General features: G+C 72.0%; 50 protein-coding genes (2 of these 50 running past the window's edge). 25 read left to right on the top strand and 25 right to left on the bottom strand.

Annotation, left to right across the window (positions count from 1 at the left end; genetic code table 11):
- Positions 1-10 carry the final stretch of a uroporphyrinogen decarboxylase gene (gene hemE / locus ACFPIJ_RS01655; protein ID WP_380112750.1) on the top strand. It extends 998 nt beyond the left edge of the window, so only the last 10 of its 1008 coding nucleotides appear in the window; its start codon lies off the left edge, out of view; the stop codon is at positions 8-10.
- Between the two features lie 18 nt (positions 11-28).
- Here the strand turns inward: hemE and ACFPIJ_RS01650 are convergent, their stop codons facing one another.
- The gene (locus ACFPIJ_RS01650; RefSeq protein ID WP_380112749.1) at positions 29-1228 is read right to left on the bottom strand and encodes a HEAT repeat domain-containing protein; all 1200 of its coding nucleotides are present in this window, start codon (positions 1226-1228) and stop codon (positions 29-31) included.
- 154 nt (positions 1229-1382) lie between these two features.
- On the bottom strand, positions 1383-2138 hold the full coding sequence (locus ACFPIJ_RS01645) for an SDR family NAD(P)-dependent oxidoreductase (RefSeq protein WP_380112748.1): 756 nt from the start codon (positions 2136-2138) through the stop codon (positions 1383-1385).
- 22 nt (positions 2139-2160) lie between these two features.
- On the opposite strand from ACFPIJ_RS01645, the gene hemG reads away from it, so the two are divergent.
- Entirely contained in the window at positions 2161-3555 is a 1395-nt protein-coding gene (gene hemG, locus ACFPIJ_RS01640; RefSeq protein WP_380112747.1) for a protoporphyrinogen oxidase, read from the top strand.
- A gap of 4 nt (positions 3556-3559) precedes the next feature.
- Positions 3560-4258: a hydrogen peroxide-dependent heme synthase gene (gene hemQ, locus ACFPIJ_RS01635; RefSeq protein WP_380112746.1), complete on the top strand. Its 699-nt coding sequence runs from the start codon at positions 3560-3562 to the stop codon at positions 4256-4258.
- A gap of 260 nt (positions 4259-4518) precedes the next feature.
- Here the strand turns inward: hemQ and ACFPIJ_RS01630 are convergent, their stop codons facing one another.
- Genes ACFPIJ_RS01630 through ACFPIJ_RS01620 form a run of 3 tightly spaced genes read right to left on the bottom strand, consistent with a single transcriptional unit; the run spans position 4519 to position 6964 of the window.
- Entirely contained in the window at positions 4519-4950 is a 432-nt protein-coding gene (locus ACFPIJ_RS01630) for a GNAT family N-acetyltransferase (protein ID WP_380113056.1), read from the bottom strand.
- Positions 4951-4952: 2 nt separating this feature from the next.
- Positions 4953-6320, bottom strand: a complete 1368-nt coding sequence (locus ACFPIJ_RS01625; protein WP_380112745.1) for an FAD-dependent oxidoreductase — start codon at positions 6318-6320, stop codon at positions 4953-4955.
- Between the two features lie 8 nt (positions 6321-6328).
- Positions 6329-6964 (bottom strand): hypothetical protein, encoded by a 636-nt coding sequence (locus tag ACFPIJ_RS01620; RefSeq protein ID WP_380112743.1) that lies wholly within the window; start codon positions 6962-6964, stop codon positions 6329-6331.
- Between the two features lie 82 nt (positions 6965-7046).
- Here ACFPIJ_RS01620 and ACFPIJ_RS01615 point away from each other — a divergent pair, with 82 nt between their 5' ends.
- Positions 7047-7361 carry a hypothetical protein gene (locus tag ACFPIJ_RS01615; RefSeq protein ID WP_380112742.1) on the top strand — a complete coding sequence of 105 codons (315 nt, stop codon included), beginning with the start codon at positions 7047-7049 and terminating at the stop codon, positions 7359-7361.
- A gap of 179 nt (positions 7362-7540) precedes the next feature.
- Here the strand turns inward: ACFPIJ_RS01615 and ACFPIJ_RS01610 are convergent, their stop codons facing one another.
- From ACFPIJ_RS01610 to ACFPIJ_RS01590, 5 genes are read right to left on the bottom strand one after another with little or no spacing between them, the layout of a single operon-like run.
- Entirely contained in the window at positions 7541-8005 is a 465-nt protein-coding gene (locus ACFPIJ_RS01610; RefSeq protein ID WP_380112740.1) for a GNAT family N-acetyltransferase, read from the bottom strand.
- 5 nt (positions 8006-8010) lie between these two features.
- Positions 8011-9558 carry a deoxyguanosinetriphosphate triphosphohydrolase family protein gene (locus ACFPIJ_RS01605; protein ID WP_380112739.1) on the bottom strand — a complete coding sequence of 516 codons (1548 nt, stop codon included), beginning with the start codon at positions 9556-9558 and terminating at the stop codon, positions 8011-8013.
- The gene (locus tag ACFPIJ_RS01600) at positions 9555-10469 is read right to left on the bottom strand and encodes a methyltransferase domain-containing protein (protein WP_380112737.1); all 915 of its coding nucleotides are present in this window, start codon (positions 10467-10469) and stop codon (positions 9555-9557) included. Before ACFPIJ_RS01600 ends, ACFPIJ_RS01605 begins: the two co-directional genes overlap by 4 nt.
- 6 nt (positions 10470-10475) lie before the next feature.
- Positions 10476-12827, bottom strand: coding sequence for a hypothetical protein (locus ACFPIJ_RS01595; protein ID WP_380112735.1), 2352 nt, complete (start codon positions 12825-12827; stop codon positions 10476-10478).
- Positions 12828-12881: 54 nt separating this feature from the next.
- Positions 12882-13646, bottom strand: a complete 765-nt coding sequence (locus ACFPIJ_RS01590; RefSeq protein ID WP_380112733.1) for a TetR/AcrR family transcriptional regulator — start codon at positions 13644-13646, stop codon at positions 12882-12884.
- A gap of 79 nt (positions 13647-13725) precedes the next feature.
- On the opposite strand from ACFPIJ_RS01590, the gene ACFPIJ_RS01585 reads away from it, so the two are divergent.
- Positions 13726-14676, top strand: a complete 951-nt coding sequence (locus tag ACFPIJ_RS01585; protein ID WP_380112731.1) for an ATP-binding cassette domain-containing protein — start codon at positions 13726-13728, stop codon at positions 14674-14676.
- Positions 14669-15433: an ABC transporter permease gene (locus tag ACFPIJ_RS01580; protein WP_380112729.1), complete on the top strand. Its 765-nt coding sequence runs from the start codon at positions 14669-14671 to the stop codon at positions 15431-15433. The genes ACFPIJ_RS01585 and ACFPIJ_RS01580 overlap by 8 nt, the downstream gene beginning before the upstream one ends.
- Positions 15434-15470: 37 nt before the next feature.
- Here the strand turns inward: ACFPIJ_RS01580 and ACFPIJ_RS01575 are convergent, their stop codons facing one another.
- Positions 15471-15866: a hypothetical protein gene (locus tag ACFPIJ_RS01575; protein WP_380112728.1), complete on the bottom strand. Its 396-nt coding sequence runs from the start codon at positions 15864-15866 to the stop codon at positions 15471-15473.
- 62 nt (positions 15867-15928) lie between these two features.
- On the bottom strand, positions 15929-16339 hold the full coding sequence (gene msrB / locus ACFPIJ_RS01570; protein ID WP_380112726.1) for a peptide-methionine (R)-S-oxide reductase MsrB: 411 nt from the start codon (positions 16337-16339) through the stop codon (positions 15929-15931).
- A gap of 161 nt (positions 16340-16500) precedes the next feature.
- Between msrB and ACFPIJ_RS01565 the strand changes: the two genes are divergently transcribed.
- A complete protein-coding gene (locus tag ACFPIJ_RS01565) occupies positions 16501-17568 on the top strand; it encodes a hypothetical protein (RefSeq protein ID WP_380112724.1) in 1068 nt (355 codons plus the stop codon).
- Positions 17569-17640: 72 nt separating this feature from the next.
- Positions 17641-18651, top strand: a complete 1011-nt coding sequence (ligD, locus tag ACFPIJ_RS01560) for a non-homologous end-joining DNA ligase (RefSeq protein WP_380112723.1) — start codon at positions 17641-17643, stop codon at positions 18649-18651.
- 4 nt (positions 18652-18655) lie between these two features.
- Here ligD and ACFPIJ_RS01555 read toward each other — a convergent pair whose 3' ends face one another.
- The 8 genes from ACFPIJ_RS01555 to ACFPIJ_RS01520 form a co-directional block, all read right to left on the bottom strand.
- A complete protein-coding gene (locus ACFPIJ_RS01555) occupies positions 18656-20188 on the bottom strand; it encodes an alpha/beta hydrolase (RefSeq protein WP_380112721.1) in 1533 nt (510 codons plus the stop codon).
- Positions 20185-21270 (bottom strand): ATP-dependent DNA ligase, encoded by a 1086-nt coding sequence (locus tag ACFPIJ_RS01550; RefSeq protein WP_380113055.1) that lies wholly within the window; start codon positions 21268-21270, stop codon positions 20185-20187. The genes ACFPIJ_RS01555 and ACFPIJ_RS01550 overlap by 4 nt, the downstream gene beginning before the upstream one ends.
- 750 nt (positions 21271-22020) lie before the next feature.
- Positions 22021-22920 carry a DNA-3-methyladenine glycosylase family protein gene (locus ACFPIJ_RS01545; protein WP_380112719.1) on the bottom strand — a complete coding sequence of 300 codons (900 nt, stop codon included), beginning with the start codon at positions 22918-22920 and terminating at the stop codon, positions 22021-22023.
- The gene (locus ACFPIJ_RS01540; protein WP_380112717.1) at positions 22917-23861 is read right to left on the bottom strand and encodes a hypothetical protein; all 945 of its coding nucleotides are present in this window, start codon (positions 23859-23861) and stop codon (positions 22917-22919) included. The genes ACFPIJ_RS01545 and ACFPIJ_RS01540 overlap by 4 nt, the downstream gene beginning before the upstream one ends.
- Positions 23858-26335, bottom strand: coding sequence for an AAA family ATPase (locus ACFPIJ_RS01535; protein ID WP_380112716.1), 2478 nt, complete (start codon positions 26333-26335; stop codon positions 23858-23860). The genes ACFPIJ_RS01540 and ACFPIJ_RS01535 overlap by 4 nt, the downstream gene beginning before the upstream one ends.
- 1 nt (position 26336) lies before the next feature.
- Positions 26337-27488: a metallophosphoesterase family protein gene (locus ACFPIJ_RS01530; protein ID WP_380112714.1), complete on the bottom strand. Its 1152-nt coding sequence runs from the start codon at positions 27486-27488 to the stop codon at positions 26337-26339.
- A gap of 16 nt (positions 27489-27504) precedes the next feature.
- Positions 27505-29259 (bottom strand): ATP-binding protein, encoded by a 1755-nt coding sequence (locus ACFPIJ_RS01525; protein WP_380112712.1) that lies wholly within the window; start codon positions 29257-29259, stop codon positions 27505-27507.
- A 188-nt stretch (positions 29260-29447) separates the two neighbouring features.
- A complete protein-coding gene (locus ACFPIJ_RS01520) occupies positions 29448-30164 on the bottom strand; it encodes a pyrimidine reductase family protein (RefSeq protein WP_380112710.1) in 717 nt (238 codons plus the stop codon).
- 203 nt (positions 30165-30367) lie between these two features.
- On the opposite strand from ACFPIJ_RS01520, the gene ACFPIJ_RS01515 reads away from it, so the two are divergent.
- From ACFPIJ_RS01515 to ACFPIJ_RS01475, 9 genes are all read left to right on the top strand, one after another.
- Positions 30368-30913, top strand: coding sequence for a plasmid pRiA4b ORF-3 family protein (locus ACFPIJ_RS01515; RefSeq protein WP_380112707.1), 546 nt, complete (start codon positions 30368-30370; stop codon positions 30911-30913).
- Positions 30914-31556: 643 nt separating this feature from the next.
- Positions 31557-32870, top strand: coding sequence for an extracellular solute-binding protein (locus ACFPIJ_RS01510; protein ID WP_380112706.1), 1314 nt, complete (start codon positions 31557-31559; stop codon positions 32868-32870).
- A gap of 90 nt (positions 32871-32960) precedes the next feature.
- Positions 32961-33947 (top strand): carbohydrate ABC transporter permease, encoded by a 987-nt coding sequence (locus tag ACFPIJ_RS01505; protein WP_380112705.1) that lies wholly within the window; start codon positions 32961-32963, stop codon positions 33945-33947.
- A gap of 94 nt (positions 33948-34041) precedes the next feature.
- Positions 34042-34941: a carbohydrate ABC transporter permease gene (locus ACFPIJ_RS01500; RefSeq protein WP_380112704.1), complete on the top strand. Its 900-nt coding sequence runs from the start codon at positions 34042-34044 to the stop codon at positions 34939-34941.
- On the top strand, positions 34938-36341 hold the full coding sequence (locus ACFPIJ_RS01495) for a GH1 family beta-glucosidase (RefSeq protein WP_380112703.1): 1404 nt from the start codon (positions 34938-34940) through the stop codon (positions 36339-36341). The genes ACFPIJ_RS01500 and ACFPIJ_RS01495 overlap by 4 nt, the downstream gene beginning before the upstream one ends.
- 1 nt (position 36342) lies before the next feature.
- Positions 36343-37362: a LacI family DNA-binding transcriptional regulator gene (locus tag ACFPIJ_RS01490; protein WP_380112702.1), complete on the top strand. Its 1020-nt coding sequence runs from the start codon at positions 36343-36345 to the stop codon at positions 37360-37362.
- Between the two features lie 49 nt (positions 37363-37411).
- Entirely contained in the window at positions 37412-39862 is a 2451-nt protein-coding gene (locus ACFPIJ_RS01485) for a glycoside hydrolase family 94 protein (RefSeq protein ID WP_380112701.1), read from the top strand.
- 92 nt (positions 39863-39954) lie between these two features.
- Positions 39955-41034: a LacI family DNA-binding transcriptional regulator gene (locus ACFPIJ_RS01480; protein ID WP_380112699.1), complete on the top strand. Its 1080-nt coding sequence runs from the start codon at positions 39955-39957 to the stop codon at positions 41032-41034.
- 662 nt (positions 41035-41696) lie between these two features.
- Positions 41697-42125 (top strand): hypothetical protein, encoded by a 429-nt coding sequence (locus ACFPIJ_RS01475; protein WP_380112697.1) that lies wholly within the window; start codon positions 41697-41699, stop codon positions 42123-42125.
- A 74-nt stretch (positions 42126-42199) separates the two neighbouring features.
- Here ACFPIJ_RS01475 and ACFPIJ_RS01470 read toward each other — a convergent pair whose 3' ends face one another.
- Together ACFPIJ_RS01470 and ACFPIJ_RS01465 are read right to left on the bottom strand one after the other, a co-directional pair.
- On the bottom strand, positions 42200-43411 hold the full coding sequence (locus tag ACFPIJ_RS01470) for an acyl-CoA dehydrogenase family protein (protein ID WP_380112695.1): 1212 nt from the start codon (positions 43409-43411) through the stop codon (positions 42200-42202).
- The gene (locus ACFPIJ_RS01465) at positions 43411-44448 is read right to left on the bottom strand and encodes a phosphotransferase family protein (protein WP_380112694.1); all 1038 of its coding nucleotides are present in this window, start codon (positions 44446-44448) and stop codon (positions 43411-43413) included. Before ACFPIJ_RS01465 ends, ACFPIJ_RS01470 begins: the two co-directional genes overlap by 1 nt.
- Before the next feature lie 218 nt (positions 44449-44666).
- Between ACFPIJ_RS01465 and ACFPIJ_RS01460 the strand changes: the two genes are divergently transcribed.
- The 7 genes from ACFPIJ_RS01460 to ACFPIJ_RS01430 all read left to right on the top strand — a co-directional run bounded on the left by ACFPIJ_RS01460 (position 44667) and on the right by ACFPIJ_RS01430 (position 52633).
- On the top strand, positions 44667-45452 hold the full coding sequence (locus tag ACFPIJ_RS01460; protein WP_380112693.1) for an ACT domain-containing protein: 786 nt from the start codon (positions 44667-44669) through the stop codon (positions 45450-45452).
- 43 nt (positions 45453-45495) lie between these two features.
- Complete coding sequence (locus tag ACFPIJ_RS01455; protein ID WP_380112692.1) at positions 45496-46032, top strand: ACT domain-containing protein; 537 nt, start codon at positions 45496-45498, stop codon at positions 46030-46032.
- A 116-nt stretch (positions 46033-46148) separates the two neighbouring features.
- Complete coding sequence (locus tag ACFPIJ_RS01450; RefSeq protein WP_380112691.1) at positions 46149-47399, top strand: cytochrome ubiquinol oxidase subunit I; 1251 nt, start codon at positions 46149-46151, stop codon at positions 47397-47399.
- On the top strand, positions 47396-48355 hold the full coding sequence (locus tag ACFPIJ_RS01445; protein ID WP_380112690.1) for a cytochrome d ubiquinol oxidase subunit II: 960 nt from the start codon (positions 47396-47398) through the stop codon (positions 48353-48355). The genes ACFPIJ_RS01450 and ACFPIJ_RS01445 overlap by 4 nt, the downstream gene beginning before the upstream one ends.
- Positions 48356-48370: 15 nt before the next feature.
- Complete coding sequence (gene cydD, locus ACFPIJ_RS01440) at positions 48371-50068, top strand: thiol reductant ABC exporter subunit CydD (protein ID WP_380112689.1); 1698 nt, start codon at positions 48371-48373, stop codon at positions 50066-50068.
- Positions 50065-51882 (top strand): thiol reductant ABC exporter subunit CydC, encoded by a 1818-nt coding sequence (gene cydC, locus ACFPIJ_RS01435; protein WP_380112688.1) that lies wholly within the window; start codon positions 50065-50067, stop codon positions 51880-51882. Before cydD ends, cydC begins: the two co-directional genes overlap by 4 nt.
- 49 nt (positions 51883-51931) lie before the next feature.
- Positions 51932-52633, top strand: coding sequence for a permease prefix domain 1-containing protein (locus ACFPIJ_RS01430; protein WP_380112686.1), 702 nt, complete (start codon positions 51932-51934; stop codon positions 52631-52633).
- A 21-nt stretch (positions 52634-52654) separates the two neighbouring features.
- Here the strand turns inward: ACFPIJ_RS01430 and ACFPIJ_RS01425 are convergent, their stop codons facing one another.
- Entirely contained in the window at positions 52655-52993 is a 339-nt protein-coding gene (locus ACFPIJ_RS01425; RefSeq protein ID WP_380112685.1) for a PadR family transcriptional regulator, read from the bottom strand.
- Between the two features lie 171 nt (positions 52994-53164).
- Between ACFPIJ_RS01425 and ACFPIJ_RS01420 the strand changes: the two genes are divergently transcribed.
- Positions 53165-54505: a hypothetical protein gene (locus tag ACFPIJ_RS01420; protein ID WP_380112684.1), complete on the top strand. Its 1341-nt coding sequence runs from the start codon at positions 53165-53167 to the stop codon at positions 54503-54505.
- 20 nt (positions 54506-54525) lie between these two features.
- On the opposite strand, the gene ACFPIJ_RS01415 is transcribed toward ACFPIJ_RS01420, so the two are convergent.
- Positions 54526-55380 (bottom strand): hypothetical protein, encoded by an 855-nt coding sequence (locus tag ACFPIJ_RS01415; protein WP_380112683.1) that lies wholly within the window; start codon positions 55378-55380, stop codon positions 54526-54528.
- 64 nt (positions 55381-55444) lie between these two features.
- Positions 55445-55976, bottom strand: the 3' portion of a protein-coding gene (locus tag ACFPIJ_RS01410) for a CPBP family intramembrane glutamic endopeptidase (protein WP_380112682.1). It continues 359 nt past the right edge of the window; only the last 532 of its 891 coding nucleotides appear in the window; its start codon lies beyond the right edge, outside the window; it ends in the stop codon at positions 55445-55447.

Below are 55976 nucleotides of genomic sequence, written 5' to 3'. Positions count from 1 at the left end.
CTCGATGTGACGGCTTTGTGGCGGCGCCTCAGTAGGTCGGGCTCCAGCGCCACCAGCCGTGGTCGCCGGCGAGCTGGGCCAGCCGCGAGCCGAGCATGAGCGACGTGGCCCTTGCCTCGCCGGCCAGGCGGGTGTGCACCTGTTCGGCGATCTCCGGTGCCCGGTACTCCGCGTGCTCCAGCAGCTGCAGCGTCACCGACCACCAGTACCGGTCCTCGTCGCTGGCGTGCGGCGCGCCACCGGTGAACCACTCGGCGAGACCGTCGAGCAGGTCGTCGCCCACGCCGTCCGGGTCGGTCAGCCGCAGCGCCGCGCAGACCCGCGCGACCACGTCGTCGTCCCAGCCCGACAGGTGCCCGCGCACCAGGGTGTGCAGCGACGAGTGCCCGAGCGCGCCGGCCGCGTCGATCTCCAGCGAGAACACGTTGTCGCGGGCCAGCCGCTCCTGCAGCACCGGCAGGATCCGCTCGTCGCGCCGCCGGGCCAGCCCGAGCAGCGCCTCGCACCGGGTGTCGTCGTGCGGGTCGTCGAGCCGCACGACCAGCGCGTCGCGCAGCACCGGCGCGTCCACCTCGGACAGCTGGGTGCCGAGCGCGAAACACGCCCAGTCCCGCACGTCGTCGTCCGGGTCGTTGCTCAGGACCAGCAGGGCCCGCACCGTGTCGTCGGGTGCGGCCTCGCCCAGCACGCTCGGCAGCGCCTGCGCGACCGCCCGCCGGACCCGCGCGTCGAAGTGGTGGATCAGCGGCAGCAGCAGCGGCAGCGCCTCGTCGTCGTAACACCAGGCGACCGCGTCGGCCAGCTCGGCGGGTGACGTCGTCGCGTCGGCGAGCAGCGCCGAGATCGTCCTCGCGGTCGGCTCCGCGTCGTCGACCGGCGCCGCCCGCGCCGCGGCCGCCGCCTCGGCCGCCGCGGCGGCGGCCGCCGGGTCGGCGAGGTCGGCCAGGTCCGCGAGCACGTCGGCGAGCGGGTCCGTCCCGTAGGCGTCCCCGTCCGGCCCGGCGCCGCCCTGCCCGGCACCCGGCTGCGCGGTGCCGGTGCCGATCTGCCATGGGTCGGTCGTCCACGGCTCAGCACGCCACGCCTCGGTGCCGCGTGCGTCGGTGCCGTGAGCCTCAGCGCTGCGTGATTCGGCGGTCCACGGTGCGTGACCGCCGCCGGCGCCGGGATCCAGCGCGCGGTCGCTCGGCTCGTCCGGTGACGGTCGGGAGGACGCAAGGTCGCTCATCCGAGAGAGTGTGCTCGTCTCCGGCGATATGTTCCAGAGGGGTTCGCCCCACAGATGGACATCCCCTGGTCAGATTCGCCCGACCCGACGACATATCGACGCATCTCGGATGTACGACCACCGCCTCCGCGCCCCGGCGTCCTGCCTTGCGGCTTCAGCGCCCGCGGCTGTCCAGCCGCAGCGACTGCCACGACCCGTCGGCCGCCCAGCCGCCGTCGACGGAGAGCGATGCCCCGTTGATGAAACCCGACCGGTCCGGGTCGGCGAGGAACGCCACCGCGCGGGCCACGTCCTCCGGCTGCGCGAACCGGGCCATCGGCACGTGATCGGTGATGTCGGTGTCCGCGTACGCGCCGGACGCCTGCGACTCGTCGTCCATCTCGGTCTTCACCCAGCCGGGGCAGACCGCGTTGACCCGCACGCCGCGACCGCCCCACTCGACGGCCAGGGTGCGGGTCATGCCGATCAGGCCGTGCTTGCTGGCGTTGTACGCCACCCGGTCCGCGACCCCCAGCAATCCCGCCACCGAGGCGATGTTGACGATCGAGCCGGTGCCGCGGACCAGCATCCGCCGCCCGAACGCCCGCGACAGCAGGAACGGCCCGGTGAGGTTCACGTCGAGGACCCGCCGCCACTGCGCCGCGTCGGTGTCCTCGGCGGGCGCGATCGAGGCTATGCCGGCGTTGTTCACGAGCACGTCGCAGCCGCCGTACACCTCCTCGACCTCGGCGACGAACCGCGCGACCGACGCCTCGTCGGAGACGTCGCCCACGAACATCAGCCCGTCGAGGTCGACCGGTTTCGTGTCGATGACCGCCAGCCGGTACCCCTCCTCGACCAGCAGTTCCGCGGTCTTCCGGCCGATGCCCTGCGCCGCGCCGGTGACGACGGCCACTCGCGTTTCTGTCATATGCCGACCATAGACTCGGGGCATGGCTGCTCGGGGTATGGCTGGAGGCGTGCGGCGGCGGGTTGTGGTGATCGGTGGTGGCATCGCCGGTCTCGCCGCGGCGCACCGGCTGCGTGAGCGCGCCCCGCACCTCGACGTGGTGCTGTTCGACCAGGGCGACCGGCCCGGCGGCAAGTTGCGCACCGTCGAGCTGGCCGGCGGCCCGGTCGAGCGGGGCGCCGAGTCGTTCCTGTCCGGCGACCCGGCCGGCGGGCCGAGCGCCGCGGTGCGCCTGGCCGAGCAGGTCGGGCTCGGCGACGCGATCGTGCACCCCGCCACGTCGAAGGCGGCCGTCGCGGTCGACGGCGGCCTGCACGACCTGCCACCCGGCACCCTCATGGGCATCCCCGTCGACACCGACCCGGCCCAGCACCCGGACCTGCACCCGGACCTCCCCGGCAGCGGCCCGCTGCTGCGTCCCGGCGAGGACGTGACCGTCGGCGGGCTGGTCCGGCCCCGGCGCGGCGACCTCGTCGTCGACCGGTTCGTGGAGCCGCTCCTCGGCGGCGTCTATGCCGGCCGCGCCGACCGGCTGTCGCTGCGCATGGCGTTGCCCGCGCTCGCCGACGCGGCCGAGCGGTCCGACACCCTGACCGGCGCCGTCCGGTCGGCCCTCGCGGCGCGGCGCAGCACCCCGGGCGCGCCCGTGTTCAGCACCGTCCAGGGCGGCATGAGCCGGCTCGTCGACGCGATCGCCGCGACCCTGCCCGACGTGCGGCTCGGCCTGCCCGTGCGGGAGCTGCGCCGGCACGGCACCGGCTGGCGCCTCACCGTCGGCTCGACCCGCGACGCATCCACAGTGGACGCCGACGGCGTGGTCCTCGCCGTGCCCGCCACCCCCGCCGCCCGCCTGCTGTCCACAGTGGATGGCCTGGCGGGCGTGCCCCTCGGCTATGCCAGCGTCGCACTCGTCGCGCTCGCGCTGCCGGCGACCAAGCTGCCCGAGCTGTCGGGGTTCCTGGTCCCGGCGACGGATGGGTTCGCGGTCAAGGCGGTCACGTTCTTCGACCAGAAGTGGTCACACCTGCGCCGCCCCGGGCTCACCCTCGTGCGCGCCTCCGTCGGCCGGGCCGGCGACGAGCACCAGTTGCAGCGCACCGACCCGGACCTGCTCGACCTGGTCCGCGACGAGGTGGCCCGCCTGCTCGGCGTCGACCGCCTGCCCGACCCGGTCGACGCGGCCGTCTTCCGCTGGGGCGGCGGCCTCCCGCAATACGAGCCGCACCACCGCGACCGCGTCGCCGCGCTGCGCGCCGCCCTCACCGCCCACCCGGCCATCACGGTCGCCGGCGCCGCCTATGACGGCGTCGGGATCCCCGCCTGCGTCACATCGGGGTGGACCGCCGCCGACACGCTGCTCGAAGCCCTGGAAGGATAGCGAGATGACCAGCAACGCCGCGCGCATCCGCGAGCTGAACGACTCGATCCGCTACACGATGTGGTCGGTGTTCCAGGCGTCGACCCCTCTCGACCCGGCGACCCGCGACGAGACCGCCGCCGAGGCAACCGCGTTCCTCGCCGACCTGGCCGCGAAGGACGTCGTGGTCCGGGGCACCTACGACGTTGCCGGCCTCCGCGCCGACGCCGACCTCATGATCTGGTGGCACGCATCGAGCGCCGAGGCGCTCCAGGAGGCCTATGCGGCGCTGCGCCGCACCGCCCTCGGCGCCCACCTCCAGCCCGTCTGGTCGCAGATGGCGCTGCACCGGCCCGCCGAGTTCAACAAGAGCCACATCCCGGCGTTCCTGGCCGACGAGGAGGCCCGTGCCTGGGTCTGTGTCTACCCGTTCGTCCGCTCCTATGAGTGGTATCTCCTGCCCGACGAGGAGCGCCGCGCCATGCTCGCCGAGCACGGCAAGATGGCCCGCGGCTATGCCGACGTCCGGGCCAACACGGTGGCGAGCTTCGCGCTGGGTGACTACGAGTGGATGCTGGCCTTCGAGGCGGACGAGCTGCACCGGATCGTGGACCTGATGCGGGAGCTGCGGGCGTCGACGGCTCGGCGGCACGTTCGCGAGGAAGTGCCGTTCTACACCGGGCGGCGGCGGGAGATCGCGGACCTGATCGCCAATCTGCCGTAGAGGGCGTTGGTTTGCCCTTTCGACCGGCCCTGCAAATATTCGAGCTTGCGCTTGATCGAAGTCGCCGGGAGACCGTGGCCGCTTCTTTGATCAAGCGCGGGCCGTGTCGGGTCGCTGGTTGCGGTTCGCGTAGGGATTCCGACCAGACCTTCAAATATTCACGTTCGCGCAAGGGGACGCCGGGCGGTGCCATCAAGTCCCCGCAACGTTGGGCGAATATTTGAAGGTCTGGACGACAAAAGACCGCGAACCGCAACCCCTCAGGGAGCAGGCCGCAGCATCGGGACATGCTCGATACCGTCGTCGAGAAACCTCGCCCCCGAAACAGCGAACCCGAACCGCTCGTAAACGCGAATAGCGGTCGTCTGCGCGTTCAGCACAGCCGCGCGCGGCCCGACGACCGAGACGGCCTCGGCGAGCAGGCGGGCGGCCAGGCCCTGGCCGCGATGCGCGCGGTCGGTCACGACGCGGCCGATGCGCGCGGTGCCGTCCGGTTCGCTCAGGACGCGCAGGTACGCCGTGACGCTGCCCGCCGGGGAGGTGAGCCAGACGTGGACGGTGTCCGGGTCGGTGTCGCGGCCGTCCAGGTCGGGGTAGACGCATTCCTGTTCGACGACGAAGACGTCGCTGCGGAGGCGGAGCAGGGCGTACAGGGTGAAGACGTCCAGGGTGGCGAACGGGGCGCTGTGCATGATCACGGCTTGAGCGTAGCCAGCTGCTCGGCGGCCTTGCGGGCGGCGATGAGGACCGGGTCCCAGACGGGGGCGAACGGGGGAGCGTAGGAGAGGTCGAGGCCGGTCATCTCTTCGACGGTCATGCCGTGCCAGAGGGCGACGGCGAGGGCGTCGATGCGTTTCGCCGCGCCTTCCTGGCCGACGATCTGGGCGCCGAGCAGGCGTCCGGTGGTGCGCTCGGCGATGATCTTCGTGGTGATGGGGACGGCGCCGGGGTAGTAGCCGGCGCGGGTGGTGGACTCGGTGACCGTGGTGAAGGTGGCGAAGCCGGCGGTGGCGGCCTCGGTGGTGGACAGGCCGGTGCGGGCGACCTCGTACGAGCAGATCTTGGAAACGGCGGTGCCGACGACGCCCGGGAAGGTGGCGTAGCCGCCGCCGATGTTGATGCCGGCGGCGCGGCCCTGCTTGTTGGCGTGGGTGCCGAGGGCGATGGCGACGGGGCGCTGTGAGACCAGGTGGAAGACCTCGACGCAGTCGCCGGCGGCCCAGATGCCCTCGGCGGAGGTCCGCAGGCGGCGGTCGACGGTGATGCCCCCGGTCGCACCGACGGTGATCCCCGCGTCGGCGGCGAGGGCGCTGTTGGGGCGGGTGCCGAGGCCGAGGATGACGATGTCCGCGGGCAGGGTGCCCTCGGCGGTGCGGACCCCGGTGACCCGGCCGCCGGTGACGTCGAAGCCTTCGAGGGCGCAGGACAGGCGCAGGTCGACGCCGAGCCCACGCAGCGCGTCGGCGACGAGCGACGCCATGTCCGGGTCGAGGGTGCGCATCGGCTGGTCGGCGGCGTCGATGAGGGCGACCTCCAGGCCGCGTCTGATCATCGCCTCGGCCATCTCCAGGCCGATGTAGCCGGCGCCGACGACGACGGCCCGGCGGGGGTGGTGGCGCTCCAGGAACGACAGGAGCCGGATCCCGTCCTCGAGGTTCTGCACGCCGTGGATGCCGGCGGCGTCGGCGCCGGGCACGTCGGGGCGGGCCGGGACGCCACCGGTGGCGATGACGAGCTGGTCGAACGGCTCGTCATAGGTGCGGTCGGGGGCGCGGACCGTCACGGAGCGGTCGTCGAGGGAGATCGCGACGACCTCGCTGCCGAGACGCACGTCGATGTCGAGTTTGCGGAACGCCTCCGGGGTGCGGGCGACGAGTTCGTCGGGGGTGCCGACATCACCGGCGACGAGGTAGGGGATGCCGCAGGCCGAGTACGAGACGTGCTGCCCCTTCTCGAACGCCACGATCCGCAGGTCGTCGGGGCGGCGCCGGCGGGCCTGCGAGGCGGCGCTCATCCCCGCGGCGTCGCCGCCGATCACCACCAGGCGCTCAGGAGTGCTCACCCGACCATTTAATCGTGTTTGTCGGGTGCCGGGATGGCCGCGCCGGTGTCGTCCCAGACGTTTCCGGAATTGGCGCTCAGGTTCGTGGCGGTGCTGACGAGGATGGGGCAGGCGAACATGCTGTTGCGGCCGAAGCGGTTGTTCACCACGGCGATGCCGGTCAGCGGGGTGGGGCCGCCGCCGCGGTGGGCGAAGTTGAGCACGCAGTGGCCGCCGTCGAGCCAGTTGTTCTCGACCCGGATGTCGCCGCTCGCGCCGCCCTCCTGGGTCACCTGGTAGGCGGCGTTGGCGTCGGCGCCGGGGTACAGTACGTTGTGCCGCAGCGTGATCCGGCGTTTGCCCCGGGTGTCGACGGCGTCGTTGACGGTCTCGCCGCCGCCGGGGGCGCCGCTGCGGTAGAACGTCAGGTCGTGGATCCAGGAGTCCTGCACGACGACGTCGTTGCCGGCCTTCACACCGTCGACGGTGCCGTGGATGTTGACCCGGGTGAGGGTCGTCGCGGTGGCCCAGACGCCGTCGAGGCAGGCGTTGGGGCTGGCGGGCGCGATCTCGACGTCCTCGATGACGGCGCTGCCCTCGATCTGGATGACCGCGGCCGAGCAGCGGGCCGCCCCACCCCGCACGATCGAGTTCCGGATCGTCACATTTTTCCCAGTTACACGGACATATCCGCGAATATCTGCGTTGGCCACCACCGCGTTGTCCGTGGACAGCGTCTGGTCCCCGGTGATCACCGTCAGAGTGGTCCCCGCGACCACCCCGGTGTTACCCGCCGCAGGCTTCCCGCCGCTCCGGGACGCGGCCCGGGGCGGCACCGACAGCGACGTCGACGGGGAAGCCGCAGACGGTGACGGCGACCGGGACGCGGTTGGCGACGCGGCGCCGGGCAGGCCCGCCATCTCCGCGGACCGGCGCTGCTCGGGTGTCAGGCCGCCGTCCGCGGACGCCCGCCTGGACGGCTGGGTCAACGGATACACGAGGACCGCGGTCAAAGCCACCGTGGCGACGCCGGCGACGGCAACGCCGATCGGCCCCCAGTGAATGCGGCGCCCAGTCGCCGGAAGATCACTCTCGGTGGTCACCGACCCTTTCTAGTGGTACGGGAGTGACGTCCGCAACCTATTGATGCACAAAAGTTTCTTAGCTCCGTCGCTTCGCCAGCGGTTTCGTGGGGGGTTCCCACCCCACACCCCCCATGCTCGCTGCGCTCACACTCGAGCCTATTCAAGTGCCTTCGACATCTGCTGCGAAGTCGTCTCGAACCCCAACGATTCGTACAGCTGCCGGGCGCCCGGGTTGTGACCGAAGACGTTGAGGCCGAGCCGGGTGACGCCGCGGGCCCGCAGCTCGTCCTCGGCGGCGAGCATCAGCGCCCGGCCGTGGCCGCGGCGGCGGTGCGCCTCGTCGACCTGGATCTCGTAGATCCAGGCCTGCGGCCGGTCGGCGGTCGGCAGCGCGATCCACAGGAACCCGACAACCTCGCCGTCCACCTCGCCGGCGAACATCAGCTGCCCCTCGGTGGCGAGGCCGTCGGGCAGCAGCGCCGCGAACTGCTGCTCGACGCGGGCAAGCGCGTCCTGCGGTGCACCGCGGCCGGCGCGCACCTCGTCGGCCGCGTACTCGGCCTTCAGCGCGGGGATGCGGGCGTCGTACTCGGCCTGGCTGAGCGGGCGGATCGTGAGCATGCGGTTCACAATACGAAGGCGTCGGTCCACAGCTGCCGGGACCGCCCCGACAGCGCGTCGAGGAGGCCGACCGCCTGCCCGTCGGTGAGCGCGGCCACGAAGTCGACGATCGCCCGGCCGCGGGCCATCGCCGTCGGGTCGAACTCGTCGTCGGCGAGGCCGTAGTCGGTCGCGGTCAGGTCCCGGACCTCGGCGTGGGCCATCTCGACCAGGTCGTGCAGCCGCCGTGGCAGCCGCACCGCCTCGGCCGGGTCGACCAGCCACGCGTGCAGCGCCTCGACCAGCGCCCCCAGCAACCGCGCCTGGCCCCGCTGGTGCAGCGCCAGGTCGGGGCGTTCGAGCACGAACCGGTGGTGCACGAACTTCAGCACCTGCACCTCGTGCCACTGCGCGGTGCCGAGCGAGACGTGCCCGGAGCGCATCGGCGGGTCCGCCCGCACGTGGATCGCGTCGATCAGCCGGCGGGTCCACCGCGCCGAGAACCGCGCGACGCTCTGCTCCGCCTCGATCGAGCCGTCGAACGGCGCCGCGAGCAGCCCGTCGACCAGCTCGTGCCGGACGTGCTCCACAGCCGACCAGAACGCGTCGTCGTCGCTGATCCAGCCGTCCTTGCGGCAGATGTCGCGGCGCAGCAGCTCCACCGACCGGCCCGGCCGGCGGGTCGTGTGCCGCAGCGCGGCGAGGTCCAGGCCGCGCAGCTCGGCCGCGTCGCGCTGCCACGCCATCAGTTCGGTGGCGACGGTGCCCTGCTGCAGGACCCCGACCCGGTAGAAGTCCTCGAGGTCGTGGATGGCGTAGGCGATGTCGTCGGCGGTGTCCATCACCGACGCCTCCGCGGTCTGCTGCCACTGCGCGAGCAGCCCGTCGAACGGCATCCGGGCCTGGCGCAGGTCGGCCAGCTCCGTCACGTAGGCGCCGAACTTCACGGACCCGGCCGCGGGGTCCTCCGGATCCACCCCGGCACCGCGTGGTGTCGGATGCATCAGGTGTACGTGCGGCGAAGGGTAGGTTCGCCGGGTCCATGGGTACTTCGCCATGGCGGCACGGACCGCGGCGGTCAGGTCCAGCCCGACGGTGGAGCCGCTGATCTCGGTGCTCGTCACGATGCGGTACGACTGTGCGTTGCCCTCGAAGCCGTCGGGCAGCCCGAGCCGCTGCCGGGCGAGCCGGTCCAGGACCCGCTCGCCGAGGTGCCCGAACGGCGGGTGGCCGAGGTCGTGTGCGAGCGCCGCGGCCTCCACCACGTCGGCGTCGCAGCCGCCGAGCTTGTCCAGCAGCGACTGTGAGCCGGCGGTGGGGGAGCACAGCCGCTCCACGATCCCGCGGGCGACGCTGGCCACCTTGAGGCTGTGGGTGAGCCGGTTGTGCACCAGCAGCCCGGACCCGCCCGGGCTGATCACCTGGGTGACGCCGCCGAGGCGGGCGAAGAACGGCGACGCGACGATCCGGTCGCGGTCGGCCCGGAACGGGTTGCCGGACAGGTCGCCGTCGGACCCGCCGAACAGGCGCGCGTCCCTGCCGCCGGTCGATGAAGGTGCCGGGTCCGGCCTCATGACGGCTTGCGGACTTCGATGACGAAACCGCTCGCGGTCACCGCAGCCGCCGGGTGGTGCGCCAGCAGCAGATCCAGCAGCTTCAGCGGGGAGAGGATCCAGGTCAGCGGCAGGATCGCCCGATACAGCCGCATGCTGCCGAACGACAGCAGCATCGCCAGCCACTCCTGCAGCGTCCACAGCATGCCCGAGGTGGGTCCGGCGCCGACCTTGACGCTGAGCACCTCGAACTGCGGGAACTGCTGGCGCAGCCCGACCTGCGTGTAGCGCTGGAAGTCATACGGCGACGCGTGGAACGGCTGCATGAACGGCACGAACACCAGCATCCGCCCGCCGGGACGCAGCAGGCGGTGCATCTCGGCGATGTGCTCCGCCGGGTCCGGCACGTGCTCCAGCACCGCGATGCTGATCCCGCCGGCCAGGCTGCCCTCGGCGAGCGGCACCTTGCGCAGGTCGGTGACGATGTCGACGTTGGGATACGTGCCGCCGTCCATGCAGATGACCCGCTGGTCGCGGCGGTGGGTGCCGCAGCCGAAGTCGGCGACGAGGTCCCGGTCGAGGTCGAAGCTGCGCAGGAACGGCATGATCAGGTTGCGGTCCATCACCGGAGACAGGACCTTGATCGCCGTCGGGTACACCTTGTTGAACCGTTTCTTGACGAACTCCTTGATGCGGTTCAGCGCGTCGGCGGTGAGCTCCTCGGACTCGAACCCGCCGAACGTCAGCTGGCTCGCCCCGCCGGTCACGCGCCGCCGGCCGCGGTGACCGCAGGCCGCGCAGACGATCGTGTCGCCGCCGTCCAGCCGCAGCGGCGCGTGGCACGCCGGGCAGGCCAGCACCCCGGCCAGGCGGGCCTGGCGTCCCGCCGTCGCCGGCTCGATGGCGGGGGCGTCAACCGCAGTGTCGTTCATCATCCCTCAGCGGATCTCGTAGACGGCGATCTGTCCAGAACGATGCCGGAGCTGCGCGAAGTCACCCAATGTGGATGCGGGGGTGTCGCGGGCCTCGTCCACGAACAGCCACCGCACACGGTACTGGTCCCGCAGCTTACCGATTGTCTGCGCCGACGGCGCGGAGAAGGCCGCGTCGTTGTCCGCAAGGAGTTGCGGGTCCCAGTACGGCGCGTAGACGGCGTTGATGCCGGTCTCCGCGGCGACCTGATGGGTGCGGTTGGTGAAGCCCCAGCCTTCGATCAGGAAGCGGCGCTCCGAGTACGCGGAGAACGCGAAGTGCCGGTTGTCGCACTCGCCCTGCGGGGCGCCGGTGGCGGAGAGGCAGTGCGCGTTCGTGGCCACCAGGTCGCCGGGGTCGGAGTGGTCGCGCAGCCACCGGCCGGCCTCCGGGGTGCCGTCAGGGATGAACGGCGCGTACTGCTGGACGCCGCGCCAGCCGGTGTGGCCGGCCTCGCGGCTCGTGTCGAACAGGTGCAGCAGGGCGGTGACCAGGCAGACGCCGGCCAGCAGGCTCGCGCAGGCGGTGCCCTTGGCCGGGAACGACGAGCGGCGCACGAACCACGCGGCGACGCCGAGCAGCGCGAGCACCGCCAGGTAGGGCCAGACCAGGTGGACCGCGGTCGGCGCGACCCCACCCGTCCTGGCCGGCAGCGGTGTCCACTTCGGGGTGAACTCGCGGACCACGATCAGGATCGCGGCGCCGGTGAGGATCGCGCCGTACACCCACGTGAGCATCCGCCGGTTCGGCACGCCGGCGGGCGTGATCATGGCCAGGCCGACCACCGCCGCGAGCGACAGGTAGGGCCGCCCGGACACCATGAACCAGCCCTCGGCGCCGCCCTCGTGCCCGAAGACCAGCAGCGCGCCGATGCCGGACAGGCCGATGCCGAGCATCAGGACGACCGGGTCGGCGGAGATCTTCAGGTCGGGCCGGCGGCGCCGGGCGAGGCCGGCCAGCCCGAGCACGCCGGGCCAGATGCAGGCCCAGCACGCGAACGTGATCAGCGTGACCAGGATCAGCCGCCCCGTCGAGCCGTGGCCGGGCAGCGCGAAGGTGGCCGTGTAGGGCGCGCCGGAGATCCGCGCGAAGTGCAGCGGGTCGATCGCGAGCCCCTGCGCGGCCCCGCCGAACAGGACGAACTGGGCGAAGGCCAGGCCGGCGAACGCGATCCCGACCGCGATCAGGACGGCCGGGCGGACCCGCCGGCGGGTCAGCAGGCGCACCGCGACGACCAGCAGCAGGCCGGCCAGCAGCATCGGCAGGAACGTCGCCTTGCCGCCGGTGACGGCCGCGGTCAGCAGCACCACCAGGAACCAGTGTCTGCGGTTGGCCCCGGTGAGCACGTCGACCAGCACCAGCGCCAGCGCGGCGAACAGGATCGCACCGAACGTCTGCGTCGGGCTCGTCCACATCTGGGCCCGCAGCGACGAGCCGTCCTCGTAGGCGTTGGTGCCGAAGGCCGCGAACCATCCGTCGAGCCGCCATTGGTACGGCGTCGGGGTGAGCACGAAGTAGGTGGTGACCGCGGCCGCGGCGCCGGCCCACCACGTGCCGGTGAGCCGCTTGCCGAGCACCGCCATCAGCAGCAGGAACCCGAAGACCATCGGCAGCGGCGACAGGCGCACCAGCAGCACCTGCGGCTCGATCCCGGTGATCCACGAGGTGGAGGCCATTTCGGCGTAGACGAACCAGTGGTAGAGCACCGGCTGCTCGGGCAGCCACGGGGAGACGAGCGGCAGGTGATGCTTGGCCTCACCGACCAGCGCCAGGTGGAACGGGGAGTCGCCGTCGGGGCTCAGCATGGCGCGGCCGGCCACGTCATGCGTGCGGAAGAACCGGACGGCGCTCCAGAAGAAGAGCACCAGCGCGGAGCCCGACAGGATCGCCGAGAACCAGAACGGGGTCTTCTCGTCCTCCCGGTCGGTGCGGCGCCAGTGCCGCCGCAGCCCCGGCACCAGCAGGAAGGTGGCGATGGTGGCGATCGGCCAGGCGGCGACCAGCAGCGGCAGCCCGATCGCCCGCGCGCCGATGTAGGCCATGACCTCGCAGGAATACCCCACCGCGAGACCGGCGGCCACGTCCTCGACGAGCCAGCCGGGCCGGCCGCGGACCGCCCGCCAGAGCAGCAGGCCGGGCAGGACGATCCCCAGGGCGAGATAGCCCGTGAAGATCGCGGTGGTCAGGACCGGCACCCCGTAGTAGGCGAGGCCGATGAGGACCACCACGCCGAGCGCTGCCGGCGGCGCCCAGGCGGGCGGCGTCCATCGGGCCGTCGCCGACGCCGGTGCTGCTGACGTGGGCTGCTCCACGGTCACTGCCACAAGATTTTGCCGTTTCTCGAGATGAGTCGTCGCACCCCTCTCAACGCGTCAACCGCAGTCGGGGGCGCGCGAGTCGCCCGTTCTTCGGCTGATCAAGGTCGCGATGCCGTCCAGTACCCGCGCCAGACCGAACTCAAAATCGGTGTCGGGTGTTTCATCCGGGGTGTCGAGGATGCCCGTCGCCAACAGCCGCCCGATCGCGGGGAACCGCCGGGGGTCGACGAGCTTGCCGAGCAACTGACCGTAGGTCAGCATCGCCTCGTCGGCGGTCGTCCCGGACGCCTGCGCGGCCGCGGTGATGTCCGCCGTCAGCACCGCCCAGTTCCGGGTGATGCCACTCACGGTCATGATCGTGGAGAGTTTCTCGTGCTCCTCCAATGAGGTCCCGGCGAGCACCGCGAGGCCGTGGTCCATCCACCCGACCTGGTTCGGGGTCAGCGGCGGCGACGTGATCGGCACCCGGACGATCCACGGCTGCCGGCGCAGGATCGCCAGGTGGGTGCGGGCGAAGCGCAGCATCCCCTCCCGCCAGTCCTCGCCCGGCGGCGCCGGCGGCGGCGGGCCGATCGCGGCGTCGACCATCAGGTCGAGCAGCTCGTTCTTGGCCGCGACGTAGCGGTACAGCGACATGGTCGCCGCACCCAGCTCGGTCGCGACGCGGCCCATCGACACCGCGCCGAGGCCCTCCGTCGCGGCGACCTGCACGCCCGCGGCGACGATCCGATCCAGGGTCAGCCCGGGTTTCGGCCCCTTGCCGGGCCGGGTGCGCAGGCCCCAGGCGGCGGCGAGGACGGCCGGCATCTCGTTGTCCATTGACTCAGATCCTACTTCTGCGTATAACATACGCAGTAGAGCGTACGTCATACGCAGAAGATCACGGGAGAGAGCTGACATGTCCCTGGCTGTCGAGGCCACCGGCCTCACGAAGTCCTACGGCAAGCTCGACGTCCTCACCGGCGTCGACCTCGCCGTCCCCGCCGGCAGCGTGTTCGCCCTGCTCGGTCCCAACGGGGCGGGGAAGACGACCGCCGTGCGCATCCTGGCGACGCTGCTGCGCCCCGACGGCGGCCAGGCCCGCGTGGCCGGCTACGACGTGGTCCGCCAGCGCCGGCAGGTCCGCGGCGCGGTCAGCCTCACGGGGCAGTATGCGGCGGTCGACGAACTGCAGACCGGGGCGGAGAACCTCCGGATGATGGGCCGGCTCAGCGGCCTCAGCTCCGCCGCCGCCACCCGGCGGGCCGCGGAGCTCCTCGAGCGCTTCGACCTCACCGCGGCCGGCAACCGGCGGGCCGGCACCTACTCCGGCGGCATGCGCCGCCGCCTCGACCTTGCCGCCGGTCTCGTCGGCAGCCCGTCGGTGATCTTCCTCGACGAGCCGACCACCGGCCTCGACCTCACCAGCCGGCAGGCGATGTGGCAGGTGATCGCCGGGCTGGTCAGCGCCGGCGTGACGGTCTTCCTCACCACGCAGTACCTGGAGGAGGCCGACCAGCTCGCCGACCGCATCGCCGTCGTCGACCACGGCCGGGTCGTCGCCGAGGGCACCCCCACCGACCTCAAGCGCCGCTTCGGTGACCAGCGCCTCGACCTGGAGCTCGCGGACCGGTCCGGCTGGGAGGCCGTCGCCGCCCACCTCGGCGGCCGGGTCGTGCAGCGCGACCCGGAGCGGCTCACGCTCGGCGTCACCACCGACGGCAGTGCGGCCCACGTCCGCGCGGTCCTCGACGAGATCGACCCCGGCCGCGCCGCCGTGCGCCGCTTCTCACTGCACAGCGCCACCCTCGACGACGTCTTCCTCGCCCTCACCACGACCTCCGCTGTCAAGGAGAACGCGAATGTCTAGTGCCACCGTTGCCACGCAGTGGCTGACCATGGGCGGCCGGTCGCTGCGCCTCGGCCGCCGCAACGTCGAGGCGATCATCATGTCGCTGGTCCTGCCCGTGATGCTGATGATCGTCTTCGTCTACCTCTTCGGCGGCGCCATCGACACCGGCACCGCCTATGTCACCTACGTCGTGCCGGGCGTCATGCTGCTGTGCGTGACGTTCGGCTCGGGCATGACCGCGGGCTCCGTCGCCAACGACATGACCGGCGGCATCATCGACCGGCTACGCTCACTCGACGTCGGCGGCCCGGCCATTCTCGCCGGTCACGTCGCCGCCAGTGTCGCGCGCAACGTGTTCTCCAGTGCCCTGGTCTTCGGGGTCGCGTTCGCCATCGGGTTCCGGCCGCACGCCTCCGCGATGCAGTGGCTCGGCGTGGCGGGAATCCTGGTCCTGACCATCACCGCGGTGTCCTGGCTGGCGGCGGCCCTCGGGCTCCTCGCGTCCTCGCCCGAGACGGCCAGCGGTTACACGTTCGGGATCACGTTCCTGCCCTACGCCAGCAGTGCCTTCGTCCCGGTCGACACCATGCCCACCTGGCTGCGTGGCTTCGCCGAGCACCAGCCGATCACACCGATCACGGAGAGCCTGCGCGGCCTGCTGCTCGACCAGCCGGTCGGCTCGGCGCCCTGGCAGGCGGTCGCGTGGTGCCTCGGGATCATGGCGGTGTCGATCGCCGCGACGGCCCTGCTGTTCCGGTCCAAGACCCGCGGCTGATCCCGCGCGCCCGGCCCACCCGTCGCCGGGCGGGCCGTCAGCGGGTGAGGCGGCAGCGGACGGGCTCGTCGAGGCCACCGACCTCGGTGCGCAGGTCCTTGAACTCGTCGCCCGGCCATGCGTCCAGCTCGATGGGGCGCCGGCGGCCCTCGAGGGTCAGCTCGGCGTATGGGTTGTGGTTGCTGTCGGCGGGCTTGAGGGTCCAGGTGCCACTGCCGGACACGGGGGCGCGGTGCTGGTCGGCGTCCTCGTCGTAGACGACCAGGGCGTCCGCGCGGAACGTCCCGCCCTCGGCGATGCTCACCTTGCCGCCGCACTCACTGGTCCACACGCCGACGACCTGGTCTGCGGTGAACGCCGGAACGTCGCTGAAGGGCCAGTCGATGTCGCAGCAGCCGCAGCCGAGCAGCAGGGGGAGGGACAGGACTGCCATGATCACTCTGGTCCGGGTCGATTGACGAGGCACGGAAGTGATCATGGCAGATCCATGAATGCCTAGCCAGCAGCGGGATCCAGCTTGATCGACAGGCTGTTGACGCAGTGGCGGGTGTTCTTGTCGGTCATCCGCTCGCCCCGGAACACGTGACCCAGGTGCGAGTCGCACCGGGCGCAGCGGATCTCGGTGCGGGACATGCCCATGCTGCGGTCCTCGATCTCCTTCACGGTGCCGGGGATCGCGTCGTCGAAGCTCGGCCAGCCGCAGTGCGAGTCGAACTTCGAGGTGCTCTCGAACAGCTGGGCGCCGCAGGCCCGGCAGTTGTAGACGCCGGCGGTCTTGGTGCTGACGTACTCCCCGCTCCACGGCGCCTCGGTGCCCGCGCGGCGCAGGACCCGGAACTCGTCCGGGGACAGCCGCACGCGCCACTCGGCATCGGTGGTGGGCAGGTCGACAAGTGGCTCGGTCATGCCTCAACGGTAGGCGGCCCCGCGCCGGGCGACCATTACAGCCCGCGAACACGATTTTCCGCCATGCGCGCGACGTCTCCGCCGCAGCCTCGTTGGACCGACGAAAGCCACGTTTCGGACTTTTTGTGGCACACCGGTCGAATGGACGGGGTACGACAACGATGAGGCTGCTCTACAAGGCGGTTGCGGTCGGAGCGGCAGGCGCCGCGGGCATCACGCCACTGGCCACGGCGGCGCATGCCGCGCTCACGTCGCAGGAACTGCGCGTGGACCGCTGCGGCCAGACGTGGAACGGCACCCTCGAACTGTGCGCCGACGGCGAGACGTCCCACCCTGGTGCCGCCCCCGCCGGCTACGGCCCGAACGACACCAACGGCTGGCAGTACGACGCCCCGACCGGCGTCGGCACCGGCGGCCCGCTGTACGCCGGCCACGCCACCGGCGACGATGACGCCCCCGGCTACGGCAGCCACGGCCACGGCCACGGCGGGCACAGCAGCGGTGGTGGCGGTGGTGTCGGCACCGGGGGTCCGCTGCACCCCGGCACGGCCAACGGTGGCTACGGCAACGGTGGCTACGGCAACGGTGGTCACGGCAACGGTGGCTACGGCAACGGCGGCTACGGCAACGGCGGTCACGGCAACGGGACGCCCGGCGGCAACGGCAGCGACACGCCCGGCGGCGGGACCGGCAACGGCACACCCGGCGGCAATGGCAACGGCAATGGCACGCCCGGTGGCGGGACCGGCAACGGCACGCCCGGCGGCAACGGCAACGGCAATGGCACGCCCGGTGGCGGGACCGGCAACGGCAATGGCACGCCCGGCGGCGGGGCCGGGAACGGCACGCCTGGTGGCGGCACCGGCAACGGCACGCCCGGCGGCAGCGGCAACGGCACGCCGGGCGGCACCACGCCGGGTGGGACCGGCACCGGCAGTGGTGGTCCCGGTGTCTCGAGCGTCCCAGCGGGTTCCGCGGCGGGCGCGGCGACCGGCGCCGCGGCGGCCACCGGCATGCTGCCCGTGACCGGCACGTCGTCGATGATGACGACGATCGGGTTCGCGTTCATCATCGGTGGGGCCAGCATCCTGTACCTGACCCGCCTCGGCGACCGCGGCGAGGAGCAGACCCCCGAAACCAGGACCCCGGGCCGGACCCCCGCGGGCAAGTGGCCGGTGGCGCCGAGGCCGCGGCGCAGGCCGAGCCCGCAGGCGACCCGGCGCTCCTGATCTCGTCCCGGAAGCCCGCTCGATGGTGTCACGGGGGCGCCCCGGGCGGGTCCGGCGCGTAGGGTGCTTGGCATGGCCAGTGCGCTGGAGATCGAGGTTGCCGGGCGTCCCGTGCGGTTGACCAGTCCCGACAAGGTGATGTTTCCGGAGCGCGGCTTCACCAAGCGCGACGTCTTCGAGTATTACCTCGCGGTCGGCGACGGCATCATGCGGGCGCTGGGCGACCGGCCGACGACGTTGCAGCGGTTCCCGGAGGGGCTGAGCGGGGAGACGTTCTTCCAGAAGCGGGTGCCGACCAAGGGCGTCCCGCCGTGGCTGGAGACGGCGCAGATCGCGTTCCCGAGCGGGCGCAAGGCCGACGAGCTGTGCCCCACGGACCTCGCGCACGTGGCGTGGGCGGCGCAGATGGGCACGATCGTGTTCCACCCGTGGCCGGTGCGCAAGGCGCACGTCGACCACCCCGACGAGCTGCGGATCGACCTGGATCCGCAGCCAGGGACGGACTTCGCCGACGCGGCCGTCGTCGCCGGCGAGCTCAAGGCCGTCCTCGACGAGCTGGGCTGGAAGGGCTGGCCGAAGACCAGCGGCGGGCGCGGCGTGCACGTGTACATCCGGATCAAGCCGGAGTGGACGTTCGTCGAGGCGCGGCGGGCCGTGATCGCCCTGGCGCGGGAGGTGGAGCGCCGCCGGCCGGACCTCGTCACCACCAAGTGGTGGAAGGAGGAGCGCGGCGAGCGGGTCTTCGTCGACTTCAACCAGATGGCACGGGACCGCACGATCGCGTGCGCGTACTCGCTGCGGGCCAACGCCCGGGCCACGGCGTCGACGCCGCTGCGCTGGGAGGAGCTGCCCGACGTCGAGCCCGACGACTTCGACCTGCGGACCGTGCCGGAGCGGATCGCGAAGCTCGGCGACGCGCACGCCGGCATCGACGACGTCGCCCACGACATCACGCCGCTGCTGGAATGGGCGGAGCGGGACGCTGCGCGGGGGGAGGGCGACATGCCCTACCCGCCCGAGTACCCGAAGATGCCCGGCGAGCCGATGCGCGTCCAGCCCAGCCGGGCCCGGGCCGCCGAGTGAGGCGCTACTTGTCGCAGGTGAGGTTCGCGGCCGGGACCCGCAGGTCGATCAGGTAGCGGTTCACCGCCTCGATCACGCAGCCGGTCTTCGGGTAGGCCGTGTGGCCCTCGCCCCTCCACGTGATCAGCGTGCCGACGCCGAGCATCTTGGCCAGGGCCGGCGCCTGCTCGTAGGGGGTCGCCGGGTCGCCGAGCGTGCCGATGACGACGATCGGCGCCGAACCGGTCGCGGCGCCCGCCGGGTAGGGGTCACGCTTGCCGGGCCACTGCGCGCAGATCAGGTTCAGCGCCAGCGCGCCGCCGAACAGCGGATACTTCGACCGCCACTGCGGCTGCAGCGCCCTGGCCTGCTCCACCGTCGGGGTGTTGTCGCTGTCCGCACAGCCGACGGCCGCGTTGGCGTCGAACATGTTCGAGTACTTGCCCTCCGGGTCCCGCTCGGCGTAGGAGTCCGCGAGCTGGAACATCTTGTCCGGGTTGCCGCCGCGCAGGTCCTGCATCGCCTGGGCGAGCACCCGCCAGCTCGACTCGCTGTACAGCGACGACACGACCGCCGTGAACACCCAGCCGGCCGTGGCCTTGCGGCCCTTGCCCTGCACCGGGGCGGTCCGCGCGTCGGCGATCGCCTTCATCACCACGGCCCGCGGGTCGGGGCCGATCGGGCAGGAGGTCGTGTTGGCCTTGCACCAGGTGGTGAAGTTGTCGAACGCGTGCTCGAACCCGGCCGCCTGCTTCTCCGCCGAGTCCTGCATCGACAGCGTCGGGTCGACCGCCCCGTCGAGGACGAGCGCGCGGACGTTCTTCGGGAACAGCTGGGCGTACACGGCGCCGAGCAGCGTGCCGTAGCTGTACCCGAGGTATGTCAGCTGTTTCTCGCCGACCGCGACCCGCAGCGCGTCGATGTCCCGGGCCGTCTGCTCGGTGGAGAAGTAGCGCAGGGTGTCGCCGTACTTGTCGCCGCAGGTCTGCGCGAGCCTCCTGGTCACCGCGACGGACTCGCCGAACGCCGCGTCGGTCTGCGGGTCCGGGTCGATGCCGAAGTTGGCGTCGAGGTCCGCGGCGGAGAAGCACTGCACGGGCGACGACCGGCCGATGCCGCGCGGGTCGAAGCCGATCACGTCGAAGCGGCGCACCACCTCGGCCGGCAGGTACACGGAGCGGTACACGGCGTATTCGAACCCGGACGCGCCGGGCCCGCCCGGGTTGATGAACAGCGACCCGACCCGGTCCCGCTGCGTCGTCGACCGGCCGCGGACCAGCGCGATGTCGAACGTGCCGGACCCTTCCGGGTTCTGCCAGTCCTGCGGGACCTTCACCGTCGTGCAGTCGTACTTCACGTTCTGCGGCGGGCTGGAGAAGATCCCCTTGTACACGTCGGGACAGGGCTTCCACACGGCCGGCTCGATCTGCACGCCCGAGGCCGTGGAGGGCTCCTGCGACGGCGCGCTCAGCTTGCGCCCCGCCTGCGTGGGCGCCGCCGGGGTGCTGCACCCGCCGAGGAGCGCGGCGACGAGCAGCACGGGCACGAGTCGTCTCAAGGCCGTCCCGCCAGCACGGACTCGACGTCGAAGCGGATCGGCCGGTCGAGCTGGTCATACGTGCACGAGTGCGGCTCCCGGTCCGGCCGCCAGCGCTTGAACTGGGCGGTGTGCCGGAACCGGTCGCCCTCCATCGCGTCGTAGCCGACCTCGACGACGAGCTCGGGGCGCAGCGGCACGAACGACAGGTCCTTCTTGCCCGACCAGCGGCTGAGCCCGCCCGGCAGCCGGGTCGCGGCGTCACCGGCCGGCACGGCGTCGAGGCTCGCGGCCGCGGCACCGGGGATCTGACCCGCCCAGTTCCACGGGTGGTCGACGATGTCCTCCCGGTACGGCGCGAGCTCCTCGACCAGCTCCGCCCGGCGCTCCCGGGTGAACGACGCGGACACCCCGACGTGGTGCAGCCGGCCCTCCTCGTCATACAGCCCGAGCAGCAACGACCCGACGATCGGCCCGTCCTTGTGCCACCGGAACCCGGCTACCACGGCATCCGCGGTCCGTGCATGCTTGATCTTGAACATGGTCCGCTTGCCGGGCTCGTAGGCGCTGTCGGCGGGCTTCGCGATCACCCCGTCGAGCCCGGCGCCCTCGAACCGCTCGAACCAGTCGCGGGCCACCTCGATGTCCGTCGTCACCGGTGTCACGTGCACCGGCGCACTGACGCCCTTCAGGGCGTCGACGAGCCTGGCCCGGCGGGTGGCGTACCCCACCTCGATCAGCGACTCGTCACCGATGGCGAGGAGGTCGAACGCCACGAACGAGGCCGGGGTCGCCTCGGCGAGCATGTTGACGCGGGAGGCGGCGGGGTGGATCCGCTGCCCGAGCAGCTCGAAGTCGAGCTTCGGCTGGCCCGAGTCCCGCCGGATCACGATGATCTCCCCGTCGACCACACACCGCGCCGGCAGCTGCGCCAGCACCTGCGCGACCACCTCGGGGAAGTACCGGGTCAGCGTCTTGCCACCCCGACTGGCGAGCTCGACCTCGTCCCCGTCCCGGAACACGATGCACCGGAACCCGTCCCACTTGGGCTCAAAGCTCATCCCCTCCACGCTGGGCAGGTTGGGAATGCTCTTGGCCAGCATCGGCTCAACAGGCGGCATCACCGGCAAGTCCACCCCGCCACAGTACAAGCTGGGCTGTGCTAGCTGGGGTCACTGTGCTTGCTGGGCCACCGCTGGCGCGGCGTCCCGGTGGGGGGCTGCGCCACCCCACACCCCCCATGCTCGCTGCGCTCGCACTCAAGCCTGTTTCTTCCGCGGCGGCCTTCGGCCGGAAGAGCAGTGGGGGATTCTCACCCCACACCCCCAATGCTCGCTGCGCTCGCACGACCTGCGCCCTGGCGGGCGCGGTCGACTCAGGCGCATGCGCGCTCCCATCCGAAAGACCGGGGGTCCGGGTTTCGGATCGCTCAGGTCTTTCGTCCAACTCGCCTGCATTGCGCGAGACGCGGAGGCAGGCCCAACCTCCCGGAAAACCGTCGATCACCAATGTGGGCACCAGCGCTCTCGCGACTACCTGGTTGATCAGTGGCGGGTGGGAACCACTCATCAACCAGGTAGTCGCCGTCTCCCACAGTCCGGGAAGCACGGCAACACCCGCGCCCATGGGATGGGCCCGCCTCCGTCGTCTCGCGCGCAGAGCGGGCGAGGAGGACGACAGACCTGAGCGACGCGAAACCTGGACCCCCAGTCTTTCGGGTGCCCACGCGCAAGCGTCCGAGTCGACCGCGCCCGTCAGGGCGCAGGTCGTGCGAGCGCTAGCGAGCATTGGGGGTCCGGGGTGAGAATCCCCCGGCGGGACCCGCCGCGAAGCGGTGGGGCAGCGAGAAACAGCTAATACCGGGCGAATGCCCGCAAAGCTACTCTCGGGCCGAACTTCGGGGCGGAGATGCCGGCGGCGGCTAGGAGGCCGCAGACGCGGCCGCGGTGGCCGGCGTATGGGGCGAGCAGCTCCAGCATGTGCTCGTCGGTGCCGCGGGGGGCGCCGGTCAGGGCGTACGCGACGACGTTCTTGATGTGGTAGTCGCCGACCGAGACCGCGTCGGCGTCGCCGTAGGCGGCGCGGGTGACCTCGGCCGCGGTCCATGGGCCGATGCCGCGGATGCTCAGCAGGCGGGCGGTGGCCTCGGCGGCCGTGGTGCAGCGTTCCAGGCGGCCCGCCTCGGCGGCGACCCGGCGCAGCGCGTCGGCGCGTTTCTGTTCGATGCCGAACGGGTGGAAGACCCAGTAGGGCGCGGCGGCGATCGCGGACGGCTCGGGGGGCAGCCGCAGGCGGGGGTTGGGGCCGGGGGCGGGGTCGGTGCTGAAGTGCCGCAGCAGCCGCACGTAGCCGTCGCGGGCCTCCTTGCCGGTCACCTTCTGCCCGAGGACGGCCGGCACCAGGTGGTGGAAGACCCGGCCGGTGGCGCCGATCCGCAGGCCGGAGTGCTCGCGGGCGAGGCGGTGGACGAGCGGGTGCTGCCGGGCGAGTTCGGCGAAGCCGGTCACGTCGTCGCGGAGGCCGGCGACGGCGTCGGCCCGGTCCAGCAGCCAGTCGGCGCCCGGCCCGTAGGCGGTCGCGACCAGCGAGGATCCCGACAACGCCAGGTGGAGGGTGCCCGCGCCGGAAGGGGTACGGGTGGCGAACCACCCCTCGCGGGCCCCGACCGACAGCGTCGGGTCGCCGTGGATCAGGGCCAGGCCCTGCAGGGTGCCGGCCAGGTCGTACCGCGGCGGGGTCGGGAAGGTCCTCATCGCGCCACGGTCCTGGCCAGGGCGCGGTGCAGCAGGCGGGCGTCGCCGAGCATGGCGCGCAGTTTACGCTCCAGCCCGGCGATCGGGATGAGGTTCTGCGGCGCCCGGGGGTCCTTGTAGGCGCTGGACGCGAACCGGGGCAGCGTGACGGCGGACAGGTGCGCGAGGGCGACCGCGTCGGCGGGGAGCAGGTCCGCGGAGCACTCGGCCCGCACGATGCCCGCCCACGGCGACCCGTCGGGTCCGGGCAGCCGCAGGTACCAGGCGAACCGGTGCCAGGACGTGCCGAGCAGGAACACGGGGGAGCGCTGCCCGCCGCGCAGCCGGGTGACGACGGCCGTCAGCTCCGGCGGCAGATATTCGACCCGGTGGGTCTTGATGTAGCCGAGGGCGCGGGGCAGGTGCGCGCGTTCCTGCAGCGGACCGTCGACGATGAGCAGGTCGCCGTCGTCGCGTTCCTCGCCGGACACGCTGACTTCCAGCGCCCGCATGTGCCGCTGCACGCCCAGCGCCAGGTCCTTGGGTTCGCCGCGGGCGATGCGCCGGGCCGGGTAGCGGATCGCGCCGGCGACCAGCGGCGGGGCGAGCTCGAACGGGGTGAACAGGCCGCGTTCGATGCGGGTGGTGGCGATGGTGGCGGCGCCCCGGTCCAGGTCGCACCGCACCACCCCGGCGGCGTAGGACGCGGCGACGCCGGGGTGGGTGACGCCGTCGTCGTCGGTCGCCCAGACCCGCGCGTCGATGCGCTGGACGCCGTCGACGACGAGGACGGTCGCGGGCGGCCGCAGGCCGGCGGGCGCGTCGACGGCCCGCCACGCCGAAGCGGGCAGCTCGACGTCGGGCTGGATCTGCGCGCTGCTCTGCGCCTGGGGGCCGTCCGAACCCCCGGCCTCGAACGCGACCCCGTAGGAGGGGTCCCAGGCGTCGACGTGGAACTTCACAGCCCGATCCGTTCCACGCGGGCGGTCCGGGCGTCCCGGCGGACCTCGAACCTGACCGGGATCCGTTCGGCGAGGGCGCCGACGTGCGTGACCACGCCGACCATCCGGTCGCCGCGGGCGGCGAGGGCCTCCAGGGTCGCCGCGACGGTGTCCAGGGTGGACTGGTCAAGGGTGCCGAAGCCTTCGTCGAGGACGATCGACTCGAGGCTCGCCGCCGACGTCGACATCCCGGCGAGCTGCTCCGACAGGGCGAGTGCGAGGGCGAGGGACGCCTGGAACGTCTCGCCGCCGGACAGGGTCCGCACCGCTCGGCGCAGCCCGGCGTCGTGGTGGTCCACGACGTAGAACTCGCCCTTGTCGTGGCCGAGGTCGTACTGCCCGCCGGACAGCTCCCGCAGGGTGCTCGACGCGCCGTCGACGAGCGTGTCGAGGGCCTCGGCGAGCAGCCACCGCTCGAACCGGTCGGCCCGCAGGTGCTGGGCGAGGGCCTTGGCGACCTGGGCCTCCCTGGCGACCTCGTCGCGGTGGTCGCGGAGCCGGGCCGCCTCGGCGCGGCGTTCCTCGATCCGCCGGTGCGCGGCCTCGGCGCGTTCGAGCGCGACCGCGGCCTCGCGGGCCGGGTCGGTGCCGGGTGCGGGCAGCCCGGCGCCGGCGAACAGGGCGCGCAGGTCGTCGCGGACGGTGGCGACCCGCGCCTCGGCGTCCTGGACCGCCGCGACCGCGGCCGGCCGCCGGGCCTGCCGTTCACCGGCGGCGGTGCCGGCCCAGCCGGTCAGCGTGGCCCAGGCGTCGGCGAGGTCGTCGCGGTCGGCGGGCGGCGGCCCGAACGCGGCGAGGGCGTCGCGGGCCGCGTCGAACGCCTTCCAGGCGGCCCGCAGCTGATCCTCGGCCTTGTCGGCGGCGCCGGCCGCCTTGCGGTGCGCCTCACGGGCCTTGCGGACCTCGGCCCCGGCCCGCTCCAGTCCACTGTGGAGTTTCGCGATCGCCTCGAGGTCGCGGCGCAGCGCCTCGGGTGCCGGCGCCCCGTCCAGCGCGGTGTCCAGTGTGGACAGCCGGGCGTCGACCTGCTCGGCGTGCGCCTTCGCGGCGGCGAGGCCCCGGTCGAGGTCGCGCACGACCTTGTCCTGCTCGGCGACGACCCGTTCGGCGGCGTCGCTGCGTTTGCGGGCCGCGTCGCCGGCCGCCTTCGCCGCGGCGACCGCCGGCTCATGTGGGGTCTCCGGCAACACCCGGACCGTCTGGGTGCACACCGGGCAGTCGTCGCCGACCCGCAGGTGCGGGCGCAGCGCGGTGGCCCGGTCGACGGCGACCGCCGTCTGGTAGGCCTCCCGTGCCGCTTCGAGCGCTTCCATCGCGTCTTTCGCCTTGGTACGGGCAACGCCCAGCGCCCCGGTCGCCTTCGCGTGCTCGCGTTCGGCGGTGGCGACGGTCCCGTGCACGCCGGCCGCCTCGGCGGCGAGCCGGTCGCGCTCGCCGTGCGCGTCCAGCAGCCGCCGCAGCGCCGTCTGGTCGCCGGCCGCCTGCAGCTCGCCGCGCAGCTTCTCCTCGCGTTCCTCGGCGGCCCGGGCCCCGTCGACGGCGGCGGTGACCGCGCTGCGGGCGGCGGCGGCACCGGCCGCGAGGGTGCCGGCGTCCGCCGGGACCCGCAGCCGGGTCAGCCGGCCGATCTCGGTGTCGAGGCCGGTCAGGGTCTCCGCGGCGGCGACCGCGAGCTTCGCCGCGTCGTCCAGCTGGGGACCGATCCGGTCGACGCCGTCGGTGAGCGTCCGGAGCGCCGCCGCCTTCGCCGCCGCACCGGCCAGGGCCGCGTCGTCCACATCGGACATCCCGGCGAGCTGCTCGCCGAGCACCTTGAGTTTCGCGTCCGCGGCGCCGCCGAGGGTGTTCGCGCGTTCGCGGATCTGGCCGTACACGTCGAGCCCCAGGAGATTCACCAGGATCTTCTGCCGCTCGGCCGGCTTCGCGTGCAGGAACGCCGCGAACTCGCCCTGCGGCAGCACCACGCACTTGGTGAACTGCTCGTAGGGCAGCCCGATGACGCCCTGCACCGCCACGTCCACCTCGCTGGGGGTGGCCGCGAGCACCTCGCCCAGGTCCTCGGCGCTGATGCCGGTGTCGAACCGGGCCAGGTCGAAGCCGTGGGGGAGCGCCTCCAGCCCGGCGTGTTTCGTGGTGACCGCGCCCTTGCCGTCCCGGCGGACCACCCGGGCCAGGACGTAGCGCACGCCTGCCGACTCGAACACGAACCGGACCCTGGCCTCGGTCGCCGACGGGGCGAGGGCGTTGGCGATGGCCCGCCGGTCACCCCAGCGGGGCACGGTGCCGTACAGGGCGAACGTGATCGCGTCGAGGATCGTCGACTTGCCGGAGCCGGTCGGCCCGATCAGCGCGAAGAAGTCCGTGTCGGTGAAGTCCACCGTGGTCGGCTGGCGGAACACGGTGAACCCGTCCATGTCCAAGCGAATGGGTCGCATGTCAGTTCCTCGCCTCCTGAACCTCGTCGTGCAGCTGGTGGAACAGCTTGACCGTGGCCTCGTCCGCGTGGCCCTTCTGGCCGAGGTAGTCGGAGAACAGCTCGCCCGCGGACCGGCCGGCCCGGGCCGCGGCCCGTTCGGCGCCCTTCGGGTCGGGCAGCAGCTTCGGGTCGATGCGCACCTCCAGGGCCTTCGGCAGCAGCTCCTGGACCTCCTCGCGCAGGCCCGCCCGCGGCTGCTCCGACACGTACACCCGCAGCCACGCCTCCCCGGTGTCCAACGTGGCCAGCTGGGTGAGGGTGCCCCGGACGGTCCGCAGGGGGGTGGCGACCGGAAGCGGCACCTCGCGGACCCGCGCGGCGGTGCTCGTGGTGACGTCGACGATCGCGACGGCGGAGAAGTTCTCCTCCTCGCCGAAGTCGATCGGCAGGGGGCTGCCGCAGTACCGGATCGGGCAGGGCCCGTTGACGACCTGCGCGCGGTGCAGGTGTCCCAGCGCCACGTAGTGCGCCGAGGACGGGAACACCGACGCCGGCACCGCGTAGCCCATGATGGTGTGCGCCTCGCGCTCGCCGCCGCCCATCGTCGCGCCGATGACCGTCAGGTGCCCGGTGATCAGGTTGACGGTGTCCCGGCCGAACCCCTGCGCCAGGGTCGCGAGGAGCCCGCCGATGTGGTGCGCGTAGGACTGGGCGCTCTCCGCGGCGCTGAGGTCGAACATCTCCGCCGCCCGGACCGCGTAGCGCTGGGACACGAACGGCAGCGCGGCCAGCCGCCACTCCTCGCCGTCCTTCGTCCGCCCTTCCAGGAGCAGCTCCTCGGGCCTGGTCAGGGCGCCGCGGATGGTGATCCCGGCGGCGTCCGCCCACGGGCGCAGCGCGTCGAGGGCCTGGCCGTTGTCGTGGTTGCCGCCGATGACGACCACGTCCGCACCGGTCTTGCGCAGCGCCGACAGCCCCCGCGTGACGATCTTCGTGGCGTCGGCGGGCGGGCTCGCGGAGTCGTACAGGTCCCCGGCGACGATCACCAGGTCGGGCTGCTCGGCCTCGGCCACGTCGACGAGCGCCTTGAGGGCCGCGATGTGGTCGTTGGCCCGCGACTGTCCTTTCAGGACCTTGCCGACGTGCCAGTCCGAGGTGTGCAGGATCCGCACCGGTGGTTGTCCTTTCTCAGAACGGGATTTCGTCGTCTGCGATGCCGCCGCCCACTCTCGCGACGACCGCGAACGAGTCGTTGGCCTGCGCGATCGAGCGCAGCGTCGAGCTGGGCGGCGGGCCCGCCTCGGCCGGCCGGGTCGCCCAGGACGGGAACGGGAACTCGATGCACAGCGGCACCGGGATCTCCGGCTGCGACACGAACATCGTGCCCGGCTTCGCCAGCAGCGCCCGCTGCCGCTGGGCGGGCGGCAGGAACCCGTATTCGGGGCGGGAGGCCTCCGCCGGGTCGAGCCGGCCGACGACCCGGATCGCGGAGTTGGCCACGATGCGCCGCTCGACCTCGCTGGCGGTCTGCTGCGCGCCGATCAGCACGACGCCCAGGGACCGGCCGCGTTCGGCGATGTCGAGCAGCACCTCCTTGATCGGGCTGGTGCCCTCGCGCGGCGCGTACTTGTTGAGCTCGTCGAGGACCACGAACAGCAGCGGCTTCGCGGTGCCGGCCTTCTCCTTGCGCTCGAACTCGCTGCGCAGCGTCACACCGACCACGAAACGCTGCGCCCGGTCCGGCAGGTTGTGCAGGTCGACCACGGTCACCTGGGCGCTCTCGGCGGTGTTGATCGCGTGCGGCCGGCGGGTGGCGAGGTCGCCGCGGATCAGCCGGGACAGGTCCTTCTTGCTGCCGATCAGCCGGCGCGCGAACGCGTTGACGGTGCCGAGCCCGACCGCGCTGCCGGCCCACTGCCCCCGGGTCGCGTCGTCGGTGATCTGTTCCACCAGATAGTCGACGAGGTCCGCGTAGGAGTTGAGCCGGGTGCCGTCGACGGCGATGCCGCCCTCGGCGGGCTGGGCGATGCGCGCCAGGTGCGCCGTCACCGAGTGGACCACCATCGTGTACTGCTGCCGCTCGTCGTCGGCGTCGGCGAACACGTACGGCAGCAGACGGTCGGCGCAGAACTCCTGCAGCGTCCAGTAGAAGCTGTCGACCCCGGTCAGCCGGCTGCTGACGTCCGGTGTGCCGGAGGAGTCCCCGGCCCGTGGCGGCGCGTAGACCCGCACGTCGGGGAACGGCCCGGCGACCAGCCCGAGCCGCGCGTAGTTCGCCTCCGTCGCGGGATCCAGCCGGCTGTTGGGGTGGTCGAGGAACAGCAGGTCCTCGCCCTTCACGTTGAAGATCAGCGCGCGGGTGTTGGCGGTCTCGCCGGCCCCGCCCAGCACCCCGGACCGGAACACCGAATAGAGCAGGAACGTCGCGAAGCTCGTCTTCGTCGCCACCCCGGAGATGCCGGAGATGGACACGTGCGCGCCGCGGCTGCCGTCGAGGAAGTCCGCGTTGAGGAACATCGCCGCGCCGTCCCGCCCGAATCCCATCGGGATCGTGCGCTCCATCCGGTCGAAGTACAGCGCGCCGGCCCTGGCGTCGCCCTGGGCCCGGTGCACGACCGCGCCCGGCGTCGGCGGCACGTAGACCTCGGGGTCGACCCGGGTGGTGGTGATCTCGGCGGCCTCCTGCACCGTGGCCGGCAGCGTGCCGTCGGCGACCAGGAACACGTCGGAGTCGAACACGACGCCCTCGTGCCGGGCCCGGACCGCGGTGACCACGCCGGCGATCTTCACCGACGGCTGGCCGGGGAGCTCACGCTCGGTGACGACGACGTCGTCAAGCTGGAGGTAGGCGTCCTCGTTCACGGCGACCCAGAACGTCAGCGGGGTCGCGTCGGCGGTGCCGAGCACCCGGCCGACGATCGGCCCGTCCTTGTTGGCGTCCATCTGGTCGACCCCCAGTACATGTGTTCGCCTGTGCATCGTGCCCCAAGACCGCCAGTGGATCGAAGTCACCACGCCCGCTGTGGATGTGTTCACGTCCGTTCACGCCCGCAAACCAGGACAAAGTCGGCGGCTGTCCACAGGTTGGGGACACTTGTCCACAGGTCTGTGGACAACGGTGTGGATTCTGGTCAGCGCCCGTACCGCAGCAGCAGCTGACCATCGGCCAGCAGGGCGTGACGCAGCGTGAGCGCTTCGGGTGTCGGCAGGTGGGGTCCGGCCGTGATCCTGCCCGCTCCGGGCCCGGCGAGCAACGGCGACACCGTGAGGCACAGCTCGTCGACGAGCCCCGCCACGGTGAGTGATCCGAACAGCCTCGGGCCGCCCTCGCTGAGCAGCTGCGCGAACCCGCGCTCCCGCAGCTTCTGCAAGGCATCCACCAGGTCGACATGCTTGTCACCCGCGCGGATGATGTCGGCATTCTTCTGGAGGTCGTCCACTGCGGCGCCCCGGGTGGTCACGATGATCGGCCGGACCGGCGCGTCGGCGAGGGCGGGCTGCGCCGGGTCCAGGTCACCGCGCCCCGAGACGATCACGAGGGTCGGGAACTCGCTCATGCCGTGCGCCAGCCGCCATGCCCTGCGCTCAGGGTCCAGCCGCAGGGCCCGGTAGCCCTCGTCGCGGACCGTGCCGGCGCCGACGACCAGCGCGTCGCAGCGCATCCGCAGGATCCCGAAGACCCGCTTGTCCTCCGGGCCGGAGAGTCCCGCGGACTTCCCGCCGAGCGTGCCCGCCCCGTCCAGGCTCGCCACGAAGTTCACCCTGATGGATGGCTCGGGCGGCGGTGCGTACAGGTCGATGAGCGCTGGCTGGTCGACTGGTCCGGGCTCCGGGTACAGCTGCTGCACCCGGCAACCCTACTTGCCCGGCTCTGCTCGCCGGCCTATTCGCCGGGTGGGCCGGTCACCGGCGGGGTGGGCACCGGCTCGCGGTGCTGGCAGTCGCACCGGTTGCCGCCCGGGCAGTCGGCATGCCGTTTCTCCCGACACGCAGGACAGATCACGGCTTCAGGGTGCGCCGTCGCACCTGCTCGGTCAACAATGACTGCACCATGGCGCGCACGATCATCCAACTCCGCATCTCGCTCGACGGCGTCGAGCCCACCGTCTGGCGGCGGGTCCTCATCCCGGGCGGGTTCACCCTCGACCGGGTCCACCGCGTCGTGCAGTTCGCGATGGGCTGGGGCGACCGTCACCTGCACGTGTTCGACGTGGAGGGCGTCCAGTACGGCGTCCCCGACCCCGACGGCCTCCTCGACGTCCGCGACGAGCTCGACGTGCGCCTGGACGCCGTCGCGCTCAAGGGCGGGCGGCTGCGGTACACGTATGACTTCGGCGACTGGTGGGAGCACGACCTGATCGTCGAGGACGAGTTCCCCGCCGACCTGGACGCCGACTATCCCGCCTGCACCGCCGGCGAACGGGCCTGCCCACCCGACGACGTCGGCGGCCCGGACGGTTACCGCGACCTGCTCGCCGCCATCGCCGACCCGGACCATCCGGAGCACACGACGATGCGCGAGTGGCTGGGCCGCCCCTTCAACCCGGCGTTCTTCGACCCCGCGCGCATGTCCACCCTGCTGCGCCGCATGACCTGAGCCCCCGGACCCCGGCCGCGCCCGGCGCCGGGGCGCCGGGCGGCAGCCGGTGAAAGTTTCCGTGGGTCGGCCGGAGCTTTGCCGGGCCGGCGCGCGCGGGTTGTGGCCCCGGGGGAGTCGGCGCGGTAAAGCGGGGCAAAACGCCTGCGGCCGGCACGCCGCAGCGGCATGCCAGAGATCGGCATTCGTCGTTGGATCTAGACCGGCGCCGGCGTTGCCCCGGCGGTGCTTCTGAGTGCTCTGGGTCCGGTTTGGGCATCGACGCCGGTCGGTTGACGCGGCGCCCCCGATGCGCGCTCAAAGCGATGCAGGTCGATGTAAGGCGCGCATCGATCGAGGTCGCTGGCGCGGCGGCGGGGAAGCGTGCATATCGCGGTAAAGGCCGACAAATAGGCGGCACGAAATCTCGCGGTAACGAAATGGGAACGCTCCCATTGCCCCATTGACACCTGGCGGGCGAGGCGCCAGTCTCATGGGAGCGCTCCCGTGGCTGTGGCCGGTGACACACCCCGCGGCCATGGGAGCCACTCAAATGCGACACCCGCCATACCTGCGACACCCGAACGACGGACTTCACACCCGGGTCCGCCGTCGATGCATCACACCCCCACCACACCCATCACGACCTGAGAGAGGGGTCAGGATGAGCGTCACCTCACGCCGTCTGCGTTCGATCGCCACGGCCACGCTCACCGTGGGTCTTGCCCTCGGTATGACCACTGCGTGCAGCGCCAAGAAGGACGCCGAGCCCAGCGCCGACGGCACCGGCCCGGTCACCATCTCGCTGTCCTACTTCGGCACGCCCGGCTTCAACCAGGCGGTCAAGGACTTCGAGGCTGCCAACCCGACCATCAAGGTCGACGTGAAGAACGAGGGCCAGACCAAGGACTTCGTGCCGAAGCTGGCCCAGCAGATCTCCGCCAACAGTGGCGCGAGTGACGTGGTCATGCTCGAAGAGGGCATGCTGCTGCAGTACCTGAAGGACAACAAGGGCTTCGCCAACCTGATGGACCTGGGTGCGGCGTCGCTGGAGAAGGACTACCTGTCCTTCAAGTGGAAGAACGCGTTCACCGCGGACGGCAAGAAGCTCGTCGGTCTCGGCACCGACGTCGGCCCGCTCGCGATGTGCTACCGCACCGACCTGTTCCAGAAGGCCGGCCTGCCCGTCGAGCGTGACGCGGTCAGCAAGCTGTGGTCGACGTGGGAGGACTACATCAAGCAGGGTGAGGTCTTCAAGTCGAAGAACACCGGCGCGGCGTGGACCGACTCGGCGACGAGCATCATGCAGCCGTACATCATGCAGAACGCCGACAGCTGGTTCTACGACAAGAGCGACAAGTACATCGGTGACACCAACCCGGCCGTCAAGAAGGCCTACGACCTGGGTATGGACATGGCCGCCAAGGGCCTGACCGCCAAGCTGGCCCGTTGGCAGGCGGACTGGGACGCCGCGTTCAAGAACGCCGCGTTCGCGACCGTTCCGTGCCCGCCGTGGTACACCGGTGTCATCAAGGAGCGCGCCGGCGACGCCGGCAAGAACAAGTGGGACATCGCGACCATCCCCGGTAAGGGTGGCAACTGGGGCGGCTCCTACCTCGCGATCCCGGAGCAGAGCAAGAACAAGAAGGCCGCGTTCGAGCTCATCAAGTTCCTGACCGGCAAGCAGGGTGGCCTGGACGCGTTCGCCGAGGCCGGCCCGCTGCCCTCGTCGGTCGCCGCGCTGGACGACCCGAAGATCACCGACGCGAAGAACGAGTACTTCAACAACGCGCCGGTCGGCAAGATCTACGCCGGTGCCGCGAAGGACCTCAAGCCGATCTACCTCGGCCCGAAGCACCAGGCGCTGTGGGAGAACGGGTTCGAGCCGGCCATGCAGGCCGCCGAGCAGGGCAAGCTGAGCGCCCAGGCGGGCTGGGACAAGGCCATCAAGGACAGCAAGGCACTCGCCGAAGGCTGATCCGAACGATGACGGCGGAGGCGGCGTCGAACCTTGACGCCGCCTCTGCCACATCCCCTTAGCCCGTTGATCGGAAGGGATTCACCCCCCATGGCTACCAACGTCGGCGAGGTCACAGGGCCTCGCCACGGGCGCGCACCCGCCGGGCCTTCGAAGCAGCCGTCGCGGCGCTCCGTGCGGGTCGGCCGGCTCGACCTGCGACTGTCGCCGTATCTGTTCGTCGCGCCGTTCTTCGTGCTGTTCGCGGTGTTCGGGGCGTACCCGCTGGTCTACACCGCCATCCTGTCGATGCGGAAGAACACGCTGACGGGCGGCGACGCCGGCTACGTCGGGTTCGAGAACTACCGCAAGGTCCTGATGGACGAGCACTTCTGGATCGTCATCTACAACACGTTCGGCCTGTTCATCGTCGCGACCGTGCCGCAGCTCATCTTCGCGCTGCTCATCGCGAGTTGGCTGAACAAGAAGATGCGGGCCCGCACCGCGATCCGCATGGGTGTGCTCATCCCGAACATCACCTCGGTCGCCGCCGTCGGCATCGTGTTCGGCCTGATCTTCGCCGACCGGTACGGCCTGGCGAACTGGCTGCTGCAGACCGTCCACCTGGACCCGGTCGAGTGGCGCAACCACCGCTGGTCGTCGTGGACCGCGATCGCGTTCATGGTCGACTGGCGCTGGACCGGCTACAACGCCCTCATCTACCTGGCGGCGATGCAGGCGATCCCGAAGGAGCTGTACGAGTCGGCGTCGCTGGACGGCGCGAACGCGGCCCGCCGCTTCTGGCGGATCACCGTGCCGCTCATCCAGCCGACGATCCTCTTCACGGTGATCATCTCGACGATCGGTGGCATGCAGCTGTTCACCGAGCCGCTGCTGTTCAACTACGGCCGCATCCAGGGTGGCTCGCTCAACGAGTTCCAGACCGTCGCGATGTACATCTACGAGACCACGTTCACGAACAACTTCAACGTGGGCCGCGGCGCCGCGATCTCCTGGCTGCTGTTCGTGATCATCCTGATCTTCGCGCTCATCAACTTCGCCTTGGTGCGCCGATCCGTCAAGGGGCAGACCTCATGAGCGGGCAGCGGAGCGGCTCGGCCCGCTCATCATGTGACAGGTTTGGCTCAGGCCGACGCCGGAGCGCAGCGGAGGTGGCGGAGTGAGCACGACGATGACGAGGCCACGGAGCGTGCCGGGCACGCCGCCGCCGGGGAAGAAGGGCCGGGTCCGCAGCGCCTCGGCCGCGCTGTGGGAAGCCAGCCCGCTGACGTACGTCGCGCTGATCATCACGATCGTGCTGTCGATCTTCCCGATCGTGTGGTCGTTCATCGTGGCGTCGCGGGAGAACAGCGCCGTCACCGACATCCCGCCGCCGCTGACCCCGGGCCCGAACTTCTTCGACAACGCCTCGCGGGTCCTGGCCAACACCGACGCCAACTTCGTCTACGGCCTGATCAACTCGGCGATCGTGTCGTCGTGCGTGACCCTGTCGGTGGTGTTCTTCTCCACCCTCGCCGGGTTCGCCTTCGCCAAGCTGAAGTTCAAGGGCAAGAACGCCCTGCTGCTGATCATCATCCTCACGATGATGATCCCGACCCAGGTCAACATCATCCCGCTGTACCTGCTGATGGTGAAGTTCGACTGGACGAACACCCTCCAGGCGGTCATCGTGCCGTTCCTGGTCAAGGGCTTCGGCGTGTTCATGATCCGGCAGTACGCGGAGTCGGCGATCAGCGACGAGCTCATCGAGGCCGCCCGGGTCGACGGCGCCTCCACCTGGCGGACCTACTGGTCGGTCGTGCTGCCCGCGCTGCGTCCGGCGGCGGCGGTCCTGGGTCTGCTGACGTTCATGGAGACCTGGAACGACTTCCTGTGGCCGTACGTCGTGCTCAACGGCGACACCCCGACCGTGCAAGTTTCACTGAACATTCTCGCGACCGGTTACTACAAGACCGACTACGTGCAAGTCTTTACCGGGACAGCGCTCGCGATCGTGCCGCTGCTCCTCGTGTTCATCGCATTCGGCCGTCAGATCATCGGCGGCATCATGGAAGGTTCGGTCAAGGCGTGACCAGCATCGACCCGCTGACGTTCCCACCCGGTTTCGTGTGGGGTGCGGCGACCGCGTCGTACCAGATCGAGGGAGCCGCCCAGGAGGACGGCCGCACCCCCTCGATCTGGGACACGTTCAGCCACACCCCGGGCAAGACCCTGGGCGGGGACACCGGCGACGCGGCCTGCGAGCACTATCACCGCTACCGCGAGGACGTGGGGCTGATGAAGGACCTGGGCGTCAACGCCTACCGGTTCTCCGTCGCCTGGCCCCGCGTCCAGCCCGGCGGGTCGGGGCCGGCCAACGCCAAGGGCCTGGACTTCTACCGGCGGCTCGTGGACGAGCTGCTGGCGAACGACATCACCCCCTGGGTGACGCTGTATCACTGGGACCTGCCCCAGGCGCTCGAGGACGCGGGCGGCTGGCCCGCCCGCGACACCGCGGCCCGGTTCGCCGACTACGCCACGCTCGTGCACGGCGCGCTCGGCGACCGGGTCCGGCACTGGACGACGTTCAACGAGCCGTGGTGCTCGGCGTTCCTCGGCTACGCGTCCGGCGTCCACGCGCCCGGCCGCCAGCACGCACCCGACGCCCTGGCCGCGATGCACCACCTGCTGCTCGGCCACGGCCAGGCGATCGAGTCCATCCGGGCCGCGGACCCCGAGGCGCAACTGGGCATCACCCTCAACCTGTACGCGATCTCCCCGGCCGACGAGACGAAGGCCGGGGACCTCGACGCGGCCCGCCGCATCGACGGGCTCGCCAACCGGATCTTCCTCGACCCGGTGCTGCTCGGCTCGTACCCGGCGGACGTCGTCGCGGACCTGCAAGGGGTCAGCGACTTCGGTTTCGTCCGCGACGGCGACCTCAAGCAGATCGCGCAGCCACTGGACCTGCTCGGCATCAACTACTACAGCCGGCACGTGGTGGCCGGCGAAGACACCGACGTCCCCGCCGAGCCGTACTGGCGGGCGCCGACGTCGTGGCCCGGCAGCGAAACCGTCCGGTTCCTGAAGCGGCCCGGCGTCCCGGTCACCGACATGGGCTGGGAGGTCGACGCGCCAGGGCTCACCGAGACCCTGACCCGCGTCGCCCGCGACTACCCGGCGATCCCGCTGTACATCACCGAGAACGGCGCCGCGTACGTCGACACCGTCGGCGAGGACGGCAGCGTCGAGGACGCCGAGCGCGTGGCGTACTTCGACGCGCACTTCCGGGCCTGCCACGACGCGATCACGGCCGGGGCACCGCTGCACGGCTACTTCGCCTGGTCGCTGCTGGACAACTTCGAGTGGGCCTGGGGTTACACCAAGCGGTTCGGCATGATCCGCGTCGACTACGACACGCAGGAGCGCACGGTCAAGGCCAGCGGCCACCGGTACCGCGAGGTCATCAAGCACAACGGCCTCGGCGAGTAACGTGCGCCGCCCGACCCTGGACGAGGTGGCCGCGCTCGCCGGCGTCGGGCGCGGCACCGTTTCCCGGGTGATCAACGGCTCGCCGCAGGTCAGCCCGGAGGCCCGGGCCGCCGTCGCCCGGGCCGTCGAGGAACTCGGCTACGTGCCCAACCGGGCGGCCCGGGCCCTCGTCACCCGCCGGACCGACTCCGTCGCCCTCGTGGTGTCGGAGTCGGAGGAGCGGGTCTTCGGCGAGCCGTTCTTCGCCGGCATCGTCCGCGGCGTCAGCAACGTCCTCGCCGACACGTCCCTGCAGCTGTGGCTGGCGATGGCCCAGTCACCGTCGCAGCGGCTCATGGTCGAACGCCACCTGTCGGACCAGCACGTCGACGGAGTGCTGCTGCTCTCCCTGCACGACGACGACCCGCTGCCGTCGCTGCTCGGCAAGCGGGGGCTGCCGACCGTCCTCGGCGGGCGCCCGGCACACATGCTCGAGGTCGAGGGTGACAACGAGGTCGCCTACGTCGACAACGACAACGAAGGCGGTGCCCGCAGCGCCGTCGAACATCTCATCGGCCTCGGTCGCCGCTGCATCGCGGTGATCGCCGGCCCGCAGGACATGGCGGTGGGCATCGCCCGCCTCCGTGGCTACCGGGAGGCGCTGCGCCTGGCGTCCCTGCCGCACGATCAGCGACTCATCGCGTACGGCGACTTCAGCGAGGCGAGCGGGGCCGACGCGATGCACCGCCTGATCCATCTCAGCCCCGGCCTCGACGCCGTCTTCGCCGCCTCCGACCTGATGGCCGCCGGCGCCATCCGCGCCCTGCGTGAGCTGGGTCGCCGGGTGCCCGCCGACGTGGCGGTGGTCGGGTTCGAGGACTCCGCCGTGGCCCGGCAGACCCAGCCGCCGCTCACCACCGTGCACCAGTCGGTGGAGGGCATGGGGCGGGAGATGGCCAGGCTCCTGCTGGCCCGCATCGCCGGCGGGCCGGCCCACTCGACTGTGCTCGACACGCACCTCGTGGTCCGCGAGTCGGCCTGACCGGGCTTGTGTCACGCGCAGTCTCTATCCCCCCAGCAGGAGGCACACCGTGCGCTTCGGCCACTTCGACGACGAACGCCGCGAGTACGTCATCGACCGACCCGACACCCCGCTGCCCTGGATCAACTACCTCGGCACCGAGGCGTACTTCGGCATCATCTCCAACACCGCCGGCGGCTACTCGTTCTACCGCGACGCCCGGCTGCGCCGGCTCACCCGGTACCGCTACAACAACGCCCCCATGGACCTCGGCGGGCGGTACCTCTACCTGCGGGACAACGCGGCCGACGCGGGTGGCGCCTTCTGGTCGCCCACCTGGCAGCCGACGCAGACCGAGCTCGACGAGTACGAATGCCGGCACGGCCTGTCGTACACGCGTATCGCCTCGCGGTACCGCGGGATCAAGGCCGAGACGCTCTACTTCGTGCCGCTGGGGGAGACCCTGGAGGTGTGGCGGCTGAAGGTCACCAACGAGCGCGACACGGCCGTTTCGCTGTCCGCGTTCTCCTCGATCGAGTTCTGCCTGTGGGACGCGCAGGACGACGCCACCAACTACCAGCGCAACTTCAACACCGGCCAGGTCGAGGTCGTCGACGGCGTCATCTACCACAAGACCGAATACCGGGAACGCCGCGACCACTTCGCCTACTTCGCCTGCAGCGAGCCCCTGGCCGGCTTCGACACCTCCCGTGAGGCGTTCCTCGGCCCGTACCGCTCCTGGGACCGGCCCCTGGCGGTCGAACGCGGCGAGTCCGGCGACTCGATCGCCAACGGCTGGCAGCCGCACGGTTCGCACCACGTGCAGCTCACCCTCCAGCCCGGCGAGACGCGGGAGATCGGCTTCGTGCTCGGGTACGCCGAGAACCCCCGCGACGCCAAGTTCGACCCGCCCGGCTCGCAGACCGTCAACAAGGCCGCGACGCAGGTCAAGATCGCTGAATGGTTGCGGCAGGAGACCGTCGACGCCGGGTTCGCCGCGCTCGCCGCACGCTGGGAGGAGCTGCTCGGCGGGCTGCAGGTGCAGACGCCCGACGCGGACACCGACCGCATGGTGAACATCTGGAACGCCTACCAGAACATGGTCACCTTCAACATGAGCCGGTCCACGTCGCTGTACGAGTCCGGGATCGGTCGCGGCATGGGCTTCCGCGACTCCAACCAGGACCTGCTCGGCTTCGTGCACATGATCCCGGAGCGGGCCCGCGAGCGGATCCTCGACATCGCCGCGACCCAGCTGCCCACCGGCGGGGCGTACCACCAGTACCAGCCGCTGACGAAGCGCGGCAACAACGACATCGGGTCCGGCTTCAACGACGACCCGCTGTGGCTGATCCTCGGCGTCTCCGCGTACATCAAGGAGAGCGGCGACTGGAGCATCCTGGACGAACCGGTGCCGTTCGACAACGCACCCGGCAGCGAACAGTCCCTGTACGAGCACCTGCGCCTGTCGTTGCGGTACACCCTGGACCGCCTCGGACCGCACGGCCTGCCGCTGATCGGCCGGGCCGACTGGAACGACTGCCTCAACCTGAACTGCTTCTCCGACACGCCCGGCGAGCCGTTCCAGACCACCGAGAACGCCACCGGCGGCGTCGCGGAGTCGGTGTTCATCGCCGGCCAGTTCGTCCTGGCGGCGCGGGAACTGGCTTCGCTCGCTGTTTTCAAGCACGACGATGCCACCGGCTATTTGAACGCCGCGGAGAAGATGGCCGGCACGATCGCCGAGCACGGCTGGGACGGCTCCTGGTTCCGGCGGGCGTACGACTTCCACGGCAACGTCATCGGCTCCGCGTCCAACGACGAGGGCCAGATCTTCATCGAGCCGCAGGGCATGTGCATCATGGGCGGCGTCGGTCTCGAGGACGGGACCGCGGTCCGGGCCCTGGCCAGCGTCCGGGAGCGGCTCGCCACCCCGCACGGGATCGTGCTGCAGCAGCCGGCGTTCTCGTCCTACCGCATCGAGCTCGGCGAGATCTCCAGCTACCCGCCGGGGTACAAGGAGAACGCCGGAATCTTCTGCCACACCAACCCGTGGCTCATGATCGCCGAGGCGATGGTCGGCAACGGCGACGGCGCCTTCGACTACTACAAGCGGATCAACCCGTCGGCCCGGGAGGAACTCGGCGACCTGCACCGCTGCGAGCCCTACGTCTACGCCCAGATGATCGCCGGCCGGGACGCGCCGACGCACGGCGAGGCGAAGAACTCGTGGCTGACCGGGACCGCGGCGTGGAACTACGCCGCCGTCACCCAGTGGATCCTGGGCATCCGGCCGGAGCTGGCCGGCCTGCGGATCGCACCGGTGATCCCGGCCGCCTGGTCCGGCTTCTCGGCCGTCCGCCGATTCCGCGGCGCCACCTACCGGATCACGGTGCGCAAGGAGCCCGGCGTCGCGGCATCGACCTGTCGTCTCGTTTCGGATGGGGTACCGGTGGAGGGCGCTGTGCTCCCCGTCGCCGCCGTGGGTGCCGAGGTGCTGGTCGAGGCGATTTTGTCGTAGATCGTTCCGGGTTATGGTCGTATTGCTGCCGCGGTGCCGCGTTTTCAGGGCACCGCGGCTGCAAGATCGCTGGCGTGTGCGCACAATGGGGCGTGCCTTCCACGAACAGCCGCCCCCGCTCAGCGGGCCGCCCCACCCTCGACGAGGTCGCCTCGCGCGCCGGCGTCGGGCGGGGCACCGTCTCGCGCGTGGTCAACGGCTCACCGCAGGTGAGCCCGGAGGCGCGGGCGGCCGTGCAGAAGGCGATCGACGAGCTCGGCTACGTGCCCAACCGCGCCGCCCGCGCCCTCGTCACCCAGCGCACCGACTCCGTCGCGCTCGTCGTGTCGGAGTCGGAGGAACGGGTCTTCGGCGAGCCGTTCTTCGCCGGGATCGTCCGCGGCGTCAGCTCCGCCCTCGCCGACACCCAGCTCCAGCTGTGGCTGGCCATGGCCCAGTCCCCGGCCGAACGCCAGCGCGTCGAGCACCACCTCACCAACCAGCACGTCGACGGCGTCATGCTGCTCTCCCTGCACGACGCCGACCCGCTGCCCGGCCTGCTGGAGCAGCGCGGTCTGCCCGTCGTCCTCGGCGGCCGCCCGGCCCGCATGCTGACCTCCGACACCGGCACTGCCACCGGCACCGGCACCGACGTCGCCTTCGTCGACGCCGACAACGAGGGCGGCGCCCGCCTCGCCGTCGGCCACCTCCTGGACCGCGGCCGGCGCCGGATCGCCGCGATCGCCGGCCCGCAGGACATGGCCGCCGGCGTGTCCCGCCTGGCCGGCTACCGCGAGGCGATCGAACGCGCCGGCATGCCCGTCGACGAGGGCCTCATCGCCTACGGCGACTTCAGCGAGGCCTCCGGCGAACGCGCCGTCCATGAACTGCTGGCCCGCACTCCGGACGTCGACGCCGTCTTCGCCGCCTCGGACCTGATGGCCGTCGGCGCCCTGCGCGCCCTGCGCGAACTGGGCCGCCGCGTCCCGGACGACGTGTCCCTGGTCGGCTTCGACGACGTAGCCATCGCCCGCCAGACCGACCCGCCCCTCACCACCGTCCACCAGCCGGTCGAAGCAATGGGCCGCGAAATGGTCCGCCTCCTCCTGGCCAGAATCGCCGGCGCCGCCCCCACCGCAGTCATGGTCGAAACCCACCTGGTGGAACGCGCCAGCACTGTCTCCCGCCCGTAGCTGCTGTTTCTAGCTGCCCCACCGCTTCGCGGCGGGTCCCGCCGGGGGATTCTCACCCCGGACCCCCAATGCTCGCTGCGCTCGCACGACCTGCGCCCTGACGGGCGCGGTCGACTCGGACGCTAGCGCGTGGCAGGTGAAGGACCGGGGGTTCAGGTTTGGCGGCACTCAAGGTCCTTCGTCTGGCTCGCCCGCTCTGCGCGCGAGACGACGGAGGCGGGCCCATCCCATGGGCGCGGGCGCTGTCCGTGCTTCCCGGACTGTGGGCACATTGGTGATCGACGGGGTTTTCGGGAGGACGGGCCCGCCCCCGTCGTCTCGCGCGCATAGCGGGCGAGGAGGACGACAGACCTGAGCGATCTGCAACCTGAACCCCCGGTCTTTCGGGTGCCCACGCGCATGCGTCCCAATCGACCGCGCCCGTCAGGGCGCAGGTCGTGCGAGCGCAGCGAGCATTGGGGGTGTGGGGTGAGAATCCCCCACTGCTCTTCCGGCCGAAGGCCGCCGCGGAAGAAACAGGCTTGAGTGCGGCGCGCAGCGTCGCATGGGGGGTGTGGGGTGGCGCAGCCCCCCGCCGGGACGCCGCGCCAGCGGTGGCCCAGCTAGCACAGCGCCGCGGTTTGCGGACTGGGGGGATAGGGCACTCGGTCAATGGAGGAGAGGTGGCTGAGATGTCCGCACAGTGGAAGCAGGGTAAGCGGCGCGCCGAGAGCGTGGCTGAGGACGCCTGGGATCACCTGGTGTCCGCGGTCGAGTCGGCGCGTTCGGTGGGTGGGACCGTGAAGGATCGGGCGTACGACTTCGCCGGCGAGGCGTCGAGCCGCTACAGCTCGGCGTCGGACCGGGTCGGGTCCGCGGCCGATGAGGCGTGGCACCGGGCGAGCCTGGCGTACGACGCGTTGTCGGGCCGCAAGCAGCGCACGCCGTGGGGCTGGATCGCGGTCGCCGTCCTCGGCGGGATCGCGGTCGGCTGGGCGGCGGCGGCCACGGCTCCGAAGGCCATCCAGGCGGCGCAGGAGCGGTTCGAGGACGAGGAGGACGTGCTGTCCCCCACGTACGAGGCGCCGGCACCGTACCGCGTCGCGGAATGACCAGGAGCGGGCCGACCCGGTAACGGGACGGCCCGCTCAACGCTGTCCGGAACACGCGGCCCGCAGAGCCGGGCTCAGCTGTACTTGCGCAGCTCCCGCTTGGCGAGGGAGGCGCGGTGGACCTCGTCGGGGCCGTCGGCGAGGCGCAGCGTCCGGGCCGACGCCCAGAGCGCGGCCAGCGGCGTGTCCTGGCTGACGCCGGCCGCGCCGTGGGCCTGGATCGCCTTGTCGATGACCCATTCGGCCATCTGCGGCACCGCGATCTTGATCGCCTGGATCTCGGTGTGGGCGCCCTTGTTGCCGACGGTGTCCATCAGCCAGGCGGTCTTCAGCACGAGCAGCCGGGCCTGTTCGATGCGGACCCGGGACTCGGCGATCCAGTCGCGGACCACGCCCTGCTCGGCGAGGGGACGGCCGAACGCGACCCGCTCGCTGACCCGCTCGCACATGAGCTGCAGCGCCCGCTCGGCGGCGCCGATGAGCCGCATGCAGTGGTGGATGCGGCCGGGACCGAGCCGGGCCTGCGCGATCGCGAACCCGGCGCCCTCCTCGGCGATGAGGTGGTCGGCCGGGACCCGAACGTCGGTGAACTCCACCTCCGCGTGACCGCCGTGCGACGCGTCGGTGTAGCCGAACACGTGCATGCCGCGCTTGACGGTGACGCCGGGGGTGTCGCGGGGGACGAGGATCATGCTCTGCTGGCGGTGGCGTTCGGCGCCGGGGTCGCTCTTGCCCATGACGATGAAGATCGTGCAGTTGGGGTTCATCGCGCCGGAGGACCACCACTTGCGGCCGTTGATGACGTACGCGTCGCCGTCGCGCTCGATCCGGGTGGCGATGTTGGTCGCGTCGGACGAGGCGACGTCGGGCTCCGTCATGCAGAACGCCGAGCGGATCTGGCCCTCGAGCAGCGGCTTGAGCCACCGGTCCTGCTGCTCCGGCGAGCCGAACGCGGACAGGACCTCCATGTTGCCGGTGTCCGGCGCGGCGCAGTTCAAGGCCTCGGGGGCGAGGTGCGGGCTGCGGCCGGTGATCTCGGCGAGCGGCGCGTACTGCAGGTTGGTGAGGCCGGCGCCGAAGCGGTCGTCGGGCAGGAACAGGTTCCACAGGCCGCGGTCGCGGGCGGACGCCTTCAACGTCTCGATCACCGGGGGACGGGCCCACGGGTCGTCGAGCCGCGCCATCTCCTCCTCGAAGCGGGGCTCAGCCGGGTACACCTCCTCCTGCATGAAGTCGGTGAGCTTCTCGTGCAGGTCGCCGGTGCGGGCGTCGAAGTTGAAGTCCATCAGCTCTCTCCGTTGATCGCTGTGAGCCCCTGCGCGAGCAGGGGTGGGACCAGCGCGCCGATCTGGTCGAAGCCGGCGCCGACGGTCTGGCCGTTGGTGTAGCGGAAGTGGATGCCCTCGAGGATGACGGCCAGCTTGTAGCAGGCCATCGCGACGTACCAGTGCAGGTCGCCGAGGTCGGCGGCACTGGTCTTGGCGTAGCGGTCGAGCAGCGCGTCGCCGGACGGGAACCCGGCGTCGGCACCGAGCCCGTCGGCGATCGGGTTGGCGCCGGTCTTGAGCCGGTCGAGCACCGTCCAGTACGCCAGCAGCAGCCCGAGGTCGGTGAGCGGGTCGCCGAGGGTCGCCATCTCCCAGTCGAGGACCGCCGCGACGCGCATGGTCTCCGGGTCGACGATGAGGTTGTCGAGCCGGTAGTCGCCGTGCACGATCGCGGTCGTGGCGGAGGCGGGGATGCCGGCCGCGAGGCGGTCCCGCAGCACCGCCGCGTCGGGCAGGTCCCGGCTCGTCGACTGCGCCAGCTGCTTCGACCACCGCCGGACCTGGCGCTCCAGGAAGCCCTCGGGCCGGCCGAAGTCGCTGAGCCCGATCTCGGCGGGGTCGACGCGGTGCAGGACGGCGAGGGTGTCCATCATCGCGAACGCCACCTCGCGGCGGGCCTCGTCGCCGAGCGGGTCGGTCTGCCGGCGGCTGCGCAGCACCACCCCGGGCACCCGCGACATCAGGTAGAACGGCGCGCCGATGATGTCGGGGTCCTCGCACAGCAGCAGCGCGTCGGGCACGGGCACCGGCGTCGGGCCGAGGGCGGAGATGATCCGGTGTTCCCGGGCCATGTCGTGCGCGGTGGCCAGGACGTGCCCGAGCGGCGGGCGGCGCAGCACGAAGACCTCGTTGACCACGTAGGTCAGGTTGGACCGGCCACCGGCGATGAGCTCGGCCCGGAGCTCACCGCCGTGCGGCTCGGTGACCAGCCCAGGCGCCTTGTCCTGGAGGTACGCCGTGAGACGGGGGATGTCGAGACCGGGCGGGGTGCTCATACGGCCAGTCCATGGGTGAGACGCGTTCTCTGTCAAGCACCCAGCGAGGTTTTTCACCGTCAATGTCCGTTTTTGCGGGCGCTGAGACGTTCCGGCATCGACACTGCGGCGAAACGGCACGGAAATCCGCGGTGGGCAGACTATGGCAGTACCGGAGAGCAAGTGACGTACACCAACGGCGGCGTACTCAGCCAAAGGACGAACGGGAGGTCGACTTCATGCTGCTACGGCTGCGAGTTGCGCTGCCCGACCGTCCCGGCTCACTCGGGCAGGTTGCCCGGACGCTGGGTGTGGTCGGTGCCGACATCGTTTCGGTCGTTGTACTGGAACGCGTCGGTGGCCGTGCGGTGGACGACCTTACCGTGGTATGGCCGGCTTCGGCCCCTGTCGACCGTGTTCTCACCGGTCTCGCGGCGATCCCAGGCGTTCGCGTGGACGGTGTGTGGCGCGGCACGGAGCTGTCGGAGCCGAGTAGTGGCCGCGAGGTCGCGCTCATCGGACAGGTGGCGGCAAACCCGCAGAACGGCCTGGCAACGGTCGTCGACGCGGCACCGGCACTGTTCGGCGCGGACTGGGCGGTTGCGATCCTGGTCGGATCGGACTGGGCGGGCGGCGGCGCGCGTGCACAGGCATGGTCTGATTCCTCGGTGATCTGCGCCAGCTGGCGCACTCCGGATGTCCCCCCACAGGTGGACATCGCACCACTCCGACCTCGCGCGATCAGCGCAGCTGACGGCATTCATCTTGCTGTCGCGCCTTTTCAGCGTGGAGGTCTGGTCCTTGTTGTCGCCCGCGGCGGGGCGGACGGCGACGCTGGAGCACCACCTTTCCACGGTTCCGAAGTGGCAAGGCTGGCGCAGTTGGTCGGTGCAACCGCATCTGTGCTGGGGGAACGGCTGGCGGGGCCCGGCTTGGCGGAGCTGGGTAAAGCGGGGAGTTCCATTGCCGGAACCCCCGCTCCCGCCGGCACAAACGCCGCTGCGTCTTCTTCCTGGGCTGCCTGAAACCCTGCCGCCCAGGCTGCACCACAAGCAAGGAGCCCCCCGAATGACCCTCTGGCGTATCCGCGCGACCGTCGACGACCGTCCCGGTTTCCTCTCCGTCCTGACCGCCAGCCTCGCGCTGCGCAAGGTCAACATCCTCTCCGTCCAGGTGCACACCACCGAGTCCGGCGCGGTCGACGACTTCCTCGTCGAGGCGCCCGACGAGCTGAGCGCCGCGGACCTCGCCGAGGCCGTCCGGCGCGGTCGCGGGCGGGACGCGTGGATCGCCCAGGCCGACGTGCGGGGGCTCATCGACGAGCCGACCCGCGTGCTCGCCCTGGCCGGCAAGGTCCTGGACGGCACCGCGACCCTGGAGGAGGCGATCGCGTCGCTGCTCGGCGACTGCGACATCTCCTGGCGGGCGGACTCGTCCACGGGCGCGGAGGGCTACACGGCGACCGGCATGCAGCTGCAGGATCCGGCCGGTGGCACGCTGTACGTCCGCCGTCCCGCGCCGCCGTTCACGCCGGCGGAGTACGCCCGGGCCCACGCCCTGGTCGGCCTCGCCCAGGTGGCGGGAAGGCGCAACACGGCAGCATAGAACCCTGAGACCTTTCTCAGCAGCGCTCGTCCTTGGCGGAGGACGAGCGCTGCTTTTTGCCATCTATACCTGTAGGCTGCCGACATGTTGTTCGGGTACATGTCGGGGGCCAACCTATGAACGCGCTGGACCTCGCGCGGTGGCAGTTCGCCGCCACCGCATCGCTGCACTTCCTCTTCGTCGCGCTCACGCTCGGCCTGGTCTTCTTCGTCGCGTCCACGCAGACGAAGTACGTGCGCACGGGCGACGAGACGTACGGCCGGGCGGCGCGCTTCTGGGGCTCCCTGTACGCGATCAACTACGCCGTCGGCATCGCCACCGGCCTGGTCATGGAGTTCGAGATCGGGCTCAACTGGAGCGGTCTGTCCCGGCTCACCGGCGACGTGTTCGGCGCGCCCCTGGCGCTGGAGACCCTGATCGCGTTCGTGCTCGAGTCGACGCTGCTCGGCATGTGGCTCTTCGGCTGGGGTCGGCTCAACAAGAAGCTGCACCTGGCCCTGATCTGGGCGGTCGCCGCGACCGCGCTGCTGTCCGCGTTCTGGGTGATGGTCTCCAACTCGTTCCTGCAGCACCCCGTCGGCTACGTGCTCGACAGCGACGGCACGGCCCGGCTCACCGACTTCGGCGCGCTGCTGACCAACAGCGCCCTGTGGTTCGCCCTGGCACACACCGTCTTCGCGGCCATGCTCACCGGTGGCATGTTCGTCGCCGGTGTCAGTGCCTGGCACCTGCGCCGCCGGGTCCAGGACAACGCCGAGCTGTTCCGCCGGTCGCTGCGGACCGGCCTGCACACCGCGCTGGTCGGCATGTTCTTCACCATGGGCTTCGGGTACGCCCAGTTCGGCCCGCTCGCCGACAACCAGCCCACCAAGCTGGCCGGCGGTCAGAACGCCGTCGAGCGGCAGGCCGAGATGGTGGCGAGGTTCGGCCCCGGCGACTACATCCCGAGCGGCATCGTCAGCGTCGCGCTCGGCGTCATGATCATGGTGGCGAACCTGCTGTTCCTGGTCCTGCTCGCCGCGCGCGTCCTCGCGATCCGCGACACGATCATCAAACGGCGCTGGGCCCGGCCGATGCTGTGGCTGCTCACCGCCCTCATCCCGGTGCCGTTCCTCACCGCGATCTGCGGCTGGATCGTGCGCGAGGAGGGCCGCCAGCCGTGGGCCGTCTACGGGCTGCTCAAGACCGCCGACGCGGTGTCACCGATGAGCGACGGGGTGCTGCTCGCCTCGACCGTCGGCTTCACCGCGCTCGTGGTCGTCCTCGTCACGGTCGACTGGTGGCTGCTGGCCCGCAAGGCGAGACGCGGGCCGGGCGACGAGTTCCTGCCCCAGCCCCTGCCCGAGCGCGAGGAGATCTTCGTATGAGCGCGTTGTGGTACACCATCCTCGGGTTGCTCTTCATGGCCTACTTCGCGCTCGGCGGGCTCGATCAGGGCGTCGCGCTGCTGCTGCCGTTCCAGCGACCAGAGTCACGGCGGGCCTCCCTGAACGCGGTCGGGCCCCGGTTCCTCGGCAACGAGGTGTGGATCGTCGGCGCCGTCGGGGTCCTCGTCGCCGCGTTCCCGCGGCTCGAGGGCGAGCTGTTCGGCGCCGCGTACCCGGTCGTCATCGCGATCGTGCTCGGCCTCATCGCCCTCAACACCGGCGTGCAGCTGCGCGGCCGGAGCACCCGGACCGGCGGGTTCGACGCGCTCATCACCGCGGGTGCCCTCGCGCTCGCCGTCGGCTGGGGACTGCTGCTCGGTGTCGTGCTGCACGGGGTACCGATGACCGCTGACGGCCACGTGCACGGCTTCGCGCCACTGACCAGCCCCGCCGTGTGGCTGACCGCGCTGGTCAACGTGATCCTCGTCGTGGCCAACGGCGCCGCGTATCTGGCGTGGCAGGGAATCGCCACGAGAGTACTGACCTGGGCAGCACCCGTCGGCGCCGGCGGCGTCCTGGTCGCGGCCGCCGTCTGGTACACCCAGGACCCACCCGGAATCCGCAACCCGATCCTCGCCACGGCCCTGGTCCTGGCCACCGCCGCCGCGCTGGTCGCGACCAGGTTCACCAGCGGCTGGCGGGCCTTCGCGGCCACGCTTGTGGCGTGCGCCCTACCGGTGATCACGGTCGCCCTGGCCAGGTACCCGGGCGTGCTAGCGTCCACGATGGACCCGGGAGCGACGGTGACCGTCGACAGCGCGGCCGCTGGCGCGGACACGCTCCGGCTGCTCGCCATCGGCGCGGCGCCACTGCTGCCGGTGCTGGTCGCCGTGCAGGTCTCCTGCTGGTGGCTGTTCCGGCGGCGGGAGAGTCAGCCCACCCCCCTCTACTGGTAGGGCGCGCGGACGTTCATGGACAGAAGACTGCTGCGGCTCGGGCCGGTCAGGCACTACGCGATGGTGCTGGCCGGCTCGGCCGTCCTGGCCGCGATCCTCGTCGTCGGCCAGGCCGTCAGCCTCGCCACCCTCCTGTCCGGTTCGGGTTCGGTGCTGACGGTCGCCGCCTGCCTCGCGTTCGTGGCGCTGCGGGGGGTGCACGGCGCGGTCGCCGCCGCGGCCGCCGGCCGGGCCACCGCCAAGGTCAAGGCGCACCTGCGGGCCGAACTGCTCGGCGCCGCCACCGCCCGCGGCCCCGGCTGGCTCGCCGGGCAGCGCGCCGGCGAGCTCGCCACCCTCGCGGGACGCGGCGTCGACGGGCTCGACGGGTACCTCGCCTCGTACCTGCCGCAGGTGTTCCTCGCCGTCACCGTCCCCCTCGGCGCCCTGGGCTGGCTCGCGTTCACCGACTTCAGGTCCGCGATCGTCGTCGGGGTCACGCTGCCGCTCATCCCGGTCTTCGGCGCGCTCGTGGGCTGGCAGACCGGTGCCCGCACCAGACACCAGTGGCACCTGCTGCAGCGCCTCGGCGGCCACTTCCTCGACACCGTCATCGGCCTGCCGACCCTGCGCACCTTCGGCGCCGAGCGGGCCCAGGTGCGCCGGGTCCGGGCGATGGCCGACGCGTATCGGGTCGCCACCATGCGCACCCTGCGTCTCGCGTTCCTGTCCGCGCTCGTCCTGGAGCTCGTGGCGACCGTCTCCGTGGCGCTCGTCGCGGTGCCCGTCGGCCTGCGGCTCCTCGACGGGAAGCTGACCCTGACCGCCGCCCTGGTCGTGCTGCTGCTCGCGCCGGAGGCCTACCTGCCGCTGCGGGCCCTGGGCACCAAGTTCCACGCCAGCCAGGAAGGACTCGCGGCCGCCGCGGAGATCTTCAAAGTGCTCGAGTCCGCTCCTGTTCCGCCGGCACGGACAGCGCCCCGCCTCCCCGCACCGGGCTTCGCCGGCCTCGCGTTCGACCGGGTCGAGGTGCGCTACGGCGACGTGGTGGCGCTTCGGGACCTGACCCTCGACGTCGCACCCGGGGACCGGGTCGCGCTCGTCGGGCCCAGCGGCGGCGGCAAGTCCACGATCCTCGCCCTGGTCCTCGGGTTCGTCACGCCGAGCGCCGGCCGGGTCCTCGTCGGCGGCGTCGACCTCGCCGACCTCGACCTCACCGCGTGGCGGGCCCGGCTCGCGTGGATGCCGCAACGCCCGCACCTGTTCGCCGGCACCGTCACCGACAACATCCGCCTGGGCGCCCCGGCCACCCCGCACGACCACGTCGTCGAGGCCGCCGTCGCCGCCGACGCGGACGCGTTCATCCGGGCCCTGCCGGACGGGTACGACACCGACCTCACCCGCCACGGCCTGTCCAGCGGCCAGCGGCAACGCCTCGCCATGGCCAGGACCTGGCTGCGCGGCGGCGCTTCGGGTCCTGCTTCCGGCGGTGCTCCGGGTCCTGCTTCGGGTAGCGCTTCCGGGGGCGCTGATCTGTTGTTGCTGGACGAACCGACCGCCCGGCTCGACCCGGCCAGCGAGGCGGCGGTGATCGCGGCCGCGGCCAGGCTCGCCGCCGACCGCACCGCCCTGCTCGTCGCCCACCGGCCGGCGATGCTGTCCGTCGCCACCAGGGTCGTCGAGATCAAGGACGGCGTCGCGGCGCCCCTCACCGGGGCGGTGGTGTTCGCATGACCGCCATGACCACCGTGCCCGCCGCCCGGCAGGTGCGGCTCTTCGGGCCCGGTGCGCTGCTCCGGCTGGTCTTCGCCGGGCTCCTCGGCGTCCTCACCGAGGCCGCCGGGATCGGCCTGGTCGGCACCGCGACCTGGATGCTCGTCCGGGCCGCCGACCAGCCACCCCTCGCCGCGCTCGCGGTGGCGATCGCGGCGGTGCGGGGGTTCGCACTGGTCAAGGGCGGCCTCCGGTACGCGGAACGGCTCGCCGGCCACGACGCCGTCCTGCGCGTCCTGGCCGACCTGCGCACCCGGGCGTTCAGCGCGCTCGCCGCCCCGGCCGGCGGCGCTGTCACCTCCGCTCCCGCTGCTTCCCCCTCCGCTCCCGTTTCTTCCTCCGCTCCCGCTTCTTCCTCTACTCCCGTTTCTTCCTCCGGGGACGTGCCTTCGTCGTCCGGGGACGTGCTGAGCAGGGTCGTGTCCGACGTCGACGGGGTCCAGGACGCGGTCCTGCGCGGTGCGCTGCCGGCCGGGGTCGCCGCGGTCGTCGGGCTCGCCGGCGTGGCGGGCGTCGCCGCCGTCGACCCCCGGGCCGGGCTCGTCCTGCTCGCCGGGTTGCTCGTCGCCGGGGTGCTGCTGCCGTGGGCCGGGCACCGGCGCACCGCGGCGCCGGCGTCGGCCATCTCGACCGCCCGGGGCGACCTGACGACGGGGACCGTCGACGTGGTGCAGGGGGTGGCGGAGCTCGTCGCGTACGGTGCGCTGCCCGCCGCCCTCGCCGACACCGCCGACCGGAGCCGCCGGCTCGCCGCCCTCGAAGCCAGGTCCGCCACCGTCGCCGCGGTCGTGGGCGGGGCTGCCGCGATGATCCCCGCCGCCGTCGCGGTGTGGATCGCGGTCCTGGTCGACGGGCGGACTGCGGCGGCAGTCCTGGCGCTCGTCGCGCTCAGCGTCGGCGAGGTCGTCGTGCCCCTCGCCGCGGCCGCGGTCCGGCACGCCGAACTCCGCGGGGGACTCCGCCGGGTCCGCGAACTGATCGCCACCGCCGCCCCGGCGGCTGCCCCTTCCGCTGCCCTGGCCGCGGCGCCCACCGGACCGGTGCCCGCGTCGGCCGCAGCGCCCGCCGCCGGTGGCCGTGCCGCCATGGACCGTGCCGCTGGTGGTGTTGCCGCCGGCGACGTGGCGCCGGTCGGCCCGCTCGACACTCCGGTGGATCTGGTGCTGCGCGGGGTCACGGTCAGGTACCGCGCCGACCTGCCGCCCGCCCTGGTCGACGTGGACCTCGAGCTGCCGGCGGGGAGCCGGGTCGCGGTCGTCGGCGCCAGCGGATCCGGCAAGTCGACGTTGCTCGCCGTGATCGCCGGGCGGGTACCCCTCGCCGCCGGCACCGTCGACGGCAGGCCCGACGGGGTCGAGGCGTGGCGGGTCGCCGGTGGGGTGTTCGCCGACGCGCACGTGTTCCACACGACCGTCCGCGACAACCTGGTCCTCGGCCGGTCCGGGTGCCAGGACGCCGACCTGGTGCGGGCGCTCACCGACGCCGGCCTCCCCGACTACGCCGACCGGCTCGACGACATCGTCGGCGAGGACGGCGGGAAACTGTCCGGCGGGCAGCGGCAGCGGCTGCTGCTGGCGCGGGCCCTGGTGGCGCCGCCGCCGGTGCTGCTGCTGGACGAACCGACCGAAGGCCTCGACCCGGCCGCCGCCGACGCCGTCCTCGACACGGCGCTGCAAGCCGCCGGCGCGCGGACCGTGGTCGTCGTCACCCACCGCGCGGCGGAGCTGAGCAGCTTCGACCGGGTCGTCCACGTCGAGGGCGGCCGCACAGGTTGACGGCCGCACAGGTTGACGGCAGTGGAGCCGGGTGTGGGAACCTTGTCGGGTGGACGGGGTCTCACATGGTTCCGGCCCGATCGACCGCTATGTCGACGGGCTGGCCGGCGCGCTCCGGGGGCCGCGCCGGCACCGGCACGAGATGGTCACCGAGGCGCGTGACAGCCTCCTGGACGCCGCGGAGGCGTATGCCGACGCGGGCCAGGACCCGCTCGACGCGCAGCGCCGGGCCGTCGCCGAGTTCGGCACCTACCGGCAGGTCGTGCCGGGGTATCAGGCCGAGCTCGCCACGCTCCAGGGCCGCCGCACCGCGATGTGGATCGCGTTCGTCCTGCCCGTCATGACGCTGCTCGAGCCGCTCATGTGGTGGGACACCTCGTGGAGCACGGACGAGCGGGCCAGCCACGTCTACTGGGTGCTCGTCGACCATTTCCAGTACACGTCGTTTCTCGCCGCCGGGGCCGCCGGGCTCGCGGTGGTCGGGTTCGGCTGGGGCAGCCGGTTCCTGCGTGACGGCCTGCAGTACGCGCGGCTCGTCGGTCAGGCGACCGTGGTCTTCCTCGGCATGCACGCCCTGCTGGGCGCGAGCGTGTTCGTGCTGAGCCTGCGCCAGTGGCCGGCGGCGGCGACGTGGCCGCCGGTGCTGATCGGCATCGCCGTCAACGCCGCCGCGTTCGGCTATGCGGGCCTGCTGGCCGTCCGGTGCGTCTCCGTCGCCCGGCAACCCCGCCTGCGCGCTGTGGCCGGCTGAACGGCCCTCTGCTGATCCGGATCAGGACGTGGCGGTCGCGGGCGGGGGGAGCAGCACCGCGCCGATCGTGGCGGTGAACTCCTGCCACGCCGAACGCTCCTCGGCCAGGACCTTCCGGCCGGCGCTGGTCAGCCGATACGTGCGGCGCTCCCGGCCGCCGACCGTCGACCAGGCGCTCTCCACGTATCCCGCGCGCTCCAGGCGGCGTAGCGCCGGGTAGACCGTGCCCGTCGGCAGCGTCAGCGAACCACCGCTGCGCTCCTGCAGGGCCTCGATGATCGCGTAGCCGTGGCGGGGCTCGCCGTCCAGCACCGCGAGCAGGAGTGCGTCGAGATGCCCGCGCAGCGCGTCCGCCTTCATGTGTAGCGAGTCTACGGGTTCGCAGCTCGCGACGCCATGAGGGGCCTGCGGTGCCGGTGTTGCGGTGCCGGCGCCGCGGCGCCCTTCTCCGCGGGTGGGTTTACCGGCGGCCGACATGGGAAGGAGCGCTGTCGGGTGACCGGTGGTTGGGCCCGGAAGTTGAGGAGCGGTATGAGGCGGCGGGTCGAGGCCACGCAGGACGTCGAGTCGTTGTGGCCCAACGGACTGGGCACCACACTCGCCATCGCCTCGGGACGGGCTCTCGCCTACCGCCGGGGCGTCGCCAGGCCGGCCGTCGCCACTCCACAGTGGACGATGGACCGGGCCGGCCGGGTCACCGGCAGCGGCGCGGGGAGCGCAGGCAGCACAGGCGGCACCGGCAGCACCGGGCGGCACGCCCGCCGGGAGTTCGATGCCGAGGACGTCGCCAGGTGGCTCGTCGGGCAGCTCCCCGAAGGCCGTTACGGCGGGCTCGTCGTCGGCTCACCGCACGGCGCCGCAGTCCACCTCGCGATGGCGCTCGGCGTGCCGTGGCTGCCGGTCGCGTTCGAGGTGCCGACCCCCGAGGTCGCTGCCGGTGAACGCCCCGCGGCCGACGGTGAGCGCTTCGCCCGCGACATCCTCGACGGCAACCCCGACGTCGCGGTCCGCCAGGTGTACGACCCGGTGTGGCGCGGCTGGTCCGGTGCCGCGACCGCGTACGCCGTCGTGCGGTGGCGGCGCCTGCCGGCCGCGTACCGCCGGTTCGTGGCCGAACGGCTGCACCCCGACGCACCCGTCGTCGTCGTGCGGGACGTCAGCCGCTGGCAGACGTCACCCGGCGACGACGGCTACTCCTACCAGCTCGGCAGCCGCGCCAGCGGGCTCGGCCCCGGCGACTACCGCGACGAGCGGTCGCTGCGCGGCCGGGCGCCCCGCCAGGACAGCGACGGCGAACGGGCCGTCGACCGGGGACTCGTCGAGGACCTGCGCCGGTACGGCTCGGCCCACGGCCACCCGGTCCGCCAGGTCCTGTACCGGCACCCGGACGTCCTCAGCGGCGCCGTCGCGGACCTGTACCGGCAGTGGCTGCGGACCGGCGGGCGCCCCGGCAGCCGGCTCGTGGTCGAGTGCGGCCGGCTCCTCGACCCGTGGCACGTGCTGCGGGCCGGGCTGGTGCCGTACTGGTGCGAGCACCCGCTGCGCTCCGCGGTGCGGTGCCTGACGTGGTGGCTGGCGGGCAGCGAACCGTTCGCGTCGGTCGACGTGTTCGCCGAGCCGCCCGGGATGCCGCTGCCGACGGTCGCGCACCTGGAGGAGTGGCAGGCGGTCGCCGACTTCGCGACCCGGCACGGGCTCGTCGACCGGCGGTGCGCCCGCGCCTACCCGGCCGGGGTCGTGCCCGGCCACCACGCCACGCAGGTGCTGCGGATGCACCCCTACGACCTGCCGCACCTGCCGTTCCTGGAGGTGCCGGCGGCCCTGTCGGTCATGACGCACAGCGCGCAGACCGACGGGCTGCTGGTCATCTGAGCGCTCTGGTCATCTGAGCTCTATGGCGTGTCCTCGGACTTCTCCTTGTTCTTCTGCACCTTGCTGATCACGTCGTGGAGGGGCTTCGTGCCGCTGCCGACGACGATGCCGGTGACGATCGCGTCGATCCAGACCGGGATGCCGTTCCAGTTCTCCCCGGCGATGGAGTGCAGCAGGTACAGCCCGCCCGCCGACGACGCGACGGTCGCCACCGCGGTTGCGATGCCCCACGAGACGAGGCCGCGGCTCGCCCGGCCCTTCTCCAGCATCGACTTCGCGTGCGCGACCTGGATCAGATCGTCGAGGGTGGCGTCGTGGTACTTGTTGGCAAGGTTCGCCACCGCCGCCTCCAGCTCGCCGCGGGCGTGCTTGCCGGGCAGGAACCGGGCGAACGGCTCCAGGACCCGCTCGACGGCCGTCGCGAACGCGAACAGCACCGCGAAGAACGTCGTGGCGTCCGGCAGGCGGATCGCCTGTGCGTTGACGTTGAAGTGCCACAGCGCCCACGATCCGGCGCCACCGGCGGCGACCAGGGCGAACGCTGACACCAGCGACAGCACCGACGCGGGCTGCGGCGGGACGGCGGCCGCCTCGCCGCCCGGGGTCGGCTCGACGACCGGCCCGGCCGACGCGATCGCGATCCCGACCTCGTCGCCCGGCGCGGCCGCACCGGGCGCGGGGCTGGTCTCGGCACCGGGCGTGGCGGTCTCGGGGGTTTCGGCGCTCGCCGAACGGTTCGACGGGCCTTGCTGGAAGGGCACGTGGGCCCGGCCGATCGCGGGCGCGTCGGCCTGCGCGGCGGGCGCTACTGCGGCGGTGGCGACGACACGGTTGGAGTTGGGGCCGAGCACGTTCGTGCGACGGACGAGAGCCATGCGCGAGACGGTAGCGGTGCGTCGATCCGTGCGCGATGCCCGATTCCCGACATCGACCCTGCGTCTAGTCCGGCGTTGCGCTCCGTAGTGTGAGTGATGCCGGCGCGGTGGCGGAGACAGGTGCGGTGGCGGAGACAGGTGCGGTGGCGGGCGAGGCGGCGGGTTTGAGGGTCGGCTCAGCGGCGGGCGTGCGCCGGGGCCGGGCCGCGACCCGCTGCGCCAGCCAGGGGCCGAGGACGAGGGCGGCCACGTCGAACGCGGCGTGGATGACGATCGGCGCGAAGATGCCCCCGGTGAGGTTGTAGACGAGCGTGAAGATCAGCCCGACCAGTGTCGCGCCGACGGCGCCGCGCCAGCCCTGGTAGGCGTGGGCGACGCCGAACAGCAGCAGCGACAGCAGCGCCGCCACCAGCGGGTCCAGGCCGAGCAGCCCGACGCCGGCGGCGATGAACAGCCCGCGGTAGACGAGTTCCTCGCTGACGCCGACGCAGACCGCGAGCACGCCCGCGAGCGCGCGTTCGGCCGCCGTGCGCGGATGCAGGAAACGGACCCGGGCCAGGGTGTCCTCGCCGCCGTGCAGGCCGCGGATGTGGACG

Origin of the sequence: Dactylosporangium cerinum (assembly GCF_042653625.1) — a bacterium.
GTDB lineage: Bacteria > Actinomycetota > Actinomycetes > Mycobacteriales > Micromonosporaceae > Dactylosporangium > Dactylosporangium cerinum.
Note: the sequence above shows the minus strand (reverse complement) of the source record. Positions and strands in the feature narration are given on the sequence as shown.

Bases quoted from the DNA above. Each gene is read 5' to 3' on its own strand.
- ACFPIJ_RS01605 (WP_380112739.1), bottom strand. From the start codon at position 9,558: ATGAGGCCGGACCCGGCACCTTCATCGACCGGCGGCAGGGACGCGCGC.
- ACFPIJ_RS01460 (WP_380112693.1), top strand. From the start codon at position 44,667: ATGCTGCTACGGCTGCGAGTTGCGCTGCCCGACCGTCCCGGCTCACTC.
- ACFPIJ_RS01580 (WP_380112729.1), top strand. From the start codon at position 14,669: ATGTCTAGTGCCACCGTTGCCACGCAGTGGCTGACCATGGGCGGCCGG.
- ACFPIJ_RS01510 (WP_380112706.1), top strand. From the start codon at position 31,557: ATGAGCGTCACCTCACGCCGTCTGCGTTCGATCGCCACGGCCACGCTC.
- ACFPIJ_RS01450 (WP_380112691.1), top strand. From the start codon at position 46,149: ATGAACGCGCTGGACCTCGCGCGGTGGCAGTTCGCCGCCACCGCATCG.
- ACFPIJ_RS01645 (WP_380112748.1), bottom strand. From the start codon at position 2,138: ATGACAGAAACGCGAGTGGCCGTCGTCACCGGCGCGGCGCAGGGCATC.
- ACFPIJ_RS01590 (WP_380112733.1), bottom strand. From the start codon at position 13,646: ATGGACAACGAGATGCCGGCCGTCCTCGCCGCCGCCTGGGGCCTGCGC.
- ACFPIJ_RS01525 (WP_380112712.1), bottom strand. From the start codon at position 29,259: ATGGACGCCAACAAGGACGGGCCGATCGTCGGCCGGGTGCTCGGCACC.
- ACFPIJ_RS01610 (WP_380112740.1), bottom strand. From the start codon at position 8,005: ATGCTCACGATCCGCCCGCTCAGCCAGGCCGAGTACGACGCCCGCATC.
- ligD (WP_380112723.1), top strand. From the start codon at position 17,641: ATGGCCAGTGCGCTGGAGATCGAGGTTGCCGGGCGTCCCGTGCGGTTG.
- ACFPIJ_RS01600 (WP_380112737.1), bottom strand. From the start codon at position 10,469: ATGAACGACACTGCGGTTGACGCCCCCGCCATCGAGCCGGCGACGGCG.
- ACFPIJ_RS01545 (WP_380112719.1), bottom strand. From the start codon at position 22,920: ATGAGGACCTTCCCGACCCCGCCGCGGTACGACCTGGCCGGCACCCTG.
- cydC (WP_380112688.1), top strand. From the start codon at position 50,065: ATGACCGCCATGACCACCGTGCCCGCCGCCCGGCAGGTGCGGCTCTTC.
- ACFPIJ_RS01465 (WP_380112694.1), bottom strand. From the start codon at position 44,448: ATGAGCACCCCGCCCGGTCTCGACATCCCCCGTCTCACGGCGTACCTC.
- msrB (WP_380112726.1), bottom strand. From the start codon at position 16,339: ATGACCGAGCCACTTGTCGACCTGCCCACCACCGATGCCGAGTGGCGC.
- hemQ (WP_380112746.1), top strand. From the start codon at position 3,560: ATGACCAGCAACGCCGCGCGCATCCGCGAGCTGAACGACTCGATCCGC.
- ACFPIJ_RS01415 (WP_380112683.1), bottom strand. From the start codon at position 55,380: ATGGCTCTCGTCCGTCGCACGAACGTGCTCGGCCCCAACTCCAACCGT.
- ACFPIJ_RS01425 (WP_380112685.1), bottom strand. From the start codon at position 52,993: ATGAAGGCGGACGCGCTGCGCGGGCATCTCGACGCACTCCTGCTCGCG.
- ACFPIJ_RS01535 (WP_380112716.1), bottom strand. From the start codon at position 26,335: ATGCGACCCATTCGCTTGGACATGGACGGGTTCACCGTGTTCCGCCAG.
- ACFPIJ_RS01575 (WP_380112728.1), bottom strand. From the start codon at position 15,866: ATGGCAGTCCTGTCCCTCCCCCTGCTGCTCGGCTGCGGCTGCTGCGAC.
- ACFPIJ_RS01445 (WP_380112690.1), top strand. From the start codon at position 47,396: ATGAGCGCGTTGTGGTACACCATCCTCGGGTTGCTCTTCATGGCCTAC.
- cydD (WP_380112689.1), top strand. From the start codon at position 48,371: ATGGACAGAAGACTGCTGCGGCTCGGGCCGGTCAGGCACTACGCGATG.
- ACFPIJ_RS01550 (WP_380113055.1), bottom strand. From the start codon at position 21,270: ATGCTGGCCAAGAGCATTCCCAACCTGCCCAGCGTGGAGGGGATGAGC.
- ACFPIJ_RS01630 (WP_380113056.1), bottom strand. From the start codon at position 4,950: ATGCACAGCGCCCCGTTCGCCACCCTGGACGTCTTCACCCTGTACGCC.
- ACFPIJ_RS01500 (WP_380112704.1), top strand. From the start codon at position 34,042: ATGACGAGGCCACGGAGCGTGCCGGGCACGCCGCCGCCGGGGAAGAAG.
- ACFPIJ_RS01420 (WP_380112684.1), top strand. From the start codon at position 53,165: ATGAGGCGGCGGGTCGAGGCCACGCAGGACGTCGAGTCGTTGTGGCCC.
- ACFPIJ_RS01505 (WP_380112705.1), top strand. From the start codon at position 32,961: ATGGCTACCAACGTCGGCGAGGTCACAGGGCCTCGCCACGGGCGCGCA.
- ACFPIJ_RS01650 (WP_380112749.1), bottom strand. From the start codon at position 1,228: ATGAGCGACCTTGCGTCCTCCCGACCGTCACCGGACGAGCCGAGCGAC.
- ACFPIJ_RS01455 (WP_380112692.1), top strand. From the start codon at position 45,496: ATGACCCTCTGGCGTATCCGCGCGACCGTCGACGACCGTCCCGGTTTC.
- hemG (WP_380112747.1), top strand. From the start codon at position 2,161: ATGGCTGCTCGGGGTATGGCTGGAGGCGTGCGGCGGCGGGTTGTGGTG.
- ACFPIJ_RS01470 (WP_380112695.1), bottom strand. From the start codon at position 43,411: ATGGACTTCAACTTCGACGCCCGCACCGGCGACCTGCACGAGAAGCTC.
- ACFPIJ_RS01565 (WP_380112724.1), top strand. From the start codon at position 16,501: ATGAGGCTGCTCTACAAGGCGGTTGCGGTCGGAGCGGCAGGCGCCGCG.
- ACFPIJ_RS01515 (WP_380112707.1), top strand. From the start codon at position 30,368: ATGGCGCGCACGATCATCCAACTCCGCATCTCGCTCGACGGCGTCGAG.
- ACFPIJ_RS01585 (WP_380112731.1), top strand. From the start codon at position 13,726: ATGTCCCTGGCTGTCGAGGCCACCGGCCTCACGAAGTCCTACGGCAAG.